Here is a 40644-nt window from a genome sequence, read left to right as displayed (position 1 = left end):
TGTGCGAGAACACCCCCCTGCGCCAGGGCAGCGAGGAATACCTCGACTCGGAGAAGTACCAGCTACGCCCCCGCGACTGGGAGACAGCCGAACGCCAAGGCCGCACCATCACCCCCCTCATCAGCCGGCTCAACACCATCCGGCGGCGCCATCCGGCCCTGCAACGCCTCAGGAACCTCCGCTTCCATCACACCGACAACGACATGGTCATCGCCTACAGCAAGGCCTCGGGCCGGGACACGGTCCTCGTCGTCGTCAACCTCGACCCGCACCACACCCAGGAGGCCACGGTCTCGTTGGACATGCCGCAACTCGGTCTGGAGTGGCACGCATTCACGTCCGCGTACGACGAACTGACGAGTGAGACCTATCACTGGGGCAGAACCAACTATGTGCGCCTGGATCCCGGGCGGGCCCCGGCACACGTGCTCCACGTCCAGCACTCGTCCGCGTAGCCACCGATCGGAGATTCAGAGCGACATGACTGTCAACCAGCCCGTTCCGGACACCTTCGAGGACACTCCCGCCAAGGACCGGGACCCGGAGTGGTTCAAGCGTGCCGTGTTCTACGAGGTCCTCGTCCGGTCCTTCCAGGACAGCAACGGCGACGGAGTCGGCGACCTCAAGGGCATCACCGCCAAGCTCGACTATCTGCAGTGGCTGGGCGTCGACTGCCTGTGGCTGCCGCCCTTCTTCAAGTCACCGCTCCGCGACGGCGGCTACGACGTCTCCGACTACACCTCGGTCCTGCCCGAATTCGGTGACCTCGCCGACTTCGTGGAATTCGTGGACGCCGCCCACCAGCGCGGCATGCGCGTCATCATCGACTTCGTCATGAACCACACCAGCGACCAGCACCCGTGGTTCCAGGAATCGAGAAAAGACCCCGACGGGCCCTACGGCGACTACTACATGTGGGCCGACGACGACAAGCAGTATGCCGACGCGCGGATCATCTTCGTCGACACGGAAGTCTCCAACTGGACTTTCGATCCGGTGCGCGGGCAGTACTACTTCCACCGCTTCTTCTCCCACCAGCCGGACCTCAACTACGAGAACCCGGCGGTGCAGGAGGAGATCCTGGCCGCCCTGCGCTTCTGGCTCGACCTGGGCATCGACGGTTTCCGGCTCGACGCCGTGCCCTATCTGTACGCGGCCGAGGGCACCAACTGCGAGAACCTTCCCGCCACCCACGCGTTCCTGCGGCGCGTCCGCCGCGAGATCGACGCGATGTACCCGGACACCGTCCTGCTGGCCGAGGCGAACCAGTGGCCGGAGGACGTGGTCGACTACTTCGGCGACTACCAGAACGGCGGCGACGAATGCCACATGGCATTCCACTTCCCCGTCATGCCCCGCATCTTCATGGCGGTGCGACGGGAATCCCGCTACCCGGTCTCGGAAATCCTCGCCAAGACGCCCGCCATTCCCTCGAACTGCCAGTGGGGCATCTTCCTGCGCAACCACGACGAGCTGACCCTGGAAATGGTCACCGACGAGGAACGCGACTACATGTGGGCGGAGTACGCGAAAGACCCGCGTATGCGCGCCAACATCGGCATCCGCCGCAGGCTCGCCCCGCTCCTCGACAACGACGAGAACCAGATCGAACTGTTCACCGCCCTGCTGCTGTCGCTGCCCGGCTCGCCGATCCTCTACTACGGCGACGAGATCGGCATGGGCGACAACATCTGGCTCGGCGACCGCGACGCGGTACGCACCCCGATGCAGTGGACACCCGACCGGAACTCGGGCTTCTCGTCCTGTGACCCCGGGCGGCTGTTCCTGCCGACCATCATGGACCCGGTCTACGGCTACCAGGTGACCAACGTCGAGGCGTCGATGTCCGACCCGTCCTCGCTGCTGCACTGGACCCGCCGGATGATCGAGATCCGCAAGCAGAACCCGGCCTTCGGCCTCGGTACCTACACGGAACTGCCGTCCTCCAACCCGGCGGTGCTGGCCTTCCTGCGGGAGTACGGGGACGACCTGGTGCTGTGCGTGAACAACTTCTCCCGGTTCGCGCAGCCCACCGAGCTCGATCTGCGGGCCTACGACGGGCGCCATCCCGTGGAACTCATCGGCGGGGTGCGCTTCCCGGCCATCGGTGAGCTGCCGTACCTGTTGACCCTCGCCGGCCACGGCTTCTACTGGTTCCGGCTCACCCGAGTCGCATCCCGCATCGGCCGCCGACCTCGAGCGTGAGGCGAGGAAAGGACGCGACACCATGGCGAAGACCGCACCGCTCCGCCCCAGACCCAGCGTCGCCGCCGGGCCGATGGCCTCGCTCGCCGGGCTGCTGCGCGAGTGGCTGCCGCGGCAGCGCTGGTTCGCGGGCAAGGACCGGCCCGTCACGGACCTTGGTCTGCTGTCCATGACGGAGCTGTTCCCGGGCTGTCTGCACCTCCTGGTGCACACCGGTCAGAGCGGAGTGCCCGCCCCCAGCGGTGCGACGCCGGCCGGTGACTGCTACCAGTTGCTGCTCGGTGTGCGCCGGCATCTGTCGCCGAGGCTCGGACGGGCCCTGATCGGCAGGGCGGAGGAGGGTCCGCTGGCCGGCCTGACGGTCTACGACGCGCTGCAGGATCCCCGTTCGGCGCAGCTGCTCCTGGAGCGGCTGCGGCAGCCCGGTGCGGCGGGCCCGCTGCGCTTCGAGGCCGACCCGTCCGTGCATGTGCCGGCCGGGCTGGTGCCGCGGGTGCTGGAGGCCGAGCAGTCCAACTCCTCGCTGGTGTACGGCGACGAGTTCATCCTGAAGGTGTTCCGGCGTGTGCAGCCCGGCATCAACCCCGACCTGGAGGTACCGGGTGCGCTGGCCGGGCAGGGCTGCGGACGGGTTCCGGCGCCGGTGGCGTGGTTCCGTACGACGCATCCGCAGGAGGCGACCCTCGGCGTGCTGCAGCCGTTCCTGCCCGATGCCTCCGACGGCTGGGCACTGGCCCTGCAGGCGCTCGCCGCCGGCGACGAGTTCACCGTGCAGGCCCGCGAGTTGGGCCGGGCCACCGCCGAGGTGCATCTCGCGCTGGCGGCCGCCTTCCCGGCCGGCGCTCACGACGAGAGCGCGCGGACGGCGGCGGCCATGACCGAGCGTCTGGACGCCGCGGCCCGCTGTGTACCGGCGCTGCGCCCGTATGTTCCCGGGCTGCGCACCGCCTTCGGCGCGCTCGTGGCCTGCGATCCGGGGCCGCCGGCCCAGCGCATCCACGGCGACCTGCACCTGGGTCAGGTGCTGCGGGCCGGCCGGGACTGGTTCGTCATCGACTTCGAGGGCGAGCCGTCCCGCCCGCTCGCAGAGCGGCGCAGCACCCAGTCCCCGGTGCGGGACATCGCGGGCATGCTGCGCTCCTTCGACTACGCCGCCCGGCAGCGCCGCCCGTGGCGCCCGGAGTGGGCGCGCCGCTGCCGCGAGGCCTACTGCGCGGGCTACGCCGAGCGGGCCGGCTGGGACCCGCGCAAGAAGCACGGACTGCTGCGTGCCTATGAGACCGATCGAGCCGTGTACGAGGTCCTGTACGAAGCCCGGCACCGGCCGGACTGGCTCCCCGTACCGATGGCGGCGATCGAGCGTCTCGCCGTAAGAGGAGGCTGAACCCGTGGCCCTGCGTGACACCTCACTCCCCGAGCCGTCCGGCCCGCCGACCGCCGGCTGCGCGAGCGCGCCTGCTCTGGATCCCGGCGAACGCGAACGTCTGCTCAGCGGCCGGCACCACGATCCGCACGCGCTGCTGGGCGCCCATCCGGTAGCGGGCGGCATCGTCTTCCGGGCCCTGCGGCCGTACGCCCGCGAGGTGAGCGTCCTCGTCGGCGGGCAGCGGCGCCCGCTGGCCTCGGAGGGCGACGGCCTGTTCTCCGGGGTGCTGGCCCTCGACGCGATCCCCGAGTACACGCTGCTGGTGCGGTACGCGGACGGTGAGCACGAGACGGCCGACCCGTACCGTTTCCTGCCCGCCCTCGGCGAGTTCGACCTCCATCTGATCCACGAGGGCCGCCACGAGCAGCTGTGGAAGGCGCTCGGCGCCGAGCCCATGACCCATCAGGGCGTGCGAGGCACCCGGTTCACCGTGTGGGCGCCCAACGCCCAAGGGGTCCGGGTCGCAGGGGAGTTCACCTGCTGGGACGGGACGGCGCTGCCGATGCGCTCCCTGGGGTCGTCCGGGGTGTGGGAACTGTTCGTGCCCGGTGTCGGCGAGGGCGCGCGCTACAAGTTCGAGATCACCTCCCGCTACGGCGGCCGTTTCCTCAAGGCCGACCCGATGGCGCGGTACGCGGAGGTCCCGCCGGACACCGCGTCGATCGTGCACGCCTCGCACTACGAATGGGGAGACGCCGAGTGGATGGCGCACCGGGGTGACGTACCCGTCCACGAGGCGCCCTTCTCGGTCTACGAGATCCATCTCCCCTCCTGGCGAACTGGACTGACGTACCGTCAACTCGCTGCGCAACTACCGTCGTACGTCAATGGCCTGGGCTTCACCCATGTCGAGTTCATGCCGGTCACCCAGCACCCGTTCGCCGGTTCCTGGGGCTATCAGGTCACCGGCTTCTACGCGCCGATGTCGCGGCTGGGCACGCCCGACGACTTCAAGTACCTGGTGGACGCACTGCACCGGGCCGGCATCGGCGTGATCATGGACTGGGTGCCTGCCCATTTCCCCAAGGACGACTGGGCGCTGGCCCGGTTCGACGGTGACCCGCTGTACGAGCCCGGGGACTCGCGGCGGGCCGAGCACCCGGACTGGGGGACCTACGAGTTCGACCTCGGGCGCACCGAGGTGCGCAACTTCCTGGTGGCGAACGCCGTGTACTGGTGCGAGGAGTTCCACATCGACGGCCTGCGGGTGGACGCCGTGGCCTCCATGCTCTACCTGGACTATTCGCGCGACTCGGGCCAGTGGACGCCGAACGTGCACGGAGGGCGCGAGGACCTGGACGCGGTGGCGTTCCTGCAGGAGATGAACGCGACCGTGTACCGGCGGGCCCCCGGTGTGGTGACCATCGCGGAGGAGTCGACGGCGTGGGACGGGGTCACCCGCCCCACCGACAGCGGAGGCCTGGGCTTCGGCCTGAAGTGGAACATGGGCTGGATGCACGACTCGCTCGGCTACATGGAGCACGAGCCGGTGCACCGCAAGTACCACCACAACGAGATGACGTTCTCGATGGTGTACGCCTACAGCGAGAACTACGTCCTGCCCATCTCGCACGACGAAGTGGTGCACGGCAAGCAGGCGCTGGTGTCGAAGATGCCGGGCGACTGGTGGCAGCGACGCGCCGACCACCGGGCGTACCTGGGGTTCATGTGGGCCCACCCCGGCAAGCAACTCCTCTTCATGGGGCAGGAGTTCGCCCAGGGTTCCGAATGGTCCCAGGAGCACGGGCCGGACTGGTGGCTGGTCGATCCCGGGTACGGCGCCGAGCCGGATCACCGCGGGGTCAGAGACCTGGTGCGCGACCTCAACGCCGTCTACCGCCACACGCCCGCGCTGTGGCAGCAGGACACCCGGCCCCGCGGCTTCCGGTGGGTGATGGGGGACGCCGCCGAGGACAACGTCTTCGCGTTCCTGCGGTTCGCCACCGACGGCAGCCCGCTGCTCGCGGTCTCCAACTTCTCCCCCGTCGTGCGACACGACTACCGCCTCTGGGCGCCCGAGGAGGTGCCCGCCTGGCGGGAGGTCCTCAACACCGACGCCGCGCGCTACGGCGGCAGCGACGTCACCAACCCCGACGACGTCAAGGTGGAGGAGGGAAGGATCACGCTCACCCTGCCACCGCTCGCCACGATCTGGCTGACTCCGTTGCTGTGACCGGTCGGCGGGGTACTCGGTGCTCGTCGTAGCCGCAGCCCGGCCACAGAAAGGCGGCCCCACGTGCGCACCGTCGGAGTGGAGGAGGAACTCCTCCTGGTGGCCCCGGAGACGGGCGAGCCGAAGGCGCTGTCCGCCGCGGTGCTCGCCCGTGCGGCGCGGGACGACGCGTGCGAGGGCGTGTTCGAGAAAGAGCTGTACAACCAGATGCTGGAGTTCAACACGCATCCCCAGGCCGACATGGCGGACCTGAACGCGGAGATCGTGCGCTGTCGCCGGGAGGCCGCCCGGCACGCCGGGGAGATCGGGTGCACGGTGGCCGCGCTCGCCACCTCGCCCCTGCCCGTCAGCCCGTCCGTCACCCGGGGAAGCCGCTACCAGTGGATGGAGGAGCAATACGGCATCGCCGTACAGCAGCAGCTCGTGCTCGGCTGTCACGTCCATGTCTCCGTCGGCTCCGACGAGGAGGGTGTCGCGGTCCTCGACCGCATCCGGCCCTGGTTGTCGGTGATCTCCGCGCTCAGCGCCAACTCCCCGTTCTGGCAGGGCAGGGACACCTGCTACGACAGCTACCGCAGCCGGGTGTGGCAGCGCTGGCCGTCGGCCGGACCCACCGAGGTCTTCGGGTCGGCCGAGCACTATCACGGCCGAGTGGCGGACATGGTCGGCAGCGGGGTGATCCTCGACGAGGGGATGATCTACTTCGACGCACGCCTCTCCCGGCAGTACCCGACCGTCGAGGTCCGGGTCGCGGACGTCTGCCTGCACGCCGGCACGGCCACCCTCATCGCCACGCTCACCCGCGGGCTCGTGGAGACCGCCGCGCGTGAGTGGTGGGACGGCCATCCGCCCCTCGACCACAGCGTCAGTCTGCTGCGGCTGGCCGCCTGGCAGGCTGCACGCTCCGGTCTCGCCCAGGAGCTGCTGCACCCCGAGACCATGCGCCGGCTTCCCGCCGAGAACGTGGTCGGGGCGCTGCTGGAACACATCGGCGGCGCGCTCGCGGACAGCGGCGACCTGGAACAGGCCCGGGCGGCCTGTGCGCGGCTGCTGAACGGCGGCACCGGCGCGCATGTTCAGCGTGAACTGCTGACGCGGACACGCAACCTGCGCGAGGTCGTCACCGGGTGCGTGCGCCATACCCAGGCCTGATCATCACGGATCCGCAACTTCGCAGGTTCCGGTCACCATCCGCACTCACCTGGGCTAGATTCGAGCACCGTCGACAACGGAACTCGTCGGCATGGTCACCCTCCGTACAGCTCAGGAGCAGCGCATGCGCGACTTCGCCCTCGCTCCCCCCACCGTCTCACCCCTGGCCTGCGGACTGGCCGACAGCATCTTCGACGCGGCAGCCGTCGATCCCACCCGGCCGATGCTCGCGCGCCGCCCCACCCTCTCCTCCGCCTGGGACGAGCTGACCGCCGCAGAGGTGCGCGACGAGGTGGTGGATCTGGCCAAGGGGCTGGTCGCGTCCCGGATTTCGCCGGGTCACCGCGTCGCGATCATGGCACGCACCCGGTACGAGTGGACGCTGCTCAGCTACGCCCTGTGGACGGTCGGCGCCGAGGTCGTGCCGATCTATCCGACCTCCTCGCGCGATCAGGTCGAATGGGTCCTGCGGGACGCCGGCTGCGTGGCCGTGGTGGTGGAGGACGAGCAGGCGGTGATGACGGTCGGTTCCGTGTGCGGCTCGCTGCCGCTGCTGCGCCACGTCTGGCAGTTGGACGCGGGAGCGCTGAACGACCTGCGGGAGCGGGGGAGGTTCATCCCGCTCGCCACGGTGGAGTCGCTGCGCCGCATCGTGCTGCCGGACTCCACGGCGGCCATCAGCTACACCTCCGGCACCACGGGCCGCGCGCTGGGCTGTGCGCTCAGTCACCGCAACCTGGCGAGCGCCTGCGACACGCTGCTGTCGGGCTGGGGCCACACCGTGATCCCCCCGGGCGAGCAGCAGGCGTCGGTGCTCGCCTTCCTGCCCTTCTCGCATGTCTACGGCCTTCTGGTCCAGACGTTGTGCATTCGCGGCGGCATGGTGATGGCCCACGAGCCCGACATGAGCGAGGACGCGCTGTCGGCGTCCCTGTGCTCCTTCCGCCCCACCTATCTCTGTGCGGTTCCCTCGCTGCTCGAGAAGATCTACAAGAACTTCCTGCGCGTCGCCCAGGAGGCGGGCCGCGGGGCGCTGTTCGAACGGGCCGCGGACACGGCACGGGACTTCGCCGCGGCGCTGGAGCGGCAACGGCTGGGCGGCGGTTCGGGTCCGGGTTTCGATCTGCGGCTGCAACACGCCCTGTTCGAGCGGACGGTGTACCGCAAACTGCGCGCCGCGATCGGCGGCCGGGTGATGCGGGCGACGTCCGGCGGCTCTCCCCTCAGCCGTGAACTCACCCTCTTCTACGAGGGCATCGGAATCTATGTGAACGACGGGTACGGCCTGACGGAGGCCGCCGGCGGCGTCACCGCGCAGCCGCTGGGCCGAGAGCTGTCGGGAACCGTCGGGCAGGCACTGCCGGGCAACGAGATCGCCGTGGCCGAGGACGGCGAGATCCTGGTCCGCGGTCCCTCGGTGTTCCAGGGCTACATCAACGCCGACGCGGCGACGCACGGTGTCCTGCGCGGCGGCTGGCTGGCCACCGGCGACCTCGGACGGATCGACGCGCAGGGCTATCTGACGATCACCGGCCGCAAGAAGGACATCATCGTCACCAGCAGCGGCAAGAACGTCGCCCCGGCCGCCTTGGAGCAGCGGTTGCGGATGCATCCGCTGATCCACCAGGCGGTCGTCGTCGGCGACAACCGGCCGTGTGTGGGGGCGCTGATCACCCTGGATCCGAAGTTCCTGGCGTACTGGCGCGGTTCCCTCTCACTGCAGAGCGACATGCCGAGCCGGGAGGCCCGCGAGGAGAACGCGCTGCGGGAGGAGATCGGGAGGGCCGTGGCCGCGGCCAACAGTGCCGTCTCGCGCTCGGAGTCGATCCGGGTCTTCCGGGTGCTGCCGGAGCAGTTCGACATGTCCAACGGGCTCATGACGCCGTCCATGAAGCTGCGCCGGGACGCGATCGTGCGGCACTACGCGTTCGAGATCGACGCGATGTACCAGGCGCGCACGCGCGCTCCCCGCCAGCCGGTCCCGGACGAACTGTCGAGCTGGGACGAGTCCGACAATGTGTTCCGCTGAACAGGCTGAACACATTCTCGCCACTTCCTGCACGGCACGTGATCCAAAAGGTTCACTCCTGACCGGTGCGTTTCGGCACGCGGACGGGCATGGTGGTGCTCGACGCGTTCGTCTGCCTGCCGCACCCAGCTGGCGGAACGGCTGAGGCCACGGTGGGATCGATGTGGTGCACGCAGCGATCCAGGGCATGCGTAGGGCGTTGGATGCAGACCGCCTGGAGCCGCAGAGAGGGATGAACACCGTGACACGACCCAGGATCCTGGTGGTTGGCGCAGGTTTCGCCGGCGTGGAGTGCGTACGCCGGCTGGAGCGGAAACTCGCGCCCGACGAAGCGGACGTCACCCTGGTGACGCCGTTCGCCTACCAGCTCTACCTGCCGCTGCTGCCCCAGGTCGCCTCGGGCGTGCTGACGCCCCAGTCGATCGCGGTCTCGCTGCGGCGCAGCAAGAAGTACCGCACCCGGATCATTCCGGGCGGAGCCATCGGCGTCGACCTGAAGTCCAAGGTCTGCGTCATCCGCACCATCACCGACCGGATCGTCAACGAGCCCTACGACTACATCGTGCTGGCCACCGGCAGCATCACACGCACCTTCGACATCCCGGGTCTGACCGAGCACGCCTTCGGTATGAAGACCCTCGCCGAGGCCGCGTACATCCGTGACCACGTCATCTCGCAGCTCGACCTGGCCGACGCCAGCGACGATCCGGCGGAGCGGGCCTCGCGGCTGCAGTTCGTGGTGGTGGGCGGCGGCTACGCCGGGACCGAGACCGCCGCCTGTCTGCAGAAGCTCACGCACGCCGCGGTCAAGCGCTACCCGCGCATCGATCCGGCGCTGATCAAGTGGCATCTGATCGACATCGCCCCGAAGCTGATGCCCGAACTGGGCGACAAGCTCGGCCGCAGCGCCCAGGAGATCCTCAAGCGGCGCGGCATCGACGTCTCGCTGGGTGTCTCCATCGCCAAGGCGGGCCCCGAGGAGGTCACCTTCACCGACGGCCGGGTGGTCCCCACCCGGACCCTGATCTGGACCGCCGGTGTCGTCGCGAGCCCGCTCATCGCCACGCTCGACGCGGAGACGGTACGGGGGCGGCTCGCCGTCAACGCCGAGATGGACCTGCCGGGCCACGACGGCGTGTTCGCGCTCGGCGACTCCGGCGCGGTGCCGGACAAGGCCAAGGACGACGAGGCGGCGATCTGCCCGCCGACCGCGCAGCACGCCATGCGGCAGGGCAAGCACGTTGCGGACAACGTCATCGCGACCCTGCGGGGCAAGCCCCTGACACCGTACGTCCACAAGGACCTCGGCCTGGTGGTCGACCTCGGCGGCAAGGACGCCGTCTCCAAGCCGCTCGGCATCGAACTGCGCGGCCTGCCCGCCCAGGTGGCCGCCCGCGGTTATCACTGGATGGCACTGCGCACCAACGTCGCCAAGGTCCGCGTGGCGACGAACTGGACGCTCAACGCCCTGGCCGGGGACGATTTCGTCCGCACCGGCTTCCAGGCCCGCAAGGCCGCCACGTTGAAGGACTTCGAGTTCACCAACGCGTACATGACGCCGGAACAGGTGCGGGCGCAGGTCGAGGGGACGGACCGGAAGGAGCCATGAGCCGGTGCGCACGCTCCGGTCACGTCGTGCCATGCTGAGAATCGGATCATGACGTGAAGCGGGAGTGAGTACGGCGGCGTGAAGGCAGCGGGAGGGTCGGTCCGGGCACGGCTGCGCGATCTCGTCGCGGCCTCCGATCCCGGGTTGCTGCGGCTGGCCGCGGGCCTGAGAACCGTGGGCGCCATCGCCCTCACGCTGGCCGTGCTCTCCCTGCTCGGCGCCGATGTGCGCCATCTGGTCGCGGGCGCCATCGCGGCGATGGTCTCCACCTTCGCCATCCGGGAGAAGCAGCGCGGCCCGCAGGCCGGCACGCTCGCGCTGGGCCTTTTGGTGGCGCTGGCCTCCGTGTCGCTGGGTGCGGTCCTGCACTCCCGGGTGGTGGGCGGTGACCTGTTCTTCGTCGCCCTCATCTTCTGCGCCGTCTACGCCCGCCGCTTCGGCGACCGCGGGACCGCGCTCGGGCTGATCGGCTTCCAGGTCTACTTCATGTCCCTGTTCGTCGGCGCCACCGTGTCGGCGCTGCCGCGGCTGTGGGGAGTCGTCGCCGTGGCCGTCGCGTCCAGCGCCGTGGTGCGCTTCGCGCTCGTGCCCGAGACGCCCGCCGGGATCCTTCAACGGCTGCGGGAGGCCTTCCGCGCCCGGCTGGCGCAGTTGGTGACCGCGCAGCTCGCTCTCCTCGACGCCGGACCGGACGAGATCGACAGGGCGCTTCAGGACGTGCGCGACGGCACCGCCCGCCTGAACGAGACGGCCGTGATGATTCAGGGGCGGCTGGAGGAGGGCACTGCCGACGAGGCCGTGGCGCGGCTCGTGCAGCGCCGCGTCGCGGACGCCGAGATCGCCGCCGAACGCCTCGGACTGCTGCTGCTGACGGCCCGCAGCGCCGAGCGGGCGGACACGCTGACCCTGCACCTGCCGGGCGCGCCCGTCCCGCCGGGCGGCCGGCTGCCCGTGGAGGACGAGTCGACCGCGACCCTGCGCCGCGACCTGGAGGCGCTGCGCCTGCTGGTCCTGCGACCCGTCTCCGAGGACCTGGGGACCGGCCTGGCCCGCCTGCGCAACCGGCTCCTCGGCTACCGGGACGAGGAGAACCTGCCGAAGGCCTCCCCCGCCGTCCAGGACGTGTTCCGGGGTGTCGGCGAGGCCGCACGCGCGGTGCTCGGGCTGCGGATCGCGCTCGGCGGGCCGCAGGACGACTCGGACGACACGCCGTCGACGGCCCGCTCACGCGAAGAGCTGGACGCGGAGGACGCGGCGATCGACGCGGGCGAGGAGGCCGCGGAGGGGGCGCCGACGGGACTGCGGCGGCCCACCACGCGCGCCGCCGTCCAGGTCGCCGTGGGATCGGCGCTGGCCATCGTCGGCGGCGAGTTCCTCTCCAGTCAGCGCTGGTACTGGGCCGTGCTGACCTGCTGGATCGTGTTCATCAACACCGCCTCGACCGGCGAGATCCTGGTCAAGGGCTACCGGCGGCTGCTGGGCACGGTGCTCGGTGTGGTGGCCGGCCTGCTGCTCGCGGCGCTGGTCGGGCAGCACACCTGGACGGCGTTCGCGCTGGTGCTGCTGTGCGTGTTCGCCATGTTCTACACGGCGCCGCTGTCGTACACGCTGATGTCCTTCTTCGTCACCGCGGCCCTGGGCGTGCTGTACACCCTGCTGCACACCTACAGCCTGTCGGTGCTGGTGCTGCGGGTGGAGGAGACGGCGCTCGGCGCGGCCTGCGGGATCATCGCGGCGGCGTTCGTCCTGCCGGTGCACACCGACCGCCGGACCAATGACCTTCTCGTCACCACTCTGGACCGGCTCGCCGACGTCACCGAGGCCGCTCTCGACCAGCTCAGCGGCGGGGAACCGGCCGAACTCCTCGACAAGGCACGCGACCTGGACCAGGCGCTGGCCGACCTGCGCACCGCCACCCAGCCGCTCACCCACCCGGTCACTCCGCTGCGGGCCCGGCGCAACACCGCCCGTTATGTCGTCGCGCTGCTGGAGACCTGCGCCTACCACGCTCGTTCGCTGGCCGCGATGGCCGAGCTGCTGCCCACGCATCCCTCGATCGCGGCGGATCCGCGGTTGCGGCGGGCAGGGAGGCGCATCCTCGGCAACATCGGCGTGATCGCCGCACGGGTCGCTGACGAGCGGGCCGCCGTCCAGGTCGAGACGGGGGCCAGCATCGCGGCCCTGCTGGAGTCCGAGGTACCGGGCGGCTCCCGCTACGGGCGTATCACCGACCGGGTGCTGCGGCATCTGCAGCGCCTCGACGAGGCGGTGGTGGGACTGGCCCGGCCGCTGAAGGTGCCGGTGGCGGCGCCGAAGCGGTGAGTCCGCCCTCAGAAGTCGGTGGGCAGATCACTCACCTCGGCGATGCCGCGCAGCTCCTCGTCCTGGCGGTGCCGTTCCCGGATGTAGTCGGCGATCTCGCCCAGCCGCACCGGGTCGGCAGCGGTGTCCGCGTCGGTGATCACTCTGATCGGGCCGCTCCCTTCGAGGTCGATCTCGACGACCTCGTTGTCCAGCCGCCCGGTGACGGCGGCGGCGATGACCAGGGCGGCCTCGTCGCGGACCTCCTGGGACAACCCCTCCCCCTGCTCCCCGCCGAGTGCGAAGTCCACGGGGGGCATGCGCTGTTCCTCGATCGCCCGCAGGACCGGTTCGACCACGCCCAGCAGCTGCCGGTAGTCCTCCGTGTCCATCCGGGTGCGCAGGAGGCCGAGGTAGAGGTCGACGGGCCGGTGCTCCGGAGGAAAGTCGGATTCGCTCATCCGGTCCGTGTTCCCCGTGTGGCGCGTGTCAGACCCTGCGCCAGCGGGCCAGGGCGAACGAGAACAGCCCGAACAGTGCGAGACCGGCCGCGACGCAGGCGAGCAGTGACGGACCGAGCGGAGTGTGGGCGAACGAGCGCAGGGTGTCGTCGAGCCCCTTTGCCCGGTTCGGGTCGTAGTCGACCGCGGCGCGCACGGCGAACGTTCCCGCGGCGGCGAACACCAGGCCGCGCGCCGCACCGCCGGCCACACCGGTGACGTCCACCAGCCGCCGGGTCCAGGGGGACATCTCGCCGAGCTTGAGCAGGTCGTGGTAGTCGCGCCGTACCGCGCCCACGGTGATCCAGACGCCCGCGACGATCACGCTGGCCCCGGCCGCTCCCACGAGCCACTGCCCGGCGGGCAGGTCCAGGGCCCTGGCCGTGACGTCGCGGGACTGCACGTCACTCGATCCGCTGCCGCCGCCGTGCGGACCTGCCGCGAACGTCAGCACCGAGTAGGCGACCACCACGTAGAAGACGCAGCGGGCGACCGCGAGCAGCCGCTTTCGTGGCGTACGGCCGTCCGGCCCGACCGAGCCGAAGGCGGCCTCCGACAGCCGCCACACCGCCATTCCGGCCAGCCCCAGACCGAGCGCCCACAGCAGGACGGTGCCGAACGGCTGCCCGGCGAGCGTGTCGAGGGCGCCGCCGCGGTCCGCCTGCCGGTTGCCGGCGCCGAAGGCGATCTGCAGCGCCAGAACGCCGACGAGCAGGTAGATGACGCCGCGTGCGGCAAGCCCGGCCCGGGCGGCGCCCTCGGTGACCGTGCCGCGCGCCGCCCGCTCGGCCACCCGGACGCCGCCCGTCCCGGCGCCCTGCGCCGCCCCGTGTCCTGTCGCTGTCATCGGATTCCGATCTCCGGTGCCTCCGGCCGTGCCGCGGGTGTGGCCGCGAGCAGCCGGTGTGCGGCTTCCAGCGCCCGTACGACGTTCCGGGTGCCGGTCGAGACGCACAGGGTGTAGGCCAGGTCCTGGACCCGTGGACTCGCCCGGCCGCCCAGCTCGGCCTCCTCGGCCAGGGCGGTCTCGTACTCCTCGACAAGCCTTCGCAGGACGGCGGGATGAGGGATCAGCATCGGCCTCCTCCTCGGTCGCTCCGGCCCGCTCATGCCGCGGCCGCCCGTCCGTCGCCGGACGACTGCCCCAGTGCCTCGGCCCGCACCCGTGCGCAGCTGCGGCTGATGAGGCGGGAGACATGCATCTGGGAGATGCCGAACCGGTCGGCGATCCGGCTCTGCGTCATGTCCTCGAAGTAGCGCAGGTAGAGGATGGCGCGCTCGCGTTCGGGCAGGCGGCGCAGACTTTCCTTGGCGGACTCGCGGTCGATGACGACGTCGTACGCGGAGTCCGCCGTGCCGAGGGTGTCCGCGAGGCTGTAGCCGTCCTGGTCACCCGAGAGTTCGGCGTCCAGGGACAGCGTGCTGAAGCTTTCGAGGGCTTCCAGACCGGAGTTCACCTCGTCCTCGGTGAGTCCGGTGTGGGCGGCGATGTCGGCGGTGGAGGGTTCGGGGCTGCCCGGGGTCTGGGTCAGTTCGCGGCGGGCCACCCGCACCTTGTTGCGGAGTTCCTGGATCCGGCGGGGCACCCTGAGCGCCCACATCCGGTCCCGGAAGTGCCGCTTCACCTCGCCGGTGATGGTGGGCACGGCGTAGCTCTCGAAGGCTCCCCGCTCCGGGGCGTACCGGTCGATCGCCTTGACCAGGCCGAGTGCCGCGACCTGGCGGAGATCCTCGACGGACTCCCCGCGGTCGCGGAACCGGCCGGCGATCCGGTGGGCCATGGGCAGCCAGGCGGTGACGAGTTGGTCGCGGACCGCCTCCCGCTCGGGGCCGTTCTCCAGGGTGGCGAGGCGGGCGAAGAGGTCCGCCGTGTCGGGGGCGTCGTCGTGCCGCCGGGTCGGGGTGGTCGTCCGGGCCTGCGTGCCGGAAGTGCTTTTCGACATCTCGATGAGCATGCGGATTCGCTCCTGAACGAGGGTTTCAGGGACTTACCGCGGGAAGGCCGCCGCCCGGACCGACTGGAGGGCCCTGGGCAGCCATGTCGCTCCCGCTGGCGCGCCTCCGGTCCGAAGCACGAACATCCGTATGCCCTGGCCTCGCGGGAACAAACGCCGCCGCCCTGGGGAGGGCGTTCAGCGGAAGGCGACCACCGCGGTGATGCACTTGCCGCCGGCGGGCAGCTGGGACACGCGCACGTCGCGGGCCAGCCGGCAGACGATGGGCCAGCCGTGGCCGCCGACGCGCTGCCGGCGCCGTGGATCCGCGGGCCGCCTGGTCACGGGCAGTCGATCACTGCGGTCGCTCACCGAGACGCGCACTCCCGTGCCGAGGACGTCGACGCGGAAGTCCGTGACGCCGCCGCCGTGCAGGATCGCGTTGGTCGTCAGCTCGGTGACGACGAGCAGGGCGTCCCCCAGGGCCTCCTGGTCGCAGTGTGTGCGGGTGGCCCGGCAGCGTTCGGTCACCGCCCGCTCGACCGCCCTGCGCGCCTCGGCCGGTTTGCACGACCGCGGCGGTCCGGTCCGCTGTGCCCCCAGTCGCCCGAGGGCGGATTCGGTCCCGTGCTCCTCGCACATCGCCTGGCTCCCTGATCGGTGAAGAACCGGCCTCCTTGCGCGGGGGAGGGAGGCCGGACCCGGCCGCACCCGCGGCCGCCGCTCTCCGGGCAGGGCCCTTCGGCACGGCTTTCCCCCGCTCGTTCGCAGCGATTCCGCCTCCGCCGCGCGAGCACCGCAGGTCTCCTCAATCGGCTCACCTGTGCGGGCGCTGCCAAACCTCTCGGTCCGAAGTACCGGCCGGGCCATCTTGGCGCGCAACGGGGGTACGCGGATGTCATGACCGATGTCGTGGACTCAGACGAGCTGCTGCGGCGCATCCGGCGCGCGCGGGCCTGCGCGCAGCAGGAGAAGCGCCAGTGGCGGGAGCGGGGCGAGGGACTGCGGGCGAACGATCCGGAGGCGGCGCGCGAGGCCGCCGTACGGACGCTGGCCTACGAAGCCGTCCTCAGGGTGCTGGACGAGATCCTCACCCCGGGCAGGACCGGCTGACACGAGTGACGGACGGCGTCCGCCCCGACGGCTCGTGGTGCGCCCGATTGGCGGTGCCGGATGCCGGGAACCCGGGTGCGCATGACAGCCGATCACAGCCGAGCGCCCGTTCTGGAAGCCCTGGTCGAATACCACCGCCGCGGGCGGTTGGGGTTCACCCCGCCGGGCCACAAGCAGGCCCGCGGTGCCGACCCCGCCGTACGGGAGGTGCTGGGTGACGCGGTCTTCCTGGGTGACGTACTGGCCTCGGGCGGGCTGGACGACCGGCTCACCCGGGGGCGGGTGCTGGTCCGTGCCGAGGAGCTGATGGCCGATGCCGTGCACGCCGAGCACACGTTCTTCACCACGTGCGGCAGTTCGCTGTCGGTCAGGCGGCGATGCTGTCCGTCGCGGGGCCGCACGAGAAGCTGCTGATCGGCCGGGACGCCCACAAGTCGGTCGTGTCGGGGCTGATCCTGTCCGGCATCAAGCCCGTCTGGGTCGAGCCGCGCTGGGACGCCCGGCGCCACCTCGCGCATCCTCCGGCCGCGGAGGGCTTCGAGGCGGCTTTCCACGCTCATCCCGACGCGAAGGGCGCGCTGGTCACCAGCCCTACGCCGTACGGCAGTTGCGCCGAGCTGCGGGCGATCGCCGAGGTCTGCCACCGGCGCTCCGTTCCCCTGGTCGTTGACGAGGCCTGGGGCGCCCATCTGCCGTTCCATCCCGACCTGCCGACGTGGGCGATGGACGCGGGCGCCGACATCTGTGTGACGAGCATCCACAAGATGGGCAGCGGGCTGGAGCAGGGCTCCGTCTTCCACCTCCGCGGCGACCTCGTGCCGCCGGAGCTGCTGAAGATGCGGGCCGATCTGCTGGGCAGCACCAGCCCCTCGGTACTGACCTACGCCGGACTCGACGGCTGGCGCCGCCAGATGGCCCTGCACGGGACGGAGCTGATGGGTGCCGCGCTGGATCTCGCGGCCGAGGTCCGTGCCGCGGTCGAGGAGATCGACGGGATGCACGTCCAGGGCCGGGAGGACTTCTGCGGTCCGGGTCTGGCCGACGACTTCGACCCGCTGCCCGTGATCATCGACATCGGGGGGCTCGGCGTCACGGGGTTCCGGGCGGCGGACTGGCTGCGGGAGCAGCGCGGCCTGGACGCCCATCTGGTGGACCACCGCCGCATCGGCGCGCAGATCACCCACGGCGACGACCGGCAGACGACCGGCGAACTGCTCGCCGCGCTCAAGGACCTGGCCCGCGCCGCGCCGGGACTCGGACCGGGCCCCCGGGTGGACGTGCCGTCGCCGTCCGAGCTGCGTATGACCCAGGCCGGGCTGCCCCGGGACGCCTTCTTCGGGCCCACGGAGAACGTGCCGACCCGGGATGCCGCCGGCCGCGTCTCGGCGGAGATGGTCACGCCGTACCCGCCCGGGATCCCGGCCGTCGTGCCGGGCGAGCGGCTGACCGAACCCGTGCTGCGGTATCTGCGCACCGGTCTGGAGGCGGGGATGTACCTGCCGGACCCCAGCGATCCGGAGTTCGAGACGATCAAGGTCGTGGCGGCCGGTGAAGGGGCCGCGGAGTGAAACCGGTCACGTGACCGGGTTGTGAGTGAGCAAAACACCGGCAGATGGTTTACGGTTCATTCATACGTGGTGACGGAGTCGACCGTACCGTCCTCCGACGCCACCGCTTACGGCCCTGGCTGGTCTCCCCCGTCCAGCCAGGGCTTTTTCATGCCTTCGGGGTTCGCGGCCGGAAGTGCTGTCCGCCGAGGTGCTCAGAGCGCCGGCAACGGCTGAAATGGGCGTAGGGAAAGCACCGAAACCGATCCTCGGCGAGGAGCCCCGCGTCATGACCAAAGCGATAAAACTGCTGACCGCCCTCCCACCGCCCCAGCGGCAGAGCCTGATGACGCTCGCGCGGGAGGTCTCCTTCCGGGAGGACACCCGGATCTTCGAGGCGGGCGGCAGGGCCGACCGCTTCTGGGTCATCCGTTCGGGCGCGGTCTCACTCGACCAGCGGGTCAACTCGCTGCAGCGGGTGACCGTGGCGAGCCTCGGCTCGGGCGATCTGCTCGGCTGGTCCTGGCTGTTCCCGCCGCACGAATGGGACTTCGGCGCGGAGGCCTTCAGCCCCGTCCGCGCCTACGAGTTCGACGCGGCGGCGGTGCTGCGGCTGTGCGAGGAGGACACCCAGCTCGGACTCGCGCTGGTGCGCAGCGTCGCGGAGATCCTCGCCCACCGGCTGGAGATGACCCGGGGCAGACTCATGGAACAGCACGCGGGCCGCAGGCGCAGCGCGCTCTAGGAGGAGGCGGTGGCATCGCACCGCCCTGGGCCCCGCGGTCAGACGCGGTAGCGGCGCAGTGCCGGCACCGCGACGGCCAGGGTCAGCATCACGGCGACGACGAGAAGGCCACCGCCCGCGACGGCCGTGCGCGGGCCGAAGGCCGAGCCCGCGGTACCGTGCAGGACGTCGGCCAGGCGCGGGCCGCCCGCGACGACGACCGTGAACACGCCCTGCATACGTCCGCGCATCTCGTCGGTGGCGGCGGACAGCAGGATGGCGCCGCGGAAGACCATCGAGACCATGTCGGCGACCCCGGCCAGGGCCAGGAACGCGGCCCCGACCCACAGGTTGCCGCTCAGCCCGAAGCCGGTGATCGCCGCGCCCCAGGCAACGACCGCGCCGATCACCATCCAGCCGTGCCGGCGGGCCCGGGAGAACGTGCCGGAGAACAGCCCGCCGAGCACCGCGCCGATGGGGATCGCCGCGAACAGCAGGCCGAGGGCGAGCCCTTCGCCGTAGGAGCGGTAGGTCTGGGCGGCCAGTTGCGGGAACAGTGCACGGGGCATGCCGAAGACCATCGCGATGATGTCGGCGAGGAAGGACAGCAGCAGCACCTTGTGCCGGGAGATGTAGCGGAATCCCTCCGCTATCTCCCGCATGCCCGCGCGCCGCGCCGCCGCTTCGCCCAGGGGCGGCAGGGCGGGCAGTCTGTAGACCGCCCACACCGTGACGCAGAGGGCGAGGGCGTCGATCAGGTACAGCTCGGGCAGGCCGATGACGGGGATGAGGGCGCCGGCCAGCAGCGGTCCGGCCACCTGCCCGGTCTGCATGACCGTCGAGCCGAGGGCGTTGGCGGCGGGCAACTGGCCCTCCGGGACCAGGCGGGCTATGGAGGCGTTGCGGGCGGGGGCGTTCAGGCCCCAGAACGCCTGCTGCATCGCGAGCAGCACCATCAGCGCGGCCACGGACTCCAGCCCGGTGAAGGCCTGCAGCCAGAACAGCAGCGAGGTGACGGCTATACCGCTGTTGGTGATCAGGAGGAGTTTGCGGCGGTCCATGCTGTCGGCGACCGCACCACCCCACAGCGCGAACACGATCAGAGGCACCAGCCCGGCGAGGCTCGCCGCGCCGACCCACGCGGAGGAGCCGGTGATGTCGTAGATCTGCTTGGGCACGGCGACCGCGGTGAGCTGGCTGCCGACGGCCGTGACGATCGTCGAGGACCACAGCCGACGGTAGGCCGGGATGCGCAGGGGGCGGGTGTCCATGGCCCAGCGGCGCCAGCCGCGCCGAGGCGGGTCGACCGCGACCGGGTCCGGTGTCTGCGGTGCCGTGCTGCTCTCGCTGGTGTCCACGGGCTTCCTGGTTGCTCGATACATCTTTCGGGGTCCGGGGTTCACTATCCCAGCACCGTCGGGGAGTTCGGGACGCACGGTCTCAGCTTGTGGACTGCACCTCGGGCGTTCACGCCCTCGCAACGAGCATGCCGCCGAGGGCGATCATGGTCGCGGCGACCAGTCCGTCCAGGATCCGCCAGGCGCCCGGTCCGGCCAGGAAGCGGCCGAACGCGCGGGCGCCGAAACCGAGCGCGGCGAACCAGCACAGGCTGGCGAGGGCGGCACCTAGGCCGAACGTCCAGCGCAGGGGGCCGCGGTCGGCGGCGAGCGAGCCGAGCAGGAACACGGTGTCGAGGTAGACATGCGGGTTGAGCCAGGTCAGCGCCAGACAGGTCAGCACGGCCCGCCTGCGCGAGCCCGTCGTCTCCCCCTCGGTCCGCAGGGCCCCGCCGGGCCTCAGCACCCGGCGGGCGGCGAGGGCGCCGTAGCAGAGCAGGAAGGCCCCGCCGATCCAGCCGACCGCGGTCAGCGCTCCCGGCCATGCCACCACCACCGCGCCGACCCCGCCGACGCCGAGCGCGATGAGGACGGCGTCGGACAGGGCGCAGATGCCGACGACGGCGAGGACCGCGTCGCGGCGGATCCCCTGGCGCAGGACGAAGGCGTTCTGGGCGCCGATGGCGACGATGAGCGAGAGGCCGGTGCCGAAGCCTGCGGCCGCGGCGGTCAGAGCATGGGTCATGGCATCGACGCTACGGAGACGATCACTGCACGTACAGCTAAAGATTCTTACGTATCATTAGCGAATATGAAGTCAGAGCTGACGGAGCTGCCCCTGGACCAGGTGCGGACGCTGCTGGCCGCGGTGGACGAGGGCACCTTCGACGCGGCGGCCGCTGCGCTGCATGTGACGCCGTCAGCGGTCAGCCAGCGGGTGAAGGCGCTGGAGCAGCGCACGGGCCGCGTGCTGCTGATGCGCACGAAGCCGGTGCGGCCGACGGAGTCGGGCGAGGTCGTCGTGCGGTTCGCCCGTCAGCTAGCGCGGCTGGAGCGTGATGCGCGCGCCGAGCTCGGCATGAGCGGGGCCGGGGAGCCGACCCGGGTGTCGATCGCGGTGAACGCCGACTCGCTGGCCACCTGGCTCCTGCCGGCGCTGACGCGGGTGCGGCACGAGCCCCGGCTCTGTTTCGAGCTGCGCCGCGAGGACGAGACCCGTACGGCGTCGCTGCTGCGGGAAGGGCTGGTGATGGCGGCGGTGACGTCGTCCGCCGAGCCCGTCACGGGCTGCAGCGTGCGCGCGCTGGGCCGGATGCGCTATGTCCCGGTCGCGGCACCGGACTTCGCCCGGGAGCAGTTCGGCGGACCGTTGCGGGAGGCTCTTTCGACGGCGCCGACGGTGGCCTTCGACCGCAGCGACGACCTGCAGGACGCCTTCGTGCGCCGACTGCGGCGCGGCAGGGGCGGCGCGAGTCCGGTGCGGCATTTCGTGCCCACCTCGGAGGGGTTCGCCGAGTCCGTCGCCTCGGGCCTCGGCTGGGGTCTGGTGCCCGAGGTGCAGGCCGAGCCGCTGCTGCGGGCCGGGCGTCTGGTGCATCTCGCTCCGGACCGGTTCCTCGACGTCCCGCTGTACTGGCAGCAGTGGAAGCTGGACTCCCCGGCGCTCGCGGCGGTGGCCGAGGCGGTGACGGAGGTGGCCGCCGGGGCGCTGCGCGGCGGGGTCGCCCTCCGCCACTGACTTGCGTGATGCAATCGACGTAGGAGGGGGGCGTGCTTCCTCGTACCTACGAAGGTCAGGTCTGCTCGATCGCCCGGTCGCTCGAAGTGGCGGGTGAGCGCTGGACGCTGCTGATCGTGCGGGACGCGCTGCGCGGCACGCGGAGGTTCGAGGACTTCCGCGGCAGCCTCGGCATCGCGCACAACGTGCTGTCCGACCGGCTGGGCAAGCTCTGCGAGGCCGGGATTCTCGAACGGCGGCTCTATCAGACCCGGCCGGAGCGATACGAGTACCTGGTGACCCCGGCGGGCCTGGACCTGTGGCCGGTGATCATGTCCTTGCTGCTGTGGGGGGACGGGCACCGGGCGCCGCAGGGGCCGCCGCTGGTGGTCCTGCACCGCGGCTGCGGCGGCCGGCTTCGGCCCGGGCTGACCTGCTCCGCCTGCGGGAAGCCGCTCGGGCCGTACGACTGCGGCATGGAGCCCGGGCCCGGTGCTCAGCCGGCGGGTGACGCGGTCAGGCCCGCGAGCCCCGCGTAGTAGGCGAACCTGAACGGGCTGAAGAGCTGGTGCCGTTCGACGAGCGTGCAGGATCCGTCGGCGCACCTCGGCCGGCGGCGCGTCGTCGGGGTGGCTCAGCAGGCCGTCGACGATCCTGAGCGCTACCTCCGGTTCGCCGCGCGCCAGCAGTTCCTCCCCCGCCGTGACGGACGCCTCCGCCCTGCCGCCGGCCAGCAGGTCCAGCGCCGCGGCCCACTGCGCCCGGCCGACGGGGTCCACGCCGTCGCCGTCCGCCTTCCAGTAGCCGGTCCTCTGGCCGTGGACGCGCTGGATGAAGCCGTCGCGCATGACCAGGTACGGGAGGATCGCGGCCGGATGCCCGCGCAGCACCTCGGGAAGGTGGTCGCGGTCCAGCACGTCGGTCAGCGACCGGCCCGCGACGATGTCGTCCGCGACGACGGTGTGGAGGTCACGCAGGGCGGCGAGCAGTCCGGAGAGCGCCTCGACGGTGAAGTTCTCGGTCAACGGCGGGTGGCCGTGGACCAGCAACCGGGGCCGCAGGTCCTGGACGGTCCGCAGGGCGTCGAACAACCCCTCGGCCGAGCCTTCGGCGAAGAACGGCGCGCCGAGGTACGGCATACACATGTCACCGGTGAACACCACGCCCTCGTCGGAGAGTTGGACGAGGAGACCGTCGCTGGTCGCGCCTCCGGCGATGGGGATGAGCGTGAAACTCCGCCCGCCGACGGTCAGTCTCTCGGGCTGCTCGACGAGCCGGTCCGGGACGACGTGCGGGCGGCGGTCCTGGCCGTCCGGCAGCAGGGACGGGAGGGGGGACGGACTCACGGCCTGCAGCGCGAGTTCGTCGGGGAAGGCGGCCTGGGCGACGACCAGGGTTCCGGGGCCGGCGAGTGCCTCCAGGCCGCCGATGTGGTCGAAGTGCGCGTGGGTGAGGATCACACGGGTGATCGGCGCCCGGGTGACGGCCCGCAATTCGCGCAGGGCGCGTGGAACCGGGCCTGTCGGACGTCTTCGCCCGGTACTCCGCCGACGAACTCTTCGACGAGATCGAGGAGATCGGCGTCCGCGACGGAGCGAACCTCACCGTCGACGGCTATGACTTCGCCCCTTCCTTCAGCATCTGGACCACCATCGAGGAATGCCTCAATCCGCCGGTCGTGTACGAGTCCGGCCGCGGCTGGTTCACCACCGAGCCGTTCAGCGAGCCGGAGGTGTTCGACTTCCCTGAGGGCATCGGTCCCGTCGAGTGCGTGAACGTGGAGCACGAGGAGGTGCTGCTCGTCCCGCGCTGGGTGAACGCCCGCCGGGTCACCTTCAAGTACGGCCTGGGCCGGGAGTTCATCGAGACGCTCAAGACGTTGCACCTGCTGGGTCTGGACCGCACCGAGCCGGTTCAGCCCGTTGAAGTCGAGGTCGAAACGGGTGAGGTCCTGCGTGGCGCGGGCGGTGAGGACGGCGGCGCCGTCGAGGTGACGGCTCGTCGGGTCGTAACGGAGAGTCAGGTCGTAGTGGTCTACGTGGTAGCCGCCGTTGCCGGCGAGCGGGAAGTACGGGTCGCCGACTCCGGACGCGCCTCCCGTGCCGGCGGTCGCGGGTCCGGCGGCGGCGAGCAGTGCCGCGAGCGCAACGGGGACGGTCGCGGTCAGGGCCTCGCGACGGAGGAAGGCGGTGGGTCTGACGGACTGTCGGCTGGACTTCCTCACATGCACTCCTGGGGGGTGGCCGATGATCACACGATTCCAGGTTATGGGTCGCCCGGCTCGGTTTCCTCCTCGATTGGGTCAAGTGATACGGCGTCACCCCACGCCTGCGCACTACGCTCGACGCCACCAGCAACCCGGGAAGGCCCGATCGTGAGCGTTCGCGTGCGTCGCGTCTACGAACCGCCCGAGCCGGACGACGGTGTACGCGTCCTGGTCGACCGGCTGTGGCCGCGCGGCCTGTCCAAGGACGCGGCGCACGTGGACGAGTGGCCCAAGGCCCTCACCCCGTCGACCGAACTGCGCCGCTGGTATCACGCCGGTGAGGGCTCGTACGAGGAGTTCGCCGACCGCTACGAGGCGGAGCTGGACGCCCCTGAGGCGGGCGAACTGCTCAGCTACGTCCGGGAGTTGACGGCCAAGGGGCCCGTGACGCTGCTGACGGCGTCCAAGGACCCCGAGCAGAGTCATGCCGCGGTACTGCTCCGGCTGCTGGGTCCGGATGCGAGGTAGTACTCCGTGACCGCGAGGGCTGCCGCCATGGTGCTCAGTCGGCGGTTGACCCCCGGGCAGCCGGCAGGACGGGGGCGTCGGTGACGAGAACGCCGTGGACGCCTTACAGCCGGCCTTCGGCATCGGCCGGCCCTCGGCATCGGCCGGCGCCCGCCCGGGGCGGCCGCCCGCGGCGACCGTGCCGGCCGGGTGGAGGGCCGACAGGTGCAGATCACGCGGGGTGATCCCGGTTGATCCCGGTGAGCAGCGCGTCGAGTTCGGCGAGGGTGCGGGCGCACGGAGCCCTTGGAACACCGGTGAGCACCTCGTGGGCCCCGGCGGCGAAGAGGGTGCGGCCCATGGCTCATACGGCGGTCATCAGCCGGGCGCCGTCGCGGGGGTCCGGGCGGTAGCGGACGAGGGTGCGGCCCTGGCCCAGGACCCGTCCCGCGGGCCGGTCGGCGATCATCGGTTCGCTGCCGTCCGCCCGTCGGGCCAGGATGCCCGCGGCTGGTGGCGGGCCCGGTCGGTCGTGGTCGAGGAGGATCCGCAGCACCCGTGCGCCGGTGACGATGCCCGCTCCGTGGGCGCACGCGTCGGGCAGGACGGCCAGGCGCACGCTCTGCTTGACGCCGGTGGGACACCCCACCACGCACTGGCAGGAAGCCTTGCAGCCCAATGCGTTGCGGCGCAGCGGACCGCGGCCCGCCGGCCGAGTCGTCCGGCGCCGGCCAGGGCGAGCAGGCCCTTGGCGCCGAGGACGTCGAGCAGCCGGGCGGCGACGCGCAGGATGCGTTCGATCTCGTCCGGCCGTGCGGGAAGGCAGTGCCGCAGGGGCGGCCGGTCGGCACTCCGGTCCCCCTGCTGCGCGCGCGACCGCCGGTCAGGCGGTCTGCTTCGCCGCCGCCCGTCCCGCCGCTCGGCCGGAGAAGAGGCAGCCGCCGAGGAAGGTGCCCTCCAGGGCGTTGTAGCCGTGGACGCCTCCGCCGCCGAAGCCGGCGACCTCGCCGGCCGCGTAGAGACCGTCGATCGGGGTGCCGTCGGCGCCCAGGGCGCGGGAGTCGAGGTCGGTCTGGATGCCGCCGAGGGTCTTGCGGGTGAGGACGTGCAGCTTGACGCCGATGAGCGGGCCGGCCGCCGGGTCGAGGATGCGGTGCGGGGTGGCGACGCGGCCGAGGCGGTCGCCGATGTAGCGGCGGGCGTTGCGGATGCCCTGGATCTGGGAGTCCTTGCTGTAGGGGTTGGCGATCTGCCGGTCGCGGGCCTCGATCTGGCGGCGCAGTTCGTCCGCATCGAGCAGCGGCTTGTCCGTCAACTCGTTCATCTTCGTGACGAGTTGCTCCAGGGTGGGGGCGGTCACGAAGTCGGCTCCCTGGCGCAGGAACGCGTCGACCGGGGCCGGGGCGCCCTTGCCGAGACGGTTCTTCAGGACCGCGCCCTTGTCCTTGGCGGTGATGTCGGGGTTCTGCTCGGAGCCCGACAGCGCGAACTCCTTCTCGATGATCTTCTGCGTGAGGATGAACCAGGAGTGGTCGTAGCCCGCGATGTCCTCGGTGGTGCGCAGGTGTTTGAGGGTGCCCAGGGTGTCGTAGCCGGGCAGGCAGGGGTCGGGCAGGCGGCGGCCGAGGGCGTCGAACCAGAGGGAGGAGGGGCCGGGCAGGATCCGAATGCCGTGGCCGGGCCAGATCGGGTCCCAGTTCTGGACGCCCTCGGTGTAGTGCCACATGCGGTCGCGGTTGACCAGACGGACGCCCGCCTCGGCACTGATGTCGAGCATGCGGCCGTCGACGTACGCGGGAACGCCGGTGACCATGTCGGTGGGCGGGGTACCGAGGCGCTCCGGCCAGTAGCGGCGCACGATGTCGTGGTTGGCGCCGATGCCGCCGGTGGTGACGACGACGGCCCGGGCGGTGAGTTCGAAGTCGCCGATGCGGTCGCGGTTGGAGGGGATTCCCCGGGGCGAGCGGTCTTCGGCGAGTACCGTTCCCCGCACTCCGCGGGCGGCGCCTTCCTCGATCACCAGCTCGTCGACCTGGTGGCGGTGGTGGAAGGTGAGCAGTCCGTCGCGGGCGGCCTGCTTGGCGTGGTCGACGAACGGCTCCACGACGCCGGTGCCGGTGCCCCAGGTGACGTGGAAGCGGGGCACGGAGTTGCCGTGGCCGTCGGCCCGCAGGTCGCCCCGTTCGGCCCAGCCGACCGTCGGCAGCAGCTTGATGCCGTGCCCGTCCAGCCAGGACCGCTTCTCCCCCGCCGCCCACTCGACGTACGCGCGGGCCCAGCGCACCGCCCAGGAGTCCTCGTCGTCGACCCGGTCGAACCCGGCGCTGCCCTGCCAGTCGTTCCAGGCCAGGTCGAAGGAGTCCTTGATGCCCAGGCGGCGCTGCTCCGGGGAGTCCACGAGGAACAGCCCGCCGAAGGACCAGAACGCCTGGCCTCCCAGGTTGGCGGCGTTCTCCTGGTCGACCAGCGCGACCCTGCGGCCCCGGCTGGTGAGCTCGTGCGCGGCGACCAGGCCCGCGAGGCCCGCTCCGACGACGATGACGTCCGCATCCATGGCGAGGGTTCCTTTGCTCGTTCGGTGGTCTGGTTGAGGGGGCTCGTTCGGAGAACTCATCGGGAGGTGCCACTGCCGTCGGTCAGCAGCGCGGTCAGCAGTTGCTTGAGCCAGCCGCGGGCGCTGTCCACGTCCTTGTCCAGCAGCAGTTGGGTGGTGACTCCGTCGTACGCGGCGACCACGGCGTGCGCCGCGCCGTCGATGTCGCCGAGCACGGCGGGCAGTTGGGCGAGTCCCTGCGCGCGGGCGAGCCGGTCGGCCACCGCCCGCCGCAGCCGCGACCGGTGTTCCAGCAGGGTCTCGGCGACCTGCGGATCGCGGGCGGCGTGCACCAGGAAGTCCGTCTTCACCAGGAGCCAGTCCAGGTCGAGGAGCAGTACTTCGGTGACGCGGTCGACGGCGGCGGCCACGTCCAGGTCCGGTCCGTCCAGGGCGAGGGCGCCGGAGACCTGGTCCGCGATGAGGTCGGCGCGCTGCCGGTAGAGGGCGAAGAACAGCTCGTCCAGGCTGTCGAAGTTGGAGTAGAAGGCTCCTCTGCTGTAGCCGGCGGCCTCGCAGACCTCCTCGATGGAGACCCGCCCGAAGCCCTTGGTGGCGAACACGGCGAAGGCGGCATCGAGGAGGTTGGCGCGTGTGCGGACCCGGCGCCTGGTCACGCGCGGGGCCGCCGTTTCCCCTGTCGTCATCTCCGACCTCCGTTCGATACATGAATGTATCCGATACACCGATGCATCGGAAGGCGGAAGGGTGTGGAGCACCGGGATCCCGGCCGAACCAGACAGGAACAGAGTCCGGATGGGAACAGAGATTCGAATATCGGGGTACGCTGAATCTGTGACCACGCACCTCCAGGGCTCGCTCTTCGACCAGACCGACGAGTTGCGCCTCGGCTCCCTCGACGGGATCCGTCGGACGCCTCTCGGCCTCGGCGCCTGGATCGACGTGCTGCCGGGCTGGCTCGGCGGCTCGGACATCCTGTTCGAACGGCTGGCCGCGGAGGTGCCCTGGCACGCGGAGCGCCGCAAGATGTACGACCAGGTCGTCGACGTACCCCGGCTGCTCTCGTTCTACGGAGCGGACGACACCTTCCCCCACCCGGTGCTGGACGAGGCGCGCGACGCCCTGTCCGCGCACTATGCCGACGAGCTGGGCGAGCCGTTCACCACGGCCGGGCTCTGCTACTACCGCGACGGGCGGGACAGCGTCGCCTGGCACGGCGACCGGATCGGGCGGGGCGCCCGCCAGGACACCATGGTCGCCATCCTCTCCGTGGGCGCGCCCCGCGATCTGCTGCTGCGTCCGATGCGGGGCGGCGACAGCGTCCGGCGTCCGCTGGGGCACGGCGATCTCATCGTGATGGGCGGCTCCTGCCAGCGGACGTGGGAGCACTCCGTTCCGAAGACCACACGCGCCGCGGGACCGCGCATCAGCATCCAGTTCCGCCCGCACGGCGTGCGGTGAGGCGGAGAGGCGGCCGCTTCGCCCGCACGCAGGGGGCTGCCTCCGGCGGACGGTGCCGGAGGCAGCCCTCCCTCTGCGAGCTTGCGAACTCGCAGATTGGCGCGGACCTGCCGCTTCCGGTGCGGGCCGCGTCTGCTTTGCTGGTGCTGTCGGTCAGGGACCTCACCACGCGGGGCAATCATGCAGGCAGACGTGCGGCAAGTCGCCGACGGCATTCACCTGGTACACGGCAGCAACACCAACTGGGTGATCCTCACCGAGGGCGACGAGATGACCCTGGTGGACACCGGCTACCTCGGAGACCGGGAGCAGTTGCTCGCGTCGCTGGAGGCGGTGGGTGGTGCACCGGAGGCCGTCGCGGCGGTGCTGATCACGCACGCGCACAACGACCATCTGGGCTCCGCCGAGTATCTGCGCTGCACCTACGGCACGCCCGTGTATCTCCATGAGGCCGAAGTGCCGCACGCACGCCGGGAGTTCCTGCAGCAGGTGACCGTCGGGCAGGTCGTGAAGAACAGCTGGCGGCCAGGGGTCCTGCCCTGGTCGGTGCACACCCTTCGCTCCGGCGGCATGGCCCATGTGCCGGTCGCCGCCCCGGAGCCGTTCCCGGCAGCGGGCCCGCTGGACCTGCCGGGCCGCCCCGTGCCGGTGCACACACCCGGCCACACCGACGGGCACACGGCCTTCCACCTGCCGGACGCCGGGGTGCTGATCTCGGGCGACGCGCTGGCCAGTGGCCACCCCACCTCGCGGATCCAGGGGCCGCAGCTGCTGCCCGACATGTTCCACCACGAGCGCGCCCGCGCCGTGGCCTCGCTGGACATCCTGGCCGCACTGGAAGGCGAGCTGCTGCTGCCCGGGCACGGCCCGGTGCACCGCGGTCCAGTACGTGAAGCGGCGCTTCAGGCCAAGGAGCGCGCCCTCTAAGGTGAGGTGACGATCACCCGCGAGGCAAGGACACGCACGCCATGGCACTGCAGATCAGCGCGACGAACCCGGAGCACCCCGCGCTCCTGCTGGCCCTGCCCTGGCACCTGCCCCTGGAGGAGTGGCCCGACGAGTACCTGGTCCCGCTGCCGCGCGGCATATCCCGGCACGTCGTGCGCTACGCCCGGGCCGGCGACGAGGTGATCGCCGTCAAGGAACTCGCCGAACGGCCCGCCCTGCGCGAGTACGAGCTGCTGCGCGACCTGGACCGGCTCGGTATCCCCGCGGTGGACCCGCTGGCCGTGGTCACCGGACGCGCCGACCAGGAGGGCGACCCGCTGGAACCGGTGCTGATCACCCGGCATCTGCGCGGCTCGCAGCCCTACCGCTCGATGTTCGAGACGACGATGCGCCCGGCCACCATGCACCGCCTGATGGACGCTCTCGCCGTGCTGCTGGTGCGCCTGCACCTCGCCGGGTTCGCCTGGGGCGACTGCTCACTGTCCAACACCCTCTTCCGGCGCGACGCGGGCGCCTACGCCGCGTACCTGGTGGACGCCGAGACCGGCGACCTGCACCCCCGGCTCAGCGGCGGACAGCGCGACTACGACCTCGACCTCGCGCGCGTGAACATCAGCGGCGAGCTCCTCGACCTGGAGGCATCCGGGGCGCTGCACCCCTCCGTGGACCCGGTCGAGTTCGGCATGGAGATCTGTGCCCGCTACGGGGACCTGTGGCAGGAACTGACCCGCACGTCCGTGTACCCGGCCGGCAAGTACCACTACATCGAGCGCCGGATCCGCCGCCTGAACGAACTCGGTTTCGACGTGGCCGAGATGCAGATCCAGCACTCCTCCAACGGGGACACGGTCACCTTCGTGCCCAAGGTCGTCGACGCCGGCCACCACCAGCGCCAGCTGCTGCGTCTGACCGGCCTCGACGCCGAGGAGAACCAGGCGCGGCGGCTGCTGAACGACCTGGAGAGCTGGATGGCCACCCAGGACGACTACGCGCCCGGCGACCCCCTCGCGGCCCGCCCCGAGGTACTGGCCCACCGGTGGGTACGGGACGTCTTCCGGCCCACCGTGCGCGCCGTGCCCCTCGAACTGCGCGGCTCGATGGACCCGGCTGAGATCTACCACGAGCTGCTGGAACACCGCTGGTACCTGTCCGAGCGGGCGCAGCACGACATGGGGCTGGACACGGCGGTCGAGGACTACATCGAGAACGTGCTGCCCAAGGCGCGGGAGACCCTGGAGCCGGTCAACCCGGAGTGACTCAGGCGTGCGGGACCACGGCCACCGGGCAGTCCGCATGGTGCAGGACGCCGTGCGCCACCGACCCGATGCGCGTGCCGACGGCCGTGCGGTGGGCGCGCCGGCCGACGACCATCAGCTGGGCCCGCGCGGCCACCGACAGCAGTAGCTGGCCGGCGCTGCCCATCTCCAGGTGCTCGATCACGGGCACGTCGGGGAAGCGGTCCCGCCAGGGCTGCAGCGCGGCGGCGAGTGCCTTCGTCTCGAACGGTTCCAGGCCGCCCGCCTCGTCGAGCAGGTGCATCGAGCCCGGGCTGTACGCGAACACCGGTGGCAGTGTCCAGGCCCGCACCGCGCGCACGGTGGCGCCGCGGGCGGCCGCCGTCTCGAACGCGAACCGCAGCGTCTCGGCGCTGTCGTCCGGCTCGCCCTGCTGGCCGACGACGACCTCGCGTCCGGCGGCCTCGCCGGTCGGCCGGTCGCCGGCGCGCACGAGCACCACCGGCCGCGTCGCCTCGGCGATCACCTGCTGGCCGACGGAGCCGAGCAGGAAGCCGACGACGGGCCCGTGCCCACGTGATCCGAGCACGAGCATCTCGGCCTCCGCGGCCTCCTCGACCAGCGTGTCGACCGTCTCGCCCGCCACGACATCGGTGGCGACATCGAGATCCGGATGCCGTGTGGTGACACTCCGGAGGGCCTCGTCCAGCGCGTCCCGCACCCATCCGGCCTGCGTGCCCGGATCAGCGGCGTCGATCGCCTCGTAGGGCTGGAAGCGCCAGGCCTGCACGACGCGCAGCGCCAGCCCCCGCCGGACCGCCTCCCGGGCCGCCCAGTCCAATGCCGCGATGCTCTCCTCGGTTCCGTCGACGCCTGCGGTGATCGGGCGGGTCATGCGGCTGCCTCCCAGTCTCGTGGTCAGGTCACTCGGACCCAGTGTTCACTACGCGCCTGCCCGGACTGATCTTGGCCATGTCGGGCAAGGCGAGGTGTCGTCGGTGACACTCGCCGATCCCGGGGGAACGAGTTCTGCGTGCTGTCGTCGGGGCGCCGCTGAGCGGTGGCTCCGCCGTACAGCCGGAGCGAAGCGGGGCGATCGAACATACGATGGGCGGGAGCCGGCGCGGTGACTGCCCTTGCGACAGGGCTCGCCGGCCGTCAGTCCGGCCACTCGGGGTGGGAGACGTATGGCACAGGCGTCCGACGCAGCGCGGACCGTCATCATGACCGTGGACGACGATCCGGGAGTCTCCCGGGCCGTCGCCCGTGATCTGCGGCGGCGCTACGGCGAGTCGTACCGGATCGTGCGGGCGGAGTCCGGCGAGTCCGCGCTGGAGGCGTTGCGGGAGCTGAAGCTGCGCGGCGACCTGGTGGCCGTGATCCTGGCCGACTACCGCATGCCGCAGATGAACGGCATCGAGTTCCTGGAGCAGGCCCTGGATGTGTATCCGGGCGCCCGGCGGGTACTGCTGACCGCGTACGCGGACACCGGCGCGGCCATCGACGCGATCAACGTCGTCGACCTGGACCACTATCTGCTCAAGCCCTGGGACCCGCCCGAGGAGAAGCTGTACCCCGTCCTGGACGATCTGCTGGAGGCGTGGCGCTGCAGCGACTTCCGGCCGGTGCCCAGCACCAAGGTGGTGGGGCACCGCTGGTCGGCGCGTTCCTCGGACGTACGGGAGTTCCTGGCCCGCAACCAAGTGCCGTACCGCTGGTACTCGGCGGACGAGCCCGAGGGGAAGCGGCTGCTGGCGGCGGCCGGGCAGGACGGGCAACGGCTGCCGCTGGTGGTCACCCCGGACGGTACGCCCCTGGTCGAACCGGAGGCGCCCGAGCTGGCCGCGCGGGTGGGGCTGGCGACCACGCCGGCGGCGGACTTCTACGACCTCGTCGTCATCGGCGGCGGGCCCGCCGGGCTCGGGGCCGCGGTGTACGGCGCGTCGGAGGGGCTGCGGACGGTGCTCGTGGAGCGGTCGGCGACCGGCGGGCAGGCGGGGCAGAGCTCGCGCATCGAGAACTACCTGGGCTTCCCCGACGGCGTGTCCGGGGCGCAGCTGACCGACCGGGCGCGGCGGCAGGCGGCGAAGTTCGGCGCCGAGATCCTCACCGCACGTCAGGTGACGGGGCTGGAGGTCAACGGGGCCGCGCGGACCGTGCGGTTCTCCGACGGTTCGGCGGTCGCCGCGCACAGTGTGATCCTGGCGACCGGCGTGTCGTACCGGCAGCTGGACGCACCGGGCTGCAACGACCTGACGGGCTGCGGGGTGTTCTACGGCTCGGCGCTGACCGAGGCGGCCTCCTGCCACGGCCACGACGTGTACATCGTCGGCGGCGCCAACTCGGCCGGGCAGGCGGCGATGTATCTGTCCCGGGGCGCCAAGTCGGTCACGCTGCTGGTGCGCGGGGCGGATCTGTCCGCATCGATGTCGTACTACCTGATCCAGCAGATCAACGAGGCGCCGAACATCTCGGTACGCGCGCGTACCGTCGTCGAGACCGCCCATGGCGGCGACCACCTGGAGCAGCTCACCCTGCGCGACGTGGACACCGGTGAGACCGAACTCGTCGACGCGCAGTGGATGTTCGTGTTCATCGGCGCGGCCCCGCTGACCGACTGGCTCGACGGCACGGTGCTGCGCGACGGGCACGGGTTCATCCTGGCCGGGCCCGACCTGACCCCGGACGGGCGGCCGCCGGCGGACTGGGAGCTGGACCGGCCGCCGTACCACCTGGAGACCAACATTCCCGGCGTGTTCGTGGCGGGCGACGCCCGCGCCGAGTCCGCGAAACGGGTCGCGTCCGCCGTCGGAGAGGGAGCCATGGCCGTGATGCTCGTCCACCGGTATCTGGAGCAGTCGTGAGCGGGCAGGTGATGCCCTGCGGCCCGCAGGAGATCGGTTCGCTGTTCCTGTTCGAGAAGCTCACCCCTCAGCAGTTGGGGCGGCTGTGCAGCGAGGGGCGGGTGGAGCGGTTCGAGGCGGGTCCCGTGTACACCGAGGGCGAGCCCGCCACCTGCTTCTTCGTGATGATCGAGGGCACGGTCGTGCTGTCCCGCCGGGTCGGTGGTGACGACGTCGAGGTGACCCGCACCTCGCAGCCCGGGGTGTACTCGGGGGCCATGCAGGCGTACATCGGTGACCGGGTGCGGCAGGTCTACAACAACTCGATGCGCGTCACGGAGCAGACCCGGTTCTTCGTGCTGCCGGCCGACACGTTCGCGGCCATCATGCAGGAGTGGTTCCCGATGGCGGTGCATCTGCTGGAGGGGCTGTTCTTCGGTTCGAAGAGCACACAGCGGGCCATCGGGCAGCGGGAGCGCCTGCTGGCGCTGGGCTCGTTGTCCGCGGGGCTCACTCACGAGCTCAACAACCCGGCGGCGGCGGCCGTGCGCGCCACCGCGACGCTGCGCGAGCGGGTCGCGAAGATGCGGCACAAACTGGGCGTCATCTCCGCGGGGCCGTATCCGCGCGAGGCCCTTGCGAACCTCATCGAGGTCCAGGAGCGCACCGCCGAACTGGTCGCCAAGGCGCCGACGCTGAGCCCTCTGGAGGCCGCGGACCGGGAGGACGCCCTCACGGACTGGCTCGACGACCACGGCATCCCGGACGGCTGGCGGCTCGCGCCCACGTTCGTGCAGGCCGGTCTGGACCTCGACTGGCTCGACCAGGTCGCGGCGGACGTGGACCCGGAGATCCTGCCCGGGGCGATCGGCTGGCTCAACTACACCGTCGAGACCGAGCTGTTGATGGACGAGATCGACGACTCCACGACGCGCATCTCGCACCTGGTCGACGCGGCCAAGCAGTACTCGCAGCTCGACCGGGCCCCGTACCAGAACGCCGACGTCCACGAACTCCTCGACAGCACGCTGCTGATGCTCTCGGGCAAGATCGGCTCGCGGATCGAGGTCGTCAAGGACTACGACCGCACCCTTCCGAAGGTCCCGGCCTACCCCGCGGAGCTCAACCAGGTGTGGACCAACCTGATCGACAACGCGGTCCACGCCATCAACAGCACCGGTGGGGAAGGCACGTTGACGGTGCGGACGGCTCTCGACCACGACCGGCTGCTGGTGGAGTTCCGGGACACCGGGCCCGGCGTGCCGCAGGAGATCCGCGGCCGTATCTTCGACCCGTTCTTCACCACCAAGCCGGTGGGCGAGGGCACCGGGCTGGGGCTGGACATCTCCTGGCGGATCGTCGTCAACAAGCATCACGGCACCCTCCAGGTGGAGTCCGAACCGGGGGACACCCGCTTCCAGGTCCTGCTGCCCCTGACCGCGACGGACGACGACACACCGGAGGAGCCCGCATGACCAGTGCCGACGGAATCGACCCCGCTGTCCCGCCGAGCGGCAGCGGGTGCGTCGAGTGCGACGCGGCCGGTGGCTGGTGGTTCCATCTGCGGCGCTGCGCGCAGTGCGGGCACATCGGCTGTTGCGACGACTCGCCCGCCAAGCACGCCAGCGCCCACTACCGGGACACCGGCCACCCGGTGATCCGCAGTTTCGAGCCGGGCGAGGCATGGTTCTGGGACTTCGACACCAATGAGCTGTACGAGTCCGGGCCCGACCTCGCTCCCCCGGTGAGCCACCCCGCGGACCAGCCGGTCCCGGGGCCGGCGGGGCGGGTGCCGGCGAACTGGGCGGAGACGCTGCGCTAGGCGCTCCGCTGGGTGGGGCCGCGATGGCCGTCCGTCGCCTGCGGGTACGTCGTGGCTGGTCGCGCAGTTCCCCGCGCCCCTTCGGGGCGCTGGCCCTGACCTCGCCTGTTCGAAACCTCGTTGTCAGTGGCGCGTGCCAGGATGGATCCGTGCCGCAGACCATGTTCACCACACCGCTCATCGGCCGGGACGAGGAGATCGCCCGGCTCGCCGGAATACTGGAGCGTGCCCGCGGCGGGGAGGCCCGGGCCATGCTGCTCGCCGGGGACGCCGGGGTGGGCAAGACGCGGGTGCTGGACGAGGTGGCGGGGCGGGCCGCCCGCGCCGGGATGACGGTCCTCACCGGACACTGCGTCGACCTCGGTGACGTCGGGCTGCCGTATCTGCCGTTCACCGAGGTGCTGGGGGTGCTGGCGGCAGACGAGCGGTTCGCGGACGCGCTGGCCGGGCATCCGGTGGTGGACCGGCTGCTGGGTGCGGGTGCGGTACGGGACGATCCCCTCGCGCGTTCGGACAGTGGCGGAGGGCGGCTGCGGCTGTTCGAGGGCATGGCGGGGCTGCTGGCCGACCTGTCGCAGATCGCTCCGCTGCTGCTGGTCCTGGAGGACCTGCACTGGGCCGACCAGTCCTCCCGGGACCTGCTTCGGTTCCTGCTCAGCCGCGGCATCCTGCAGCGGCCGGCCGGGGGTGCGCCCAGGCACCGGCTGGCGGTGTTCGCCTCCTACCGGGCGGACGACCTGCACCGCCGCCACCCGCTGCGCCCGCTCCTGGCCGAGCTGGTGCGGCTGCCCGCCGTGGAGCGGCTGGAGTTGCGCCCCATGGCGGATTCCGAGGTGACCCGGCTGGTGCGCGCATTGCAGGACCGTCCGCTGCCGGAGGCCATGGTCCGCGGGATCGTCGAGCGCGCCGAGGGCAACGCCTTCTACGCGGAGGAGCTGCTCGCGGCCACCGACACGGAGGCGGGCGGCGTGCCCAGCGGCCTGGCCGACGTCCTCCTCATCCGCATCGAGCAGCTGTCCGACACCGCCCAGCAGGTGCTGCGCACGGCCGCCGTCGCCGGGCAGCGTGTGGAGCACGGACTGCTGCGCGAGGCGGTCGGGCTCCCGGAGGACGAACTGGAGGCGGCGCTGCGCGAGGCCGTCGGCCGCCAGCTCCTGGTTGCCGGTGACGCCGGCACCTACGCGTTCCGGCACGCCCTGGCCCGGGAGGCGGTGTACGCGGATCTGCTGCCCGGCGAACGGGCCCGGCTGCACGGCGCGTTCGCCCGGCTGCTCGCGGGGCGCGGGAACCCGGCCGAGAGCGCCGCGGAGCGCGCCCACCACTACCGCGAGAGCCATGATCTGGCCGAGGCGCTCGCCGCCTCCCTGGAGGCGGCCGGCCACGCCGACCGCGTGGGCGCTCCCGCCGAGGAGCTGCGGCATCTGGAGACCGCCCTCGACCTGTGGGAGTCGGTGGACCCCGCGGCCCGGCCCTCGGGCGACGGCGTCGACCGGGTGACGCTCACGCTGCGCGCCTCGGCGGCGGCCGCGCACGCCGGTGAGTCGCACCGGGCGGTGTCCCTCACCCGGGCCGCGCTCGCCGGCATCGGCCAGGACACGGACTCCGAACTCGCCGCCCGGGTCCGGTACACGCTGGCCGGCAATCTGATGAGCGTCGACAGTCTGACGGCCGCGTTCGCCTACAGCAGCGAGGCGCTCGCCATGATCCCGGCCGAGCCGCCGACCCGGACCTGGGTGTGGGCCGCGGCCACGCATGTCATGGCGGCCCGCCACATCGGGGAGAATGACACCGCGCTGCGGGTCGCCCGCCAGGCCCTCGGCGTGGCCGAGCAGCTGCGGGTCGCGGACGCGCAGGCCGATCTGCTCATCTCGCTGGCGATCCTGGAGGGCGGCGGCCGGCGCACCACCGAGGGCCGGGAGCGCCTTGAGGAGGCCCGGGAGCTGGCCCGGCGGGCGGGGAACGCGCCGGTGGAGATGCGCGCCCTGTTCAACCTGGCCGTCAGCTGCTTCGAGTCGGGTGACCTCGAGGCCTGTCTGCCGTGGGTGACCGAGGGCCTGGACCGCGCCCGCCGGGCCGGGCTGCTGTCGTCGCCGTATCCGCTGGAGATGCGCTATCTGCATCTGCTGGTGCTGTACACGCTGGGCCGCTGGGACGAGTGCGTGCCGGCCGCGGCGGCGGACGCTGCCGTACTGCCCTCGGCGGGCGGGTATGCGATGGGTCCCGCCCTGTATGTGGCGCTGGCCCGTGGCGACATGGGCGCCGTCGAGCGGGCCGAGGTGCTGCTGGAGGGCCCCTTCGACTGGATGGCCACACTGGTCGCGGGTATCGCGCTGACCGAGGCCGCCGTGCTGCGCGGCGAGCCGGAGGCGGCGGTGGAGCGGGCCCAGACCATGGTTGCCGCGCTGACCGACGAGGCGGGCCACCGCCCCTACGCCTCGGTCCGGTTCGCTGCGCTCGCCCTGACGGCGGTCGCCGACGCGGCCGTGGAACTGCGCTCGTCCGGCGGCGATTGGCACCGGTGGAAGGACACCGCGGACGAACTGGTCGAGCTCGCCCGGCAGACGGCCCTGCACGGCGAGGACGGCACCCCGCAGGGGCCCGAGGGGCTGGCCTGGCTGGCCCGGGCCGAGGCGGAGTGGGCGCGTGCGGTGTCCGGGCCGGACGCGGCAGCCTGGGAGAAGGCGGTGACCGCGTTCGGCTTCGGTGACGTGTACGAACGGGTCCGCTGCCAGGTGCGGTTCGCCGAGGCCCTGTTGGCGGCCGAGCGGCGTGCGGAAGCGGCCGTGCAGGCCCGCGAGGCGAGAGCGGTGGCCGAGCGGCTCGGCGCGGCGCCCCTGCTGGAGCGGATCGACGACCTCATACGCCGCGGCCGCCTCGCCCCCGCACTGTCGGACGAGGAGCGCCCCTCGCCGCTGACCGCCCGCGAGCAGGACGTGCTGCGGCTGCTCTCCCACGGCCGCAGCAACCGGCAGATCGGCGAGGAACTGTTCATCTCCGGCAAGACGGCAAGCGTGCACGTCTCCAACATCCTTGCCAAACTGGGTGCTTCGAGCCGGACCGAGGCGGTGGCGATCGCCTACCGGAAGGGGCTGATCGCACCGGAACCGACGGCATCGGGCTAGGCCCCGTCGTTTTGGACCAGCCGCTACCGCGGCGGGCGGCAATGAGGGGCGGCGCGTGACGGCAACGCGGCCAGGCTCCCTCCGTACCTCTGAGGCAGTGGGGAGTGCGTGCCAGACCCCGCGACGCCGAGGTGATCCAAACGGCAGGGACCGGACCTCAGCCGCCGGGGTGCCGCGCCGCGCAGTCGAGGCTCTTCAGGTCGACGGCGTCGGCCATGGCCTGCATGCCCTTGTCGTTGGGGTGCAGATGGTCGCCGCCGTCGAAGACGGGAAGGACGCGCTCGGGGTCGTAGGGGCTGCGCAGGATGCGGTCGAAGTCGGTGACGGCGTCGAACTCGCCGCTGCCGCGGATGAACCGGTTCACTTCCCCGCGCACCTTCTCGCCGGCCGGGTCCCATTCCGGCCAGCCCTTGAACGGGGCGACGGTCGCGCCGACGACGCACTTCCCGGCCGCATGCACCCGCTCGACGATCTCGCGGTAGCCGGCGATCAGGTCCTGGGCGGTGACTCCGGTATGGGCCTTGAGGTCGTTGACGCCCTCGAAGAGGAAGACGGTGCGGACGCCCGGCTGGGACAGGACGTCGCGCTGCAGTCGCTTCAGGGCGCTCTGACCGCCGCCGTCCGCGAGGACCTGGTTGCCGGAGATCCCCTCGTTCGCCACGCCTTTGACATGGAGGCCCGCGGACCGCAGCCGGCGGGCGAGGTAGTCGGGCCAGCGGCGGTCGAGGCCGGTGGTGGACTGCCAGCCGTCGGTGATGGAGTCGCCCAGGGCCACGACCGCCGCGGTGCCGGCGGGCGGGCGTACGGAGACGGCGTCCAGGTAGAACCAGGAGCCGGTCGTCTGCGTCCAGTGCGCGGCGCCCTCCTCGGCGGTGTGGTCGCCCTCGGTCGTGTAGGAGGTCTGCAGGGCCATCCAGTGACCTGTGGCGGGTCCGGCCGCGTCCGGTGAGTGGATGCTGACCACGAGGTCGCTCGCGGCGGGGAGTCTGACGGGCAGCGGGTCGCTGAGGGCGGCGGCACCTGCGGGCACGGTCACGGAGCGGGCGCCGCCGAAGGTCAGCCGGTGATTGCTCCCGGGGACCAGTGCGGCGCCCTCCTGCCGCAGACCGGCGTAGACGCTGTCGAAGGTGACCGGCCGGTCCCCGAAGGCGTTGGAAAGCCGGATCTGCGGGTCGCTTCCGGCCGCGCTGGTGTGGACGACGAGCCGGTAGCCCCGGTCGGCGGCCGAGTCGCCCATGCGGGCGGCGCTCGCCCCCCAGGTGACGACCTCACCGCGGCCCGTGGGCGCCCCCACCACGGTGAACCGGGGCTGGTCGGCGGACGCGTGCACCGGCGTGGCCTGGAAGGCACCGGCCAGCAGCAGGAGGGCGCCGAGTCGTCCGGCGCGGGCGAGACGGGCCGTCACCGGTCGAAGTCCTTCAGCGTGACGGAGCCGCCGGGTTCGAGGCTCACGGACCGTGACGTGCCGCCGTAAGCCACTGTCGTGGTGCGGCCGCCCACGCTGCGGATGCGTGCCTCGGTCGGCTTCCCGTCCTGCCAGCGCAGGTCGACGACGAAGCCTCCGCGGGCCCCTACGCCCTTCACCGAGCCCGCCTTCGCCCAGGCGCCGGGGAGCGCGGGCAGCAGCTCCAGGTGGCCCGGGCGGGAGTAGAGGAGCATCTCGATCACGGCGGCCGGTGTGCCGAAGTTGGCGTCGATCTGGAAGACGCCGTAGCCCTGTCCCAGTTCGTAGATGTCGAAGAGGTTGGCGGCGGTGCCGTTGCTGCCGTCGGTCGAGGGGCGGAGGTTGTTGACGATCAGCCGGTAGGCGTTCTCGGCGTTCTTGAGGCGGGCCCAGCACAGGCTGCGCCAGGCGTTGGCCCAACCGAAGCTGTTCATACCGCGCGCGGTGAGCAGCGCGGTGGCGCCGGCCACGATGCCGGCCGGGGTCGAGCCGTCGGGTCGGATGCGGTCACCGGGGAAGAGGCCGATCAGGGGCGACAGGTGCCGGTGGGTGGTTTCGCCGAGGTTGTCGGGTGACATCCACTCCTCCAGCCAGCCGGTCTTCGGGCTCACCTGCGGGAGATACAGCCGTTTGCGGAGACCGGAAACGGCAGCCGCGTATGCATTGTCGCACTTGAGTTCGGCCGCCGCAGTGCAGTAGTGGCCGAACAGCGCCCACACCAGTTCCTGCGCGTAG

33 protein-coding genes and 5 pseudogenes (1 of these 38 running past the window's edge) are annotated in these 40644 nt (G+C 71.6%); 22 read left to right on the top strand and 16 right to left on the bottom strand.

Annotation, left to right across the window (positions count from 1 at the left end):
* From LJ657_RS30195 to LJ657_RS30160, 8 genes are all read left to right on the top strand, one after another.
* The coding region (locus LJ657_RS30195) for an alpha-glucosidase C-terminal domain-containing protein (protein WP_232652003.1) at positions 1 to 455 on the top strand (455 nt) is incomplete at its 5' end.
* Between the two features lie 25 nt (positions 456 to 480).
* Complete coding sequence (treS, locus tag LJ657_RS30190) at positions 481 to 2205, top strand: maltose alpha-D-glucosyltransferase (protein WP_232652002.1); 1725 nt, start codon at positions 481 to 483, stop codon at positions 2203 to 2205.
* Positions 2206 to 2227: 22 nt separating this feature from the next.
* The gene (locus tag LJ657_RS30185) at positions 2228 to 3589 is read left to right on the top strand and encodes a maltokinase N-terminal cap-like domain-containing protein (protein ID WP_232652001.1); all 1362 of its coding nucleotides are present in this window, start codon (positions 2228 to 2230) and stop codon (positions 3587 to 3589) included.
* Between the two features lie 4 nt (positions 3590 to 3593).
* Positions 3594 to 5804, top strand: a complete 2211-nt coding sequence (glgB, locus tag LJ657_RS30180; RefSeq protein ID WP_232652000.1) for a 1,4-alpha-glucan branching enzyme — start codon at positions 3594 to 3596, stop codon at positions 5802 to 5804.
* Positions 5805 to 5867: 63 nt separating this feature from the next.
* Positions 5868 to 6956: a glutamate--cysteine ligase 2 gene (locus LJ657_RS30175; protein ID WP_232651999.1), complete on the top strand. Its 1089-nt coding sequence runs from the start codon at positions 5868 to 5870 to the stop codon at positions 6954 to 6956.
* Between the two features lie 124 nt (positions 6957 to 7080).
* On the top strand, positions 7081 to 8985 hold the full coding sequence (locus tag LJ657_RS30170; protein WP_232651998.1) for an AMP-dependent synthetase/ligase: 1905 nt from the start codon (positions 7081 to 7083) through the stop codon (positions 8983 to 8985).
* Positions 8986 to 9217: 232 nt separating this feature from the next.
* Positions 9218 to 10594, top strand: coding sequence for an NAD(P)/FAD-dependent oxidoreductase (locus tag LJ657_RS30165; RefSeq protein ID WP_232651997.1), 1377 nt, complete (start codon positions 9218 to 9220; stop codon positions 10592 to 10594).
* A 78-nt stretch (positions 10595 to 10672) separates the two neighbouring features.
* Entirely contained in the window at positions 10673 to 12916 is a 2244-nt protein-coding gene (locus tag LJ657_RS30160) for an FUSC family protein (protein ID WP_232651996.1), read from the top strand.
* 8 nt (positions 12917 to 12924) lie between these two features.
* Here LJ657_RS30160 and LJ657_RS30155 read toward each other — a convergent pair whose 3' ends face one another.
* The 5 genes from LJ657_RS30155 to LJ657_RS30135 all read right to left on the bottom strand — a co-directional run bounded on the left by LJ657_RS30155 (position 12925) and on the right by LJ657_RS30135 (position 15971).
* Positions 12925 to 13356 (bottom strand): hypothetical protein, encoded by a 432-nt coding sequence (locus tag LJ657_RS30155; protein ID WP_232651995.1) that lies wholly within the window; start codon positions 13354 to 13356, stop codon positions 12925 to 12927.
* 28 nt (positions 13357 to 13384) lie between these two features.
* Positions 13385 to 14242, bottom strand: a complete 858-nt coding sequence (locus tag LJ657_RS30150) for a DUF1206 domain-containing protein (RefSeq protein ID WP_232651994.1) — start codon at positions 14240 to 14242, stop codon at positions 13385 to 13387.
* On the bottom strand, positions 14239 to 14472 hold the full coding sequence (locus LJ657_RS30145; RefSeq protein WP_232651993.1) for a DUF5133 domain-containing protein: 234 nt from the start codon (positions 14470 to 14472) through the stop codon (positions 14239 to 14241). The genes LJ657_RS30150 and LJ657_RS30145 overlap by 4 nt, the downstream gene beginning before the upstream one ends.
* Positions 14473 to 14501: 29 nt before the next feature.
* Positions 14502 to 15350 (bottom strand): SigB/SigF/SigG family RNA polymerase sigma factor, encoded by an 849-nt coding sequence (locus tag LJ657_RS30140; RefSeq protein ID WP_232651992.1) that lies wholly within the window; start codon positions 15348 to 15350, stop codon positions 14502 to 14504.
* A gap of 177 nt (positions 15351 to 15527) precedes the next feature.
* Complete coding sequence (locus LJ657_RS30135; RefSeq protein ID WP_232651991.1) at positions 15528 to 15971, bottom strand: ATP-binding protein; 444 nt, start codon at positions 15969 to 15971, stop codon at positions 15528 to 15530.
* A 258-nt stretch (positions 15972 to 16229) separates the two neighbouring features.
* Here LJ657_RS30135 and LJ657_RS30130 point away from each other — a divergent pair, with 258 nt between their 5' ends.
* From LJ657_RS30130 to LJ657_RS30120, 3 genes and pseudogenes are all read left to right on the top strand, one after another.
* A complete protein-coding gene (locus LJ657_RS30130; RefSeq protein WP_232651990.1) occupies positions 16230 to 16442 on the top strand; it encodes a hypothetical protein in 213 nt (70 codons plus the stop codon).
* Positions 16443 to 16523: 81 nt separating this feature from the next.
* A pseudogene (locus tag LJ657_RS30125) lies at positions 16524 to 18010 on the top strand (aminotransferase class I/II-fold pyridoxal phosphate-dependent enzyme).
* A gap of 268 nt (positions 18011 to 18278) precedes the next feature.
* Positions 18279 to 18734: a cyclic nucleotide-binding domain-containing protein gene (locus LJ657_RS30120; protein ID WP_232651989.1), complete on the top strand. Its 456-nt coding sequence runs from the start codon at positions 18279 to 18281 to the stop codon at positions 18732 to 18734.
* A gap of 38 nt (positions 18735 to 18772) precedes the next feature.
* Here LJ657_RS30120 and LJ657_RS30115 read toward each other — a convergent pair whose 3' ends face one another.
* Complete coding sequence (locus LJ657_RS30115) at positions 18773 to 20071, bottom strand: MFS transporter (RefSeq protein WP_372487988.1); 1299 nt, start codon at positions 20069 to 20071, stop codon at positions 18773 to 18775.
* 109 nt (positions 20072 to 20180) lie between these two features.
* Positions 20181 to 20795 carry a LysE/ArgO family amino acid transporter gene (locus tag LJ657_RS30110; RefSeq protein WP_232651987.1) on the bottom strand — a complete coding sequence of 205 codons (615 nt, stop codon included), beginning with the start codon at positions 20793 to 20795 and terminating at the stop codon, positions 20181 to 20183.
* A gap of 66 nt (positions 20796 to 20861) precedes the next feature.
* On the opposite strand from LJ657_RS30110, the gene LJ657_RS30105 reads away from it, so the two are divergent.
* The gene (locus tag LJ657_RS30105; RefSeq protein ID WP_232651986.1) at positions 20862 to 21788 is read left to right on the top strand and encodes a LysR family transcriptional regulator ArgP; all 927 of its coding nucleotides are present in this window, start codon (positions 20862 to 20864) and stop codon (positions 21786 to 21788) included.
* 32 nt (positions 21789 to 21820) lie between these two features.
* Entirely contained in the window at positions 21821 to 22306 is a 486-nt protein-coding gene (locus LJ657_RS30100; RefSeq protein ID WP_232651985.1) for a winged helix-turn-helix transcriptional regulator, read from the top strand.
* Between the two features lie 552 nt (positions 22307 to 22858).
* Here the strand turns inward: LJ657_RS30100 and LJ657_RS49095 are convergent.
* A pseudogene (locus LJ657_RS49095) lies at positions 22859 to 23227 on the bottom strand (MBL fold metallo-hydrolase); the annotation flags it as partial.
* A 47-nt stretch (positions 23228 to 23274) separates the two neighbouring features.
* Here LJ657_RS49095 and LJ657_RS30095 point away from each other — a divergent pair.
* Positions 23275 to 23682 (top strand): annotated as a pseudogene (locus LJ657_RS30095) (saccharopine dehydrogenase family protein); the annotation flags it as partial.
* Here the strand turns inward: LJ657_RS30095 and LJ657_RS30090 are convergent.
* A pseudogene (locus LJ657_RS30090) lies at positions 23671 to 23934 on the bottom strand (M1 family peptidase); the annotation flags it as partial. The pseudogenes LJ657_RS30095 and LJ657_RS30090 overlap by 12 nt on opposite strands.
* Positions 23935 to 24141: 207 nt before the next feature.
* Between LJ657_RS30090 and LJ657_RS30085 the strand changes: the two are divergent.
* A complete protein-coding gene (locus LJ657_RS30085) occupies positions 24142 to 24501 on the top strand; it encodes a DUF488 domain-containing protein (protein WP_232652010.1) in 360 nt (119 codons plus the stop codon).
* Between the two features lie 211 nt (positions 24502 to 24712).
* On the opposite strand, the gene LJ657_RS48275 is transcribed toward LJ657_RS30085, so the two are convergent.
* The 4 genes from LJ657_RS48275 to LJ657_RS30070 form a co-directional block, all read right to left on the bottom strand.
* Positions 24713 to 24841 (bottom strand): hypothetical protein, encoded by a 129-nt coding sequence (locus LJ657_RS48275; protein WP_269787085.1) that lies wholly within the window; start codon positions 24839 to 24841, stop codon positions 24713 to 24715.
* Positions 24842 to 24844: 3 nt separating this feature from the next.
* Positions 24845 to 25129 carry a GMC family oxidoreductase N-terminal domain-containing protein gene (locus LJ657_RS30080; RefSeq protein ID WP_232651984.1) on the bottom strand — a complete coding sequence of 95 codons (285 nt, stop codon included), beginning with the start codon at positions 25127 to 25129 and terminating at the stop codon, positions 24845 to 24847.
* A 234-nt stretch (positions 25130 to 25363) separates the two neighbouring features.
* Positions 25364 to 27034 carry an FAD-binding dehydrogenase gene (locus tag LJ657_RS30075; RefSeq protein WP_232651983.1) on the bottom strand — a complete coding sequence of 557 codons (1671 nt, stop codon included), beginning with the start codon at positions 27032 to 27034 and terminating at the stop codon, positions 25364 to 25366.
* 56 nt (positions 27035 to 27090) lie between these two features.
* On the bottom strand, positions 27091 to 27720 hold the full coding sequence (locus LJ657_RS30070; protein WP_232651982.1) for a TetR/AcrR family transcriptional regulator: 630 nt from the start codon (positions 27718 to 27720) through the stop codon (positions 27091 to 27093).
* A 148-nt stretch (positions 27721 to 27868) separates the two neighbouring features.
* On the opposite strand from LJ657_RS30070, the gene LJ657_RS30065 reads away from it, so the two are divergent.
* From LJ657_RS30065 to LJ657_RS30055, 3 genes are all read left to right on the top strand, one after another.
* Complete coding sequence (locus LJ657_RS30065; RefSeq protein WP_232651981.1) at positions 27869 to 28495, top strand: alpha-ketoglutarate-dependent dioxygenase AlkB; 627 nt, start codon at positions 27869 to 27871, stop codon at positions 28493 to 28495.
* 180 nt (positions 28496 to 28675) lie between these two features.
* Positions 28676 to 29422, top strand: coding sequence for an MBL fold metallo-hydrolase (locus LJ657_RS30060; protein ID WP_232651980.1), 747 nt, complete (start codon positions 28676 to 28678; stop codon positions 29420 to 29422).
* Between the two features lie 41 nt (positions 29423 to 29463).
* Positions 29464 to 30699: a DUF4032 domain-containing protein gene (locus tag LJ657_RS30055; RefSeq protein WP_232651979.1), complete on the top strand. Its 1236-nt coding sequence runs from the start codon at positions 29464 to 29466 to the stop codon at positions 30697 to 30699.
* Between the two features lies 1 nt (position 30700).
* Here the strand turns inward: LJ657_RS30055 and LJ657_RS30050 are convergent, their stop codons facing one another.
* Complete coding sequence (locus tag LJ657_RS30050; protein WP_232651978.1) at positions 30701 to 31573, bottom strand: universal stress protein; 873 nt, start codon at positions 31571 to 31573, stop codon at positions 30701 to 30703.
* A 292-nt stretch (positions 31574 to 31865) separates the two neighbouring features.
* Here LJ657_RS30050 and LJ657_RS30045 point away from each other — a divergent pair, with 292 nt between their 5' ends.
* From LJ657_RS30045 to LJ657_RS30030, 4 genes are all read left to right on the top strand, one after another.
* A complete protein-coding gene (locus LJ657_RS30045) occupies positions 31866 to 33542 on the top strand; it encodes an NAD(P)/FAD-dependent oxidoreductase (RefSeq protein ID WP_232651977.1) in 1677 nt (558 codons plus the stop codon).
* The gene (locus LJ657_RS30040) at positions 33539 to 34996 is read left to right on the top strand and encodes an ATP-binding protein (RefSeq protein ID WP_232651976.1); all 1458 of its coding nucleotides are present in this window, start codon (positions 33539 to 33541) and stop codon (positions 34994 to 34996) included. The genes LJ657_RS30045 and LJ657_RS30040 overlap by 4 nt, the downstream gene beginning before the upstream one ends.
* Positions 34993 to 35343, top strand: a complete 351-nt coding sequence (locus LJ657_RS30035) for a UBP-type zinc finger domain-containing protein (protein WP_232651975.1) — start codon at positions 34993 to 34995, stop codon at positions 35341 to 35343. The genes LJ657_RS30040 and LJ657_RS30035 overlap by 4 nt, the downstream gene beginning before the upstream one ends.
* Before the next feature lie 161 nt (positions 35344 to 35504).
* Positions 35505 to 38465: a helix-turn-helix transcriptional regulator gene (locus LJ657_RS30030; protein ID WP_269787103.1), complete on the top strand. Its 2961-nt coding sequence runs from the start codon at positions 35505 to 35507 to the stop codon at positions 38463 to 38465.
* Between the two features lie 157 nt (positions 38466 to 38622).
* Here the strand turns inward: LJ657_RS30030 and LJ657_RS30025 are convergent, their stop codons facing one another.
* Both LJ657_RS30025 and LJ657_RS30020 read right to left on the bottom strand, forming a co-directional pair.
* Entirely contained in the window at positions 38623 to 39870 is a 1248-nt protein-coding gene (locus LJ657_RS30025; RefSeq protein WP_232651973.1) for an SGNH/GDSL hydrolase family protein, read from the bottom strand.
* Positions 39867 to 40644 (bottom strand): annotated as a pseudogene (locus LJ657_RS30020) (glycosyl hydrolase family 95 catalytic domain-containing protein); it runs 1590 nt beyond the window's last position. Before LJ657_RS30020 ends, LJ657_RS30025 begins: the two are co-directional and overlap by 4 nt.

The sequence above is a fragment of the Streptomyces guryensis genome (genome assembly GCF_021261325.1).
In the GTDB taxonomy this organism is placed as follows: Bacteria; Actinomycetota; Actinomycetes; order Streptomycetales; family Streptomycetaceae; genus Streptomyces; species Streptomyces guryensis.
The sequence above is the reverse complement of the archived record's forward strand: the minus strand, read 5'-3'. Positions and strand labels throughout refer to the sequence as shown.

Bases quoted from the DNA above. Each gene is read 5' to 3' on its own strand.
- treS (WP_232652002.1), top strand. From the start codon at position 481: ATGACTGTCAACCAGCCCGTTCCGGACACCTTCGAGGACACTCCCGCC.
- LJ657_RS30185 (WP_232652001.1), top strand. From the start codon at position 2,228: ATGGCGAAGACCGCACCGCTCCGCCCCAGACCCAGCGTCGCCGCCGGG.
- LJ657_RS30170 (WP_232651998.1), top strand. From the start codon at position 7,081: ATGCGCGACTTCGCCCTCGCTCCCCCCACCGTCTCACCCCTGGCCTGC.
- LJ657_RS30165 (WP_232651997.1), top strand. From the start codon at position 9,218: ATGAACACCGTGACACGACCCAGGATCCTGGTGGTTGGCGCAGGTTTC.
- LJ657_RS30155 (WP_232651995.1), bottom strand. From the start codon at position 13,356: ATGAGCGAATCCGACTTTCCTCCGGAGCACCGGCCCGTCGACCTCTAC.
- LJ657_RS30150 (WP_232651994.1), bottom strand. From the start codon at position 14,242: ATGACAGCGACAGGACACGGGGCGGCGCAGGGCGCCGGGACGGGCGGC.
- LJ657_RS30145 (WP_232651993.1), bottom strand. From the start codon at position 14,472: ATGCTGATCCCTCATCCCGCCGTCCTGCGAAGGCTTGTCGAGGAGTAC.
- LJ657_RS30140 (WP_232651992.1), bottom strand. From the start codon at position 15,350: ATGCTCATCGAGATGTCGAAAAGCACTTCCGGCACGCAGGCCCGGACG.
- LJ657_RS30135 (WP_232651991.1), bottom strand. From the start codon at position 15,971: ATGTGCGAGGAGCACGGGACCGAATCCGCCCTCGGGCGACTGGGGGCA.
- LJ657_RS30130 (WP_232651990.1), top strand. From the start codon at position 16,230: ATGACCGATGTCGTGGACTCAGACGAGCTGCTGCGGCGCATCCGGCGC.
- LJ657_RS30120 (WP_232651989.1), top strand. From the start codon at position 18,279: ATGACCAAAGCGATAAAACTGCTGACCGCCCTCCCACCGCCCCAGCGG.
- LJ657_RS30110 (WP_232651987.1), bottom strand. From the start codon at position 20,795: ATGACCCATGCTCTGACCGCCGCGGCCGCAGGCTTCGGCACCGGCCTC.
- LJ657_RS30105 (WP_232651986.1), top strand. From the start codon at position 20,862: ATGAAGTCAGAGCTGACGGAGCTGCCCCTGGACCAGGTGCGGACGCTG.
- LJ657_RS48275 (WP_269787085.1), bottom strand. From the start codon at position 24,841: ATGGGCCGCACCCTCTTCGCCGCCGGGGCCCACGAGGTGCTCACCGGT.
- LJ657_RS30075 (WP_232651983.1), bottom strand. From the start codon at position 27,034: ATGGATGCGGACGTCATCGTCGTCGGAGCGGGCCTCGCGGGCCTGGTC.
- LJ657_RS30070 (WP_232651982.1), bottom strand. From the start codon at position 27,720: ATGACGACAGGGGAAACGGCGGCCCCGCGCGTGACCAGGCGCCGGGTC.
- LJ657_RS30060 (WP_232651980.1), top strand. From the start codon at position 28,676: ATGCAGGCAGACGTGCGGCAAGTCGCCGACGGCATTCACCTGGTACAC.
- LJ657_RS30055 (WP_232651979.1), top strand. From the start codon at position 29,464: ATGGCACTGCAGATCAGCGCGACGAACCCGGAGCACCCCGCGCTCCTG.
- LJ657_RS30050 (WP_232651978.1), bottom strand. From the start codon at position 31,573: ATGACCCGCCCGATCACCGCAGGCGTCGACGGAACCGAGGAGAGCATC.
- LJ657_RS30045 (WP_232651977.1), top strand. From the start codon at position 31,866: ATGGCACAGGCGTCCGACGCAGCGCGGACCGTCATCATGACCGTGGAC.
- LJ657_RS30035 (WP_232651975.1), top strand. From the start codon at position 34,993: ATGACCAGTGCCGACGGAATCGACCCCGCTGTCCCGCCGAGCGGCAGC.
- LJ657_RS30030 (WP_269787103.1), top strand. From the start codon at position 35,505: ATGTTCACCACACCGCTCATCGGCCGGGACGAGGAGATCGCCCGGCTC.